Below are 57,381 nucleotides of genomic sequence, written 5' to 3'. Positions count from 1 at the left end.
CGAGGACCGGATCGTGGTCCAGGCGAACGAGGCTGAGACCACCACGGCGTCGGGCATCGTGATCCCCGACACCGCCAAGGAGAAGCCGCAGGAGGGCACCGTCCTCGCTGTCGGCCCGGGCCGGATCGACGACAAGGGCAACCGCGTGCCGATCGACGTCAAGGTCGGCGACACCGTCCTCTACTCGAAGTACGGCGGCACCGAGGTCAAGTACGCCGGCGAGGAGTACCTGGTGCTCTCCGCCCGCGACGTCCTCGCGGTCATCGAGAAGTAAGCAACCGATCAGTGTCGTTGCCCCGGTCCGGCTCGCCGGGCCGGGGCAACGTCGCTTCGAAGGGACATCCATGGCGAAGATCCTGAGCTTTTCGGACGACGCCCGGCACCTGCTCGAGCACGGTGTCAACGCCCTCGCGGACGCGGTGAAGGTCACCCTCGGCCCGCGCGGGCGCAACGTCGTCCTGGACAAGAAGTTCGGTGCGCCCACGATCACCAACGATGGTGTGACCATCGCCAAGGAGATCGAGCTCACCAACCCGTACGAGAACCTCGGCGCGCAGCTGGTCAAGGAGGTGGCGACCAAGACCAACGACGTCGCCGGCGACGGGACCACCACCGCGACCGTGCTGGCCCAGGCGATGGTCCGCGAGGGCCTGCGCAACGTGGCGGCCGGCGCCAACCCGACCGGCCTCAAGCGGGGCATCGACGCGGCGGCCAACAAGGTCTCCGAGGCGCTGCTGGCCCGCGCGGTCGAGGTGTCCGACAAGAAGGCGGTCGCGCACGTCGCGACGGTCTCGGCGCAGGACGCCGCCATCGGCGACCTGATCGCCGAGGCGATGGAGAAGGTCGGCCGCGACGGCGTCATCACCGTCGAGGAGGGCTCCACCCTGCACACCGAGCTGGACGTGACCGAGGGTCTCCAGTTCGACAAGGGCTTCATCTCGCCGAACTTCGTCACCGACGCGGAGGCGCAGGAGGCCGTCCTCGAGGACGCCTACATCCTGATCACCACGCAGAAGATCTCGGCGATCGAGGAGCTGCTGCCGCTGCTGGAGAAGGTCCTCCAGAACAACAAGCCGCTGCTGATCATCGCCGAGGACGTCGAGGGCCAGGCGCTGTCCACCCTGGTGGTCAACGCGATCCGCAAGACCGTCAAGGTCTGCGCGGTGAAGGCCCCGGGCTTCGGCGACCGCCGCAAGGCGATGCTGCAGGACATGGCGATCCTGACCGGCGCCGAGCTGGTCGCCCCGGAGCTGGGCTACAAGCTCGACCAGGTCGGCCTGGAGGTGCTCGGCACCGCCCGCCGCGTGGTGGTGGACAAGGAGAACACCACCATCGTCGACGGCGGCGGCCAGGCCAGCGAGGTCGCCGACCGGGTGGCCCAGATCCGCAAGGAGATCGAGGCCTCGGACTCCGAGTGGGACCGGGAGAAGCTCGCCGAGCGGCTGGCCAAGCTCTCCGGCGGCATCGCCGTCATCAAGGTGGGCGCGGCGACCGAGGTCGAGATGAAGGAGCGCAAGCACCGCATCGAGGACGCCATCGCGGCGACCAAGGCCGCGGTCGAGGAGGGCACCGTCCCCGGCGGTGGCGCCGCCCTGGCGCAGATCCTCTCGGCGCTCGACGACGACCTGGGCTTCACCGGCGACGAGAAGGTCGGCGTCTCGATCGTGCGCAAGGCGCTGGTCGAGCCGCTGCGCTGGATCGCCCAGAACGCCGGCCACGACGGCTACGTCGTGGTGCAGAAGGTGGTCGGCAAGGAGTGGGGCCACGGCCTCGACGCGGCCACCGGCGAGTACGTCGACCTGGCCGCCTCCGGCATCGTCGACCCGGTGAAGGTGACCCGCAACGCGGTCAGCAACGCCGCGTCGATCGCCGGCCTGCTGCTCACCACCGAGAGCCTCGTGGTGGAGAAGCCGGCCGAGCCGGAGCCGGCCGCCGCCGGTCACGGCCACTCGCACGGTCACGGCCACAGCCACCAGCACGGCCCGGGCTTCTGACCCGGTAGTACGACCGGTCCGGGGCACACCGTCACGCCGACGGTGTGCCCCGGCCGCGTTCCCGGCCCGGCGCGGGCCGGCGACGGTCGGGCGGGCGCGGCTCGCCGCCGCGCGGGACGGATTACGGAACGCTGACGTGGCTACCGGCCGGGCCGGGCGATCGGAAAGACTGGCCCGATGAGCACCACGACACGCCGGTACGCCGCGCTGGCCGGGTTCACCGCCGCCGCGGTGGCGATCGGCTCGGCCGAGCTGGTGGCGGTGCTGACCGGCCCCCGCTCGGCCCCGCTGGTGGCGGTCGGCGGGCTGGTCGTGGACACCGTTCCCGAGCCGCTCAAGCAGCTCGGCATCGCGCTCTTCGGCACGTACGACAAGATCGCGCTGCTGGTCGGGACGGCGCTGCTGCTCGGCGCGGTGGCCGCGCTGCTCGGGGTGCTGGCCGTCCGCCGGCTGGCGGTCGCCCTGGCCGGCATCGCGGCCTTCGCGGCGCTCGGGGTGGTCGCCGCGCTGACCCGGGCCGGCGCGGACCTCGCCGACGCCCTGCCCGCGCTGCTCGGCGCCGGGGCGGGGGCGCTGGTGCTCTGGCTCTTCGTGGCCGGCCCGCTGGAACTCGACCCGTGGCCCTGGTCGCCGCCCGAGCCACTGCCCGCCACCGCGCACCCGGCCAGCCCGGGGCCGACCGGGGCAGCGGACGCCGAGCCGGCCGAGCCGTTGGAACACACCGATCCGGAGTCGCGGCGGCGGTTCCTCACCGGGGCCGGGGTGCTGCTCGGCGCGGCCACCGTGGCCGGGCTGGGCGGGCGGTGGCTGGCCGGGCGGCGGGGCGTCTCGGCGGCCCGGGCGGCGGTGCGGCTGCCCGCCCCGGTCTCCGCCGCGCCGCCGGTGCCGGCCGGGGCCGACCTGTCGCTGACCCAGCTCGCGCCCTACGTCACGCCGAATCTCGGCTTCTACCGGATCGACACCGCGCTGGTGGTGCCGCAGGTGGACCCGGAGACCTGGCGGCTGCGCATCCACGGGCGGGTCCGCCGGCCGCTCACGCTCAGCTTCGCAGACCTGCTGGCCCGGCCGCTGGTCGAGCGGTACGTGACCCTGGCCTGCGTGTCCAACGAGGTCGGCGGCGACCTGATCGGCAACGCCCGCTGGCTGGGCGTGCCGCTGAAGGACCTGCTGGACGAGGTGGAGCCCGAGGAGGGCGCCGACCAGGTGGTCGGGCGGTCGGTGGACGGCTGGACCTGCGGCACCCCGACGGCGGTGCTGCGCGACGGGCGGGACGCCCTGCTGGCGGTGGGCATGAACGGCGAGCCGCTGCCGGTCGAGCACGGCTTCCCGGTGCGGATGGTGGTGCCCGGCCTGTACGGCTACGTCTCGGCCTGCAAGTGGGTGACCGAGCTGGAGCTGACCAGCTTCGCCGACTTCGACGCGTACTGGGTGCCGCGCGGCTGGTCGGCGCAGGGGCCGGTGAAGACCCAGTCGCGGATCGACAGGCCCCGGGAGGGCAACCGGCTCACCGCCGGCCCGATCACCGTGGCCGGGGTGGCCTGGGCCCAGCACCGGGGCATCCGCCGGGTGGAGGTCCGGGTCGACGAGGGCCCGTGGCAGGAGGCGGACCTGGCCGCCACGGTCTCGGTGGACACCTGGGTGCAGTGGTCGTGGCGGTGGGACGCCACACCAGGCGAGCACACCCTCCAGGTGCGGGCGACCGACGCCACCGGCGAAACCCAGACCGCCCGCCGCCAGGACGTCGCCCCCGACGGCGCCACCGGCTGGCACACCGTCCCCCTCACCATCCGCTGACCCCCCCGAGTCCCGGTTGATCATGAGGTTGACGGCGTAAGTCGAGATCGACACCGCCGTCAACCTCATGATCACCGGGGGGCGGGGGCGGGGGCGGGGGCGGGGGCAGGGCAGGGCGGGGCGGGGTGGGGGCGGGGCGGGGGCGCAGTGCGACGCCACGCCCGGGGGGCGTGGCGTCGCGGTGGGTGCTGGGGGTGGGTCAGGCGATCTTGCGTTGGGCGGGGACGGCGGTCTTGTGCGGGCGGCCCAGGCGGGCCTCCAGGCGGGCCACGTCGACCCGGGTCTGCCGGCGGTCGGCCAGGTCCTCCCAGCCCATGGCGAGCAGGCGCAGCCGCTCGGACTCGCTGAAGCCGCCCCACACGCCGTACGGCTCGCGGACCGAGAGCGCGTGCGCCGCGCACTCGGCGCGCACCGGGCAGGTGCGGCAGACCGCCTTGGCACCGGACTCGCGGCGCAGGCGGGAGGAGCCGCGCTCGCCGTCGGGGTGGAAGAACTGGGCGCTGTCGCGGCCCCGGCAGGCACCGAGCCGCTGCCAGTCCCACAGATCGACGATGGGTCCGGGCAGTCTACGTACGTTCGACATCAGCACCCCTCCTCCCGCGCGGCACCGCGAGATCCTTCTGGCCGGCTAACCGGGCGGCGGGCCGCGCTGGCGCACCGTTCCCGGCCTGGACCTCCCGGTACCCGAGCTTTTGCCGACTCACACTTCTGTGATCGAAAACTTCCGGCAACTTGCGGCATATGCCCTAACTGTCGGAAAAGTTCGGAGGATTGCCGGGAACCCCCTCGGGGGTGCGCCCGGTCATGGTCTGCTCATTGGCGGAGAGGAGACCCACTGTGCGTACGGTTCTCGTGTGCGTTCGGACACCGCTCGCCGCCCAGCACCTGACCTCGGCGGCGGCCCGGCTCGGGCTGTCCGCGGTGGTGCGGACCGCCGTCTCCGATCCCGAGGTGATGCTGCGCCTGGCCGAGCGGCCGGCCGACGTGGTGCTCGCCGACACGGCGCTCACCCGGCCGGACAGCGCCGGCTTCGTCCGCCGGGTGCTCGCCCGCGCGCCGCAGGCCGCCGTGGTGCTGCTCGGGGCGGAGGAGTCGGAGGCGGCCGCCGCCACCATCAGCGCCGGCGCCCGGGGCCTGATCCAGGGGGTCGACCACGACCTGACCAGCGCGGTGGCCAAGGCGCTGCTGCTGCTCTCCGCCCCCGGCCGCGCGGCCCGGCACCGGATCACCGACCCGGCCCGGGACACCGCCGCGGTCGGCGGCCCGGGTCGCCCGGCGCAGGGCGGCCGGCCGTCGGGCGAGCCCAACCCGACCTGGCCGGCCGGATCGGCCGAGGGGGCCGGCGGCGCCCCGGCGGTGGTGCCGGTGCAGCGCGGTGACGACCCGGCCGAGCCGGCCGCCGGCGAGCCGGAGGAGGCCGCGCCGGAGCCGCGCCGCGGCGCGCCGGCCAACCGGTCGAACCGGGCGCCGGTCGGGCTGACCGAGCGGGAACTCCAGGTGCTGCTCGGCATGGCCGAGGGCAAGAGCAACGCGGAGATCGGCCGGGAACTGTTCGTCTCGGAGGACACCGTCAAGACGCACGCCCGCCGGCTCTTCCGCAAGCTCGGCGCCCGGGACCGGGCGCACGCGGTGGCCGCCGGCTTCCGGGCCGGCCTGGTGGCCTGACCCGCCGCGACCGCCGTCGCCCGCGGGTCCGGGTCGAGTCCGGTGCCGCCGGGACCTACTCGCTGAGCTGCACCGCGTTGGACGTCCACGCGCGGGGCCGGGCGGGCTGCCGCGCCGGGCCACCGGAACCGCCCACTGGGCGTCAGTCGGCGGAGCCGGGCTCGTCCTCGGTGCCCTCGGTCAGGGTGTCGTGCACCCCGTCGGCGTAGCCCCGGGCGTAGTCCCAGGTGACGTAGTGGTCCGGATCCGGGTCGTAGGCCGGCTCGTGCACCCGGGGACGGCCGGAGCTGAGCAGGTGGCGCAGGTTGCCGCGGAGCAGGTCCCAGTCGAAGTAGTGCGGCTCCCGGCAGTCCTCACACTCGATCACCAGCCCGCGGATCCCGATCGGGGCCAGCAGCGCCTGGTAGATCTCCAGGTCGGCGAGATCCTCCAGCACGTCCTGGCGCTCGCCCTCGGTCAGCGGGTCGAGCGGGGCGTCGTCGCCGGGATCGTGCAGGCCCGCTGCCGGATCGGCCGGGTCGCCGTTGAACGGGTCGATGGGCTCGTCGTGCACACCATCACCGTAGACCTCCCGCAGCGGCGACGCCCGCCCCCCGGCCGGCGGTGTCCGCGCCCGCCGCCGGCGGGTCCGGCCCAGGTCACTGGGTACGATGGGGCGACGCGCCGTCACCCGGCGTACGCCGGTGCCCGTCCGCGCCACCTCGCTGAAGCCCGTCCGAGCAGCTCAGGGGAGCAATCGTGGAAATTTCGCCCAGCACCGACCTGTCGAGCGGCGCCGACCACGGCGAGCTGGGCGGTCACCTGCCGGAGCTGCCCGCCGGCTCCGCCCGGGTGGTGCCGCTCGGGCTGACCTTCGACGACGTGCTGCTCCAGCCGGGCGAGTCGGACGTCGTGCCGAGCCGGGTGAACACCGTCACCAAGCTCACCCGCAACATCAACCTCAGCGTGCCGCTGCTGTCCAGCGCGATGGACACGGTGACCGAGGCGCGGATGGCGATCGCGATGGCCCGCCAGGGCGGCATCGGCGTGCTGCACCGCAACCTCTCCCTGGAGGACCAGGCGCTCCAGGTCGACCTGGTCAAGCGCTCCGAGTCGGGCATGATCACCAACCCGGTGACCGCCAGCCCGGAGGACACCCTGCGCGACGTCGACGCGCTCTGCGGGCGCTACCGCATCTCCGGCGTGCCGGTGGTGGACGCCGAGGGCCAGCTGGTCGGCATCGTGACCAACCGCGACATGCGCTTCGTCTCCGACCCGGCCACCCCGGTCCGCGAGATCATGACCCGGACCCCGCTGGTCACCGCCCCGGTCGGGGTGAGCAAGGAGGACGCGCTCGGCCTGCTCCGCCAGCACAAGGTGGAGAAGCTGCCGATCGTCGACGACTCCGGCAAGCTGCGCGGGCTGATCACCGTCAAGGACTTCACCAAGAGCGAGCAGTACCCCAACGCCACCAAGGACGAGGCGGGCCGGCTGCGGGTTGCCGCGGCCGTCGGGGTGGGCGAGGACGCGTACAAGCGGGCCCGGGCGCTGGTCGACGCCGGCGTCGACGTGCTGATCGTGGACACCGCGCACGGCCACCAGCGGGCCGTGCTGGACATGGTCCGCCGGCTCAAGAAGGACGTGGGCATCGAGATCGTCGGCGGCAACGTGGCCACCTACGCCGGTGCGAAGGCGCTGGTCGACGCCGGTGCCGACGGGGTGAAGGTCGGCGTCGGCCCGGGCGCCATCTGCACCACCCGGATCGTCGCCGGGGTCGGCGTACCGCAGATCACCGCGATCATGGAGGCCGCCCGGGCCGCCCGCCCGGCCGGCGTGCCGGTGATCGGCGACGGCGGCATCCAGTACTCCGGCGACATCGCCAAGGCCCTGGTGGCCGGCGCCGACACGGTGATGCTCGGCAGCCTGCTGGCCGGCTGCGAGGAGAGCCCCGGCGAGCTGATCTTCATCAACGGCAAGCAGTACAAGGCGTACCGCGGGATGGGCTCGCTGGGCGCTATGCAGTCCCGTGGCCAGGGCAAGTCCTACTCCAAGGACCGCTACTTCCAGCAGGACGTGCTCGCCGAGGACAAGCTCGTCCCGGAGGGCGTGGAGGGCCAGGTGCCCTACCGCGGGCCGCTCGCCACGGTCGCCCACCAGCTCGTCGGTGGGCTGCGCGCCGCGATGGGGTACGTCGGCGCGGAGAGCATCCCCGAGCTGCACCGGCGCGGCCAGCTCATCCGGATCACGGCGGCCGGGCTCAAGGAGAGCCACCCGCACGACATCCAGATGACTGTCGAGGCGCCCAACTACCACTCCCGCTGACCCCCACCACACCACCCCCGAAGACACCTGGAGTCCCCCATGCGTGACGTGGTCGAGATCGGGCTGGGTAAGACCGCGCAACGCGGCTACCACCTGGACGACATCGCCATCGTGCCGAGCCGCCGCACCCGGGACGTCGACGACGTCTCGACCAACTGGCAGCTCGACGCCTACCAGTTCGGCATCCCCTGCGTCGGGCACCCCTCCGACGCCACCATGAGCCCGGCCTCCGCGGTCCGGCTCGGCCAGCTCGGCGGCCTCGGCGTGCTCAACGTCGAGGGGCTGTGGACCCGCTACGAGAACCCGACCAAGGTGCTCGAGGAACTGGCCGCGCTCGACGAGGACGCCCGCGCCACCAAGCGGCTCCAGGAGGTGTACGCCGAGCCGATCCGCCCGGACCTGATCGCCGAGCGGGTCCGCGAGCTGCGGGCCGGCGGTGGGACGGTGGCCGTCCGGGTCTCCCCGCAGCACACCCTCGCGCTGGCCCCGGTGATCCTGGACGCCGGCGTGGACATCCTGGTCATCCAGGGCACCATCGTCTCGGCCGAGCACGTGTCGACCACCGACGAGCCGCTCAACCTCAAGGAGTTCATCGCCGACCTCGACCTGCCGGTCATCGTCGGCGGCTGCACCGACTACAAGACCGCGCTGCACCTGATGCGGACCGGCGCGGCCGGCGTGATCGTCGGCATCGGCGGCGACGAGTGGTCCACCACCGAGTCGGTGCTCGGCATCCGGGTGCCGATGGCCACCGCGATCGCGGACGCCGCGGCGGCCCGGCGGGACTACCTGGACGAGACCGGCGGCCGGTACGTGCACCTGATCGCCGACGGCGACCTGCAGACCTCCGGCGACATCGCCAAGGCGCTGGGCTGCGGCGCGGACGCGGTGATGCTCGGCGAGCCGCTGTCGCTCTGCACCGAGGCGCCGGCCGGCGGCGCCTGGTGGCACTCCGCCGCCAGCCACCCGTCGCTGCCCCGCGGCGCGTTCGAGGTGGCCGGCGAGCCGCTCGGCTCGATGGAGCAGCTGCTCTTCGGCCCGGCCGACGAGCCGGACGGGCAGCTCAACCTCTTCGGCGGGCTGCGCCGCGCGATGGCCAAGTGCGGCTACCGCGACCTCAAGGAGTTCCAGAAGGTCGGCCTGGTCCTCGACCGCTGACGCGCCGCCAAGAGACGCCACCCGCACCGGCCGCGCCGATAGGCTCGGCCGGTGCGTCGTACTCGTGACCTGATCCCGCTGGCGCTGGCCACCGTGGCGGTGCTCGGGCTGCTGACCGGCTGCCCCGGCGACCGGCAGGGCGACCCCGACGGCCTCCGTCCGGGCAGCGCCGACCTCGCCGACCCGTACGTGCCCGGCGCCGGCAACGGCGGATACGACGTCTCGCACTACCGGCTGGCGGTCCGGTACGACCCGGCGACCGACCGGTTGAGCGGACGCGCGACGGTCACCGCCACGGCCAGTCACGGGCTGTCCCGGTTCACCCTCGACCTGGTCGGCCTCGACGTCAGCGCGGTCACCGTCGGCGGGCAGCGCGCCGAGCACCGGCGCGACGGCGACGAGCTGGTGGTCACCCCGGCCGACGGGATCCCGCAGGGCCGGCAGTTCGCGGTCGAGGTCGAGTACGCCGGGGTGCCCGCCCCGGTCCCCGACGGCGTGCTGGGCAACGGCGGCTTCCAGCACACCGCCGACGGCGCGATAGCGCTCGGCCAGCCGCACTCGGCGGCCACCTGGTTCCCGGTCAACGACCACCCGTCCGACAAGGCCACCTACGACATCGAGGTGACCGTGCCGGAGGGGCTGGAGGCGTTGAGCAACGGGGTGCCGGGGGAGCAGACCACCGCCGACGGCTGGACCACCTGGCGCTGGGCCGAGCGGGCACCGATGGCCAGCTACCTGACCACCCTGGTGATCGGCGACTACCAGGTGCGCACCGGCACCCACGCCGGCAAGCCGATGGTCACCGCCGTACCGGCGGGCCTGCCGGCGACCGGCCCGGAGGCCGCCTCGCTCGCCCGCACCGGGGAGATCGCCGACTTCCTGGCCAGCCGCTTCGGGCCGTACCCGTTCGACTCGTACGGCGGGATCGTGGTCACCGACGACCGGATCGGCTACGCGCTGGAGACCCAGTCGCGGCCGGTGTACGGGCCGGGCTTCTTCCGCGGCGGCCGGCCCAACACCGGGGTGGTCGCCCACGAGCTGGCCCACCAGTGGTTCGGCAACAGCGTCGCGCTGACGAAGTGGCAGGACATCTGGCTCAACGAGGGGTTCGCCAGCTACGCGGAGTGGCTGTGGGAGGAGCACGACGGCGGCCGCACCGCGCAGCGCAACTTCGAGCTCCAGTACGCCGCCACCGACTGGTCCCGCCCGTCCGTCGACCCGGGACCGACGCAGATGTTCGGCACCGCCGTCTACAAGCGCGGTGCGCTGGCCGTGCACGCGCTGCGCCGCACCGTCGGCGACGAGACCTTCTTCCGCATCCTGCGGAGCTGGACCGCCGAGCGGCGCAACGGCAACGCCACCACCGCCGACCTGATCGCGCTCGCCGAACGGGTCGCCGGGCGGTCGCTGCGCCCGCTCTTCGACGCCTGGCTGGTCGGGGGCAGCGCCCCCGCCCTGCCGTGACGGGTCCTTGATCGACGGTCGGTAGGCTGCCGCCGGGCGGGCCGGCCGCGACGCGGGTCCGCCGGTGGCCACCGCCCGGCCGGACCGGCCGGCGGGACGGCCCGTCGGCACAGGGAGGGGCGAGGCGATGGCGCTGCCGCGGCGGGTTCTGCTGGTTACCGGCCTGCTGGTCACCGGGGCGCTCGGCGTGGGCGGGTGCGGGTCCCCGGCGGAGCCCGGGATCGACTCGGCCGCCCCGTCGCCGAGCAGCACCCGGCAGTTCAAGCCCGGCGGCGCCGGCGCGGGCGACGAATACTTCCCGACCTACGGCAACGGTGGCTACGACGTCGGCCGGTACACGGTCAAGGTGCGCTACGACCCGGCGACGGACCGGCTCACCGGCACCACCACCGTGCAGGCCGCCGCGACCGCGAACCTGTCCGCGTTCAACCTCGACCTGGCCGGGTTGACCGTGCGCGAGGTGACGGTGGACGCCGCCCCCGCCCGGCACTCCCGCAAGGGCGACGAACTGGTGGTCACCCCGGCCCGCGGCCTGATCGCCGGCAACGGCTTCGTCGCCGAGATCAGCTACGACGGCGAGCCGGAGCCGCTGCGTACCGAGGCCCTCGGCCAGGGCGGGTTCCTGCACACCTCCGACGGCGCCATCGCGCTCGGCCAGCCGGAGTCGGCGAGCACCTGGTTCCCGGTCAACGACCATCCCTCCGACAAGGCCAGCTACGACTTCGAGATCACCGTGCCGGACGGGCTGACCGCGGTGAGCAACGGCGTGCCGGTGGGCCGGAGCAGCGCGGACGGCTGGACCACCTGGAGGTGGGCCGAGCGCAACCCGATGGCGAGCTACCTGAGCATGGTGGCGATCGGGAAGTTCCGGCTGACCCGGGGCGAGCACAAGGGACGGCCGGTGTTCCACGCGGTCACCACGAAGCTCGCCGAGGGAGCGGCGGACCGGTCGATCGCCGAGACGGTGAAGGTCGCCGACTACCTGGAGCGGCTCTTCGGGCCGTACCCGTTCGAGTCGTACGGCGGGGTGGTGGTCTCCGACGACCGGATCCGGTACGCGCTGGAGACGCAGAGCCGCCCGGTCTACGCCGCGTCCTTCTTCCGGCAGGGCGAGAACACCGGGGTGGTCGCGCACGAGCTGGCCCACCAGTGGTTCGGCAACAGCGTGGCGCTGACCAGGTGGCAGGACATCTGGCTCAACGAGGGGCTGGCCACGTACGCCGAGTGGCTCTGGACCGAGCACGACGGCGGGCGGAGCGCCGCGCGGACCTTCGACGCCCGGTACGCCGCCGCCAGCAGCCGGGTCTGGCGGACCCCGCCGGGCAGGCCGGGGGTGGAGAACCTGTTCGGCGAGTCGGTCTACCAGCGCGGCGCGATGACCGTGCACGCGCTGCGGGTGGCGGTCGGCGACAAGGCGTTCTTCGAGATCCTCAAGACCTGGGCGGCGGAGAAGCGGGACGGCAACGGCAGCACCGCCCAGTTCGTGGCACTGGCCGAGCGGATCTCCGGCGAGCGGCTGGACGACCTCTTCGACGACTGGCTCTACGGCACCGAGCGTCCCGCCCGCCCCGAGCGACTCTGACCCCGGCCCACCCCGGGCGGGCGTCGAACACCGTGCCCCCGCGCGGCGCTGCCGCCCGGGCGGCCGGGTCAGGTCTTGACCCGCAGCTGCGGGTGCTCGGCGAGGTGGGCGTCGGCGCGGCCGGCGCGCAGCGCGGTGAGGAAGTCCCGGCCGACCTTGGTGAGCTGCTCGCCCCGGTAGCCGCTGCCCCGGCCGACCGACGCGCCCGGGAGCCCGACCAGGACGAACCGCTCCGGCGGCAGCTCGCCGAGGGCGTACGCGAAGTCGACGATCCGCCGCCCGCCGAGCGCGGAGTAGACCAGCGTGTCGCCGAGCGCGGCGACCACCTGCTCGACCCGTTGCGGCTGCCGGGCCAGGTCCTGGTCGAGGATCTTCCGGACCAGGGCCCGGACCAGTTGCTGCTGGTGCCGTTGCCGGGCGTAGTCGCCTCCGGTGAGGTAGCGCTGCCGGGCGTAGTCGAGCGCCTGCCAGCCGGTCAGGTGCCGCTGGCCCTTCTCGTAGACCATCTGCGGCCCGGTGTAGCCGCCCGGCGCCGGGTCGCGGTGCCGGCCGTCCGGGCGGCGGTGCCGGGAGGCCACCCGCTGGTCGACGTAGATGTCCACCCCGCCGAGGGTGTCCACCAGCTTGTCGAAGCCGCCGAAGGTGACCACCGCGCCGGCGTCGATGCGCAGCCCGGTGTAGCCGCTGACGGCACTGCGCAGCAACTCGTACCCCTGCGCGGTGCTCGGCTGCTTCGGCTTGCCCGGCACCCGGCTGCCGTAGCTCATCGCGTGGGTCAGCTTGGTCCGCCCGCCCCGGTAGCCGGCCTTGGGGTAGGCCGGGATGTCCACCACCAGGTCGCGGGGGAGCGAGAAGAGGTATGCCCGGCCCAGCCCCTTCGGCACGTGCAGCACCAGGACGGCGTCGGCGTGCGGCTCCCAGCCCGGCACGCTGACCCGGGTGTCCACGCCGACCAGCAGCAGGTTGAGCGGGCCGGTGATGTCGGCGCCCGGCGGTGGGCCGGTCGGGCTGGCGCTGGCGCTCGGCGGGCCGGCCGGGGTGGCGCTCGGCGTGCCCGCTGCCCTCGTGCCGGACCCGCCGTCGGCCCCGACCAGCCGGGTCACCACGACGCCGGCCGTCGCCACCAGCACCACGGCGGTGAGCAGCACCAGCCCCAGCAGCCAGCGCCGCCGTGGCGTCCGCGATCGGAGGACCATGTCGACCCCTCTCCCCGTACCTGACTCGACGCTCCGACGGTGGCCTCGGGTTGCGTCCGGGGCGGCGGGGCGGTGGACGGGGTGCATGATCGCGCGAAAACTGGCCCTGGCGCGACAGCTACTGACCGGTAATGATGCGTCCATGCGGTACGACGTGCTCGTCATCGGGTCCGGCTTCGGCGGCAGCGTCACCGCGCTCCGGCTCGCCGAGAAGGGCTACACCGTCGGCGTGCTGGAGGCCGGGCGGCGATTCGCCGACCACGAGTTCCCGCAGACCTCCTGGCGGCTGCGCCGCTTCCTCTGGGCGCCGCGGCTCGGCTGCTACGGCCTGCAACGGATCACCCTGCTGCGCCCGGCCGACCGGCGGGCCGGCGGCGGGGTGATGGTGCTCTCCGGCACCGGGGTCGGCGGCGGTTCGCTGGTCTACGCGAACACCCTCTACGAGCCGCTGCCGGCCTTCTACGCCGACCCGCAGTGGCGGGACATCACCGACTGGCGCGACGAACTGGCCCGGCACTACGACCAGGCGAAGCGGATGCTCGGCGTCACCACGTACCCGATGGTCACCGGCGCGGACCGGGCGATGCGGGCGGTGGCCGAGCGGATGGGGGTGGGGCACACAGTGCACGCCACCCCGGTCGGGGTGCACATCGGGCGGCCGGGCGAGCGGGTGGCCGACCCCTACTTCGGCGGCGCCGGGCCGGAGCGCACCGGCTGCACGCACTGCGGCTCCTGCATGACCGGCTGCCGCCAGGGTGCGAAGAACACGCTGGTGAAGAACTACCTCTGGCTGGCCGAGCGGCTCGGCGTCCAGGTGCACCCGCTGACCACGGTGACCGCGGTCCGGCCGGCGGCGGACGGCGGCTACGCGGTGCAGACCGTCCGCACCGGGGCCTGGCTGCGCCGGCGCCGCCAGGTGATCCACGCCGACCAGGTGGTCTTCGCCGCCGGCGCGCTCGGCACCCAGCGGCTGCTGCACGAGATGAAGGCCACCGGCGCGCTGCCCGCGCTCTCGCCCCGGCTCGGCGAGCTGACCCGGACCAACTCGGAGGCGATCCTCGGCGCCTCGGTGTCCCGCCGGCAGGCCCGGGAGCGGGGGCTCGACTTCACCGAGGGGGTGGCGATCACCAGCTCGTTCCACCCCGACCCGCAGACCCACATCGAGCCGGTCCGCTACGGCCGGGGCTCCAACGCCATGGGGCTGCTCCAGTCGCTGCTGGTCGACGGCGGGCCGCACCGGCTGCGCCGGTGGCTGGGCATCCTGCTGCGCCAGCCCGGCACGGCGGCCCGGATGCTGAGCGTGCGCGGCTGGTCGGAGCGTACGGTGATCGCCCTGGTCATGCAGTCCGCGGACAACTCGCTGACCACCCGGTTCCGGCGCGGCCCGTTCGGCCGGCGGCTGGTCTCCGGGCCCGGGCACGGCACCCCCAACCCGACCTGGATCCCGGCCGGCAACACCGCCGCCCGGCTGCTCGCCGAGGAGATCGGCGGGGTGCCCGGCGGCTCGCTCACCGAGCCGTTCGACATCCCGATGACCGCGCACATCCTGGGCGGGGCGGTGATCGGCGCCACGGCGGCCGACGGGGTGATCGACCCCTGGCACCGGGTCTACGGGCACCCCGGGCTGCACGTGGTGGACGGCGCGGCGATCTCGGCGAACCTCGGGGTGAACCCCTCGCTGACCATCACCGCCCAGGCCGAACGCGCCATGTCGTTCTGGCCCAACAAGGGCGAACCGGACCCCCGGCCCCCACTCGGCTCCCCCTACCGCCGCCTGGACCCGATCCCCCCGCGCCACCCCGCGGTCCCGGCCACCGCCCCCGGCGCCCTCCGCCCCTGACCCACCCCGGCCCCGACCGCCGCGATCTTGCACTTGCCGCCCGGGCAAAAGCCGCACGTGCCGCAGAACGGGGGCGGAAAGCGCAAGATCGCGGCGGGGTGGGGCGCGGGGCGGGACCGGGTGGGGGTGGTGCGGCGGGGTGTGGGCGGGAAGGGCCGTGACGGTGGGTAGGCTTTCTGCGCATGAGCACGCCTCGCCCCGTCCTCGTGGTGGACTTCGGAGCCCAGTACGCCCAGCTCATCGCGCGCCGGGTGCGCGAGGCCAACGTCTACTCGGAGATCGTGCCGCACTCGATGCCGGTCACCGAGATGCTGGCGAAGAACCCGGCGGCGATCATCCTCTCCGGCGGCCCGGCCAGCGTCTACGCCCCGGACGCCCCGCAGATCGACGCCGGCATGTTCGACGCCGGGGTGCCGGTCTTCGGTATCTGCTACGGCTTCCAGGCGATGGCCCAGGCCCTCGGCGGCACGGTGGCCCGCACCGGCAACCGTGAGTACGGCGGCACCCCGCTGCGCGCCCGCCCCGAGGCCGGCGTGCTGCTCCGCGAGCTGCCGGACGACCTGCCGGTCTGGATGAGCCACGGCGACTGCGTGACCGAGGCCCCGGCCGGCTTCACGGTGACCGCCGAGTCGGCGGGGGCGCCGGTGGCCGCGTTCGAGGACCTGGCCGGCCGCCGGGCCGGTGTGCAGTTCCACCCGGAGGTCGGGCACACCGCGCACGGCCAGGAGATGCTCCGCCGCTTCCTCTACGACATCGCCGGCATCGAGCCCACCTGGACGGCGGAGAACATCATCGACGAGCAGGTGGCCCGGATCCGCGAGCAGGTCGGCGACAAGGAGGTCATCTGCGGCCTGAGCGGCGGGGTCGACTCGGCGGTCGCCGCCGCGCTCGTGCACAAGGCCGTCGGCGACCAGCTCACCTGCGTCTTCGTCGACCACGGTCTGCTGCGCGCCGGCGAGGCCGAGCAGGTGGAGAAGGACTACGTCGCCGCCACCGGCATCAAGCTCAAGGTGGTCGACGCCGCCGACCGGTTCCTCGGCGCGCTGGCCGGGGTGACCGACCCGGAGCAGAAGCGCAAGATCATCGGCCGGGAGTTCATCCGGGTCTTCGAGGCCGCCGCCCGCGAGGTCGCCGCGCACGGCGACGTCGAGTTCCTGGTGCAGGGCACCCTCTACCCGGACGTGGTGGAGTCCGGCGGCGGCACCGGCACCGCCAACATCAAGAGCCACCACAACGTCGGCGGCCTCCCGGAGGACCTGAAGTTCGCCCTGGTCGAGCCGCTGCGCACGCTCTTCAAGGACGAGGTCCGCACGCTCGGCCTCCAGCTCGGCCTGCCCGAGGCGATGGTCTGGCGGCACCCGTTCCCGGGGCCGGGCCTGGCCATCCGGATCATCGGCGCGGTGGACCGGGAGCGGCTGGACGTGCTGCGCCGGGCCGACCTGATCGCCCGCGAGGAGCTGAGCGCCGCCGGGCTGGACCGGGGCGTCTGGCAGTTCCCGGTGGTGCTCCTGGCCGACGTGCGCAGCGTCGGGGTGCAGGGCGACGGGCGCAGCTACGGGCATCCCGTGGTGCTGCGCCCGGTCTCCAGCGAGGACGCGATGACCGCCGACTGGTCCCGGCTGCCGTACGAGGTGGTCGCGAGGATCTCCACCCGGATCACCAACGAGGTCGCCGAGGTCAACCGGGTGGTGCTGGACGTGACCAGCAAGCCGCCGGGCACCATCGAGTGGGAGTGACCCCGGCTCACCCGGCCGGGGGCGCGGCCGGCGGGTAGGCCGGCGGCACCACGGTGGTCGGCGCGGCGGTGGGCTGCGGCACGGTGGGTGGCGCGGCCTCCGCCGGGTGCGGCCAGGCGGGCGCGTCGGCCGGCTCCTCGGGCATCAGGAACCACATGATCGGGTACGCGAGCAGCGCGAGCCCGCCGGTGAGCAGACCGGTGACGGCGAAGACGACCCGCACCAGGGTGGGGTCGACGGCGAAGTAGCGGCCGAGGCCGCTGGCCACCCCGGCCACCATCCGGTCGGTGGTCGGGCGGCGGAGCTGCTTGTACGGGGCCTGGGGAGGGCTGGTGTGTGTCATGCCTCAACCCTCCGCGCGGGCGGCCGGATCGACCTCGGTGACCGCCCGGAGCCTTACCCTGACCGGCCCCTGATTCGGGAGACTTGAGTCAGGAATCTGACTCTTTTCGATGCCGGTAACCGGCGCCGGGGAGAATTTCCTCCCGTGACCACCACGCTCACGCCGCTTCGCAGGATCGCGGCATACGCAGTCTGTGCCGACCCGCTCGACCGGGTGTTGCTGGTCCGCGCGTCGGAGCGGTCCGGCACACCGGGCACGTGGTCGCTGCCCGGTGGGGCGGTCGACCACGGCGAGGACCCGAACCACACGGTGGTCCGGGAGACGGCCGCCGAGACCGGCCTCTCGGTCACCGTCGACGGCCTCGACGACGTGCTGGCCGACATGCGGGCGCTGCCCGAGCGGGGCATCACGATCCACACCGACCGGCTGATCTACCGGGTCTCGGTCCGCGGCGGGACGCTCACCGACCGGGTCGGCCGGCCGACCGACCTGGCCCGCTGGTTCACCCGCGAGGAGGCCGCCGAGCTGCCGCTGCGCTCGTTCACCGCGCGCGCCCTCGGCCTGCCCGCCTCCTCGGCCGACGTGGTGCCGGACGAGCCGCCGGAGTTCCCCTCGTTCTACGCGGTGCCCGGCCCGGACGGGCTGCACCGGGCGCAGCGCTTCGCCGCGTACGCGGTCTGCACCGACCCGGAGGGGCGGGTGCTGCTCACCCGGGTGGCCGACGGCTACCCCGGCGCCGGCTGCTGGCACCTGCCCGGCGGCGGCACCGACTACGGCGAGCAGCCGGGCGCGGCGCTGATCCGGGAGCTGGTCGAGGAGACCGGGCAGACCGGCCGGCTGGTCGAGCTGCTCGGCGTGGCCAGTCACCGCGACGCCGCCTCGCTCGGCCCGGAGGGCTACCCGATCGACTGGCACGGCGTCCGCGCGTTCTACCGGGTGGTGGTCGACCAGCCCGCCCCGCCCACGGTCGCCGACGTCGGCGGCTCCACCTGCGAGGCCCGCTGGTTCGCCCCGGCCGAGCTGGGCGCCCTGCCCACCGACCGCCTCACCGAGGTCACCGCCGAAGCCGTCCAGGCCGCCCGCCTCGCCTGACCTGGGCCACCCCCGCCCGTTGATCATGAGGTTGACCGGCCGGCACGCCGCCCCCGGTGCCGCTAACCTCATGATCGACGGGGTGGAGCCGGTGTGGGGGAGCGGCGGGTGGTGCGGGAAGCGCGGCGGGTGGGGGCATACGGGGTGTGCGAGGACGCCGGGCGGGTGGTGCTGGCGCGGGGGTCGGCCGCGGGCCCGTACCCGGGGGTCTGGCAGCTGCCGGGCGGCGGGGTGGAGCACGCGGAGCACCCGGCGCACGCCGTGGTCCGCGAGTTCGCCGAGGAGACCGGCCTCACGGTCGAGGTGACCGGGCTGCGAGCCGTCCTGGCGGACGTGACCACCTTCCCTGACGCCGGTGTCGCGGTGCACACCGACCGGCTGGTGTTCGACGTGGTGGTGCGGGGCGGCGAGGCCCGGCCGGAGCCGGCCGGCGGCAGCGACGAGATCGGCTGGTTCACCCCGGCCGAGGCGGCCGAGGTGCCCCTGATGCCGTTCACCGCCGAACTGCTCGGCGTGCCCGTGTCGCCCCTGCCGCCCGACCTGCCCCGATCACTGCCGGCCGAGCAGGCCGGCCCGCCACCGGCGGACCGGCGGCTGCGCTTCGGGGCGTACGGGCTGGTGACCGACCCGACCGGGCGGGTGCTGCTCACGATGATCGCGGACGGCTACCCGGGGGCGGGCCGCTGGCACCTGCCCGGCGGTGGCACCGACCACGGCGAGCAGCCGGTCGCCGCGCTGCTGCGGGAACTGGTCGAGGAGGGCGGCCAGCTCGGCCGGGTGGTCGAGCTGATCGGGGTGGACAACCTGCACAACCCCGCCGCCCTCGGCCCGGAGGGCCGCCCGCTGGACTGGCACGGCGTCCGGGTGATCTACCGGGTGGCGGTGGACGCGCCCACCGAGGCGCGGGTGACCGAGCTGGCCGGCGGCTCCACCGCCCGGGCCGCCTGGTTCGCCCCCGACCAGTTGGCCGGGCTGCCGCTCACCGAGATCGCCGCCAAGGTGGTCCCGCGCCCGGGTCGCTGACCGGCGCGGACCGGGGCGCGGACCGGCCCGGTCCGGGGCGCTGACCGGGCGCGGACCGGCGCGGCCGGGGGCGCCCGGCGCGGCCGGGGGCGCCCGGCGGATCGTCGCCGGGCTGCGGGAACCGGACAACCGGGTGGACAGCACCCGCTCGCCGAGCTGAGGTGGGCACGCTCCGGTACAGTCGGGGTGGGGTTGGTGGAGGAAACGGGCGATGGAGCCCGGGATGGGAATAAGAGAGCGGTTCGAGCGGTTTAAGGGAGATATAAGTACCGCCGGCAGCTATCGCCAATCCCCGTTCCCCTATGCGATGGTGTACTCCGCAAAACGGCTGCCGGGCCGAAGCGGTCCGGCAAGAGACAGCCGGACGCCCCCGCCCTCGCGGCGGCCAGCCGATCCGGTGATGGAGGAAACGTGCCGAGAGCCCCATGGCGCCGGCGTCGTACGACTGACAGTCCGCGCCCCGCAGGGCGTCGCTGGGCGGGCCCGTTGCGCCGCAGCAGCACGTTCGCCCGCCAGGTGCTGCTGGTCCGGGTGGGTCGCCGGGACGGCGGCCCCCAGTCCGCCACCGACGTCGCGCTACCGGAGCACCGTTACGCCGATCGACCCGGTCGCCGTTACGGCCTGAGCCGGATCCGTCGAGCCCAGGTCGAGGCGGTGATGCCGGTCAGCCCGGCCCTCGCGCCCGCCGCGCCGGTCGACGAGTCGCCCTCGATGTCGATCCCGCTGCTGCCCGGCGAGCGGACGGCCGCCCGCCGGATGAAGTTCGCGGTGGTCAACGCGTGCACCCTGGCCAGCCTCATGCTCGGCATGCTGGCGATCTTCCTCGCCATGCAGGGCGAGGTGCGGGTGGCCGCGCTCTGCCTGATCGCCTGCGTCGCCTTCGACGGGCTGGACGGCGCGCTGGCCCGCAAGCTCGGCGTGGCCAGCCCGTTCGGCGCGCAGATGGACTCGCTGGCCGACATGTGCTCGTTCGGCCTCGCCGCCCCGGTGGTGGTCTACGCCTCACTCGCCGGGTCGGTCTCCACGCCGGCCGCCGCGGTGGCCTGCGCGCTGGTCGCCGCGTGTGCGGCGATCCGGCTGGCCCGGTTCAACGTCTCGCCCAAGGACGGCCGGTTCTTCTGCGGGGTGCCCACCACCATGGCCGCCGCGGTGCTCGCGCTGACCGTCGCCATCGGGCTGCCCGTGCCGGGCCCGGTGCTGGTGGCCGGGGTGGCCGTGCTGGCCTTCACGATGGTCTCCAGCTTCCCGTACGCCAAGCTCGCCCGGCTGGTCAAGCTGCCGCCGTGGGTGTGGCTGGCCCCGGTGATCGGCGCGCTGGTCGACGTGCGGCTGACCTTCGCCCTGGTCGTGGTCGGCTACCTGGTCAGCGGCCCGGTGCTCTGGCTGCGCCAGCGCCGTACCGCCTGACCCCGGACAAGCGAGAAGGGGGCGCCGCCACCAGCGGCGCCCCCTTCGTCGTCTGCTCAGCGCCAGCGGGCGATGACCGTCGACCCGCCGACCACCTTGTCGCCCGGGCCGACCAGTGGCTCGGCGGCCTCGGCGGGCAGGTAGACGTCGGTCCGCGAGCCGAACCGGATCAGCCCGAAGCGCTCGCCCCGGGCCAGCAGCGTGCCGACCGGTGCCCGCTGCACGATCCGGCGGGCGATCAGCCCGGTCCGCTGCGCCACCACGACCGTGCCGCGGGTGGTGTCCAGCACCGTGTACGCCGCCACGTTGTGCTCGGCGTCCGGCTTCATCGCGTTGACGAAGCCGCCGTCGGCGACGAAGTAGTCGACCACCTTGCCGGCCACCGGCGACCGGTTGACGTGCACGTCCAGCACCGACAGGAAGACCGCGACGCGCAGCCACTCGCCGTCGCCGAAGCGCTCGTCGTGCAGCCGCTGCACCGACAGCACCTGGCCGTCCGCGCTGGCGACCACGGCCGACGGGTCCTCGGGCACGTCCCGCTCCGGATCGCGGAAGAACGCCGCCACCGGAGCGGCGGCCAGCGCCGGCAGCAGCCAGAGCTTCGACTTCGGCCGCGCGACGCGGGCCAGCGCGGCCAGCCCGAGGGTGATGCCGGCCGCGGCCACCCCGTTCGAGTCGATGTGCATGGTCCGGGTCAGCGGCACGCTGGACGGGCGGTACGCCGGGGCCAGCCGCTCCGCCGCCGCGACGTCGGCCGGGGTGAAGCGCAGCCGGTGCACCCGCACCGGCGGGTTGTTCCGCAGCACCAGGTCGGTGCCGACGCCGTACAGCGCGCTCTGCCGGTCGAGTTCGGCGGTCGCGCCCGCGGTGCGGCCCGGGGCGGTGGCCACGCTGAGCACCCCGCCGTCGGCGAGGTACTTCGTCAGGGACTCGATGCTGGTACGGGCCTCGTCGGCGGTGCCGACGAACGCCTCGCCCGCGACCACCACGGCGGCGGGCTCGGCCTCGGCGAGCGTGTCCACCACCCGGACCCGCTCGGCGACCCACCGGCCCTGGGCGGTGACGTGCTCCCGCAGCCCCGCGGAGTCGGCCGTGCCGGCCGGCACGAGGGTGAGCGTGTCACCGGGCAGCAGCGCCTCGATCGCGGCGGCCAGCACCGCGGACTCCGGGGCGGCGCCGACCAGCAGGGCGGCCTTGGGGTCGTTGATCCGGGCGAGCTCGGCGACGAGGGTACGGGCGGCTCGCTCGCCGATGCGGACCGGACCGGACCGGCCGGGGGTGCGCACGGCGGGGGACTGGGTCATGTCGGACGGGCTCCTGACGGGGTAGCGACGGGCATCGCGGCGGGACCGCCACGGCGGCGCGGGCCGGCCGGCGGAGGCGAAATCTCCACCGGCCAGCATAGGCGGCCCCGGACCGGGGCGGCACCGGGCGCGGTCAGCCGCGCGACCGCTCGTCGCCGGCCGGCGGCCCGGTGACCGGCGCCCCGGCGGGCCGCTCCTCGGTGACCGGGTTCTCCTCACCCGGCCGGTCCCGGTCGGCGCGGCGGTCCTCGGTGCCCTCGACCGGCCGGTCGGCGACCGAACCGGTCGGCCACTCGTCGGCGGGGCGGTCCTCGGTGCCCTCCACCGGCCGGTCGGCCACCGCCTCGGTCGGCCACTCGTCGGCCTCGTCCCGGCCGGCCCGGCCGGGGCCGGACACCGGGGCACCGGACATCGGGGCGGACACCTCCCACTCGGAGCGGCCGGTCGGCCAGGCCGATCCGCCCGCCTCCGGCCAGCTCGGCTCGCCCGCGTCCGAGGTCGGCCGGTCGGCGACCGCCGGCAGGTCCAGGACCGTCGCGTCGGTGCCGGTCGCCGGCTCGCCCGTGGCGGGCGTGCCCGGCGGCTCCTCCCGGTTGGCGGAGCGGCCCGAGCGCAGCGCGCCGACCAGGCCGAGCAGGCCGACGAGGATCAGCGCGCCGGCCAGGAACCACCCCACCGGCGGCAGCGCCAACCCGAGCAGCTGGGCGAGCAGCCACCAGGCGGCGAGCCCGACGAAGATCAGCCCGAAGGCGAACGAGACGACGTCCGTGCGGTGGGCCTTCACCGGGTCACCTCCAGGTTGCCGGCGTTGACGTGGATGTAGAGGCGCAGCTTCCCACCACCGGGTCCGTCAGCGCCCAGGTCCGTGGTCTCCCGCAGCGGGCCGTCCAGCCCGCCCGAGCGCCGGCCGAAGACGTTCGCGTCACCGGCGTTGACGTCGGCCACCGTGGTGACGTCCACGTTCGGCGGCACCACCACCGTCGCCTCGCCGAAGTTGATCGACACGGTGATCTCGGTGTCCTTCTTGTCGAAGTCGACCGCCCGCAGGTCGAGCACGGCGTCGCCGAAGCTGTTCTCGTACCGCACGGCGAGGTCGCGGTAGTCGGTGGGCGACCAGGTCACCGCGCCGTCCACGCCGCGCACCCGGTCGTACGACTCGGCGACGGTGGCCACGGCCAGCGCGGCGGCGGTGACCAGGCCGAGCGCGATCAGCCAGCGGGCCCGGCCGAACCAGGTGCCGACCAGCAGGCCGAGACCGATGGTGGCCAGCGCCGCCGCGAAGTACGCGGACGCGCCGACGGCGAAGACGTCCAGCAGGTCGAGCACCGCGACCACGCCCAGGGCGAGGAAGATCAGCGAGAACGTCACCGCGCCCAGCGGGGACCGCTCGCGCGGCCGCTTCGGTGGCTTCGGTGGCTTGGGCGGCTTCGGTGCCGGCACCGGCTTCCCGGCGTACGGGCCGTGCGGGGCGAACGGGGGCCGGTAGCCGGCCGGGGGCAGCGGCGCGGTGACCGGCTGCCCGCTGGTCGGCGCGGGCCAGCCGGAGGTGGGCGCGGCCGGCGGCCAGCCGGTGGCCGGGCCGGCCAGCGGTGTCCCGACCGTCGGGGCGGCCGGCGGGGCCGGCGGCCAGGCGGGCAGCTCGGCGGTGGCCTCGGCCGGCTGGCCGGAGACCGGCGGTGCCGGCGGAACGCCCGGCGCACCGCTCACCGGGGCGGGTGTCGCGGCCGGGGCGGGGTAGCTGACCGGCGGGACCGGACCGGGCGGCGGCGCCGGAGTGGGCGGAACCGGTGCCGCGGCCGGCCGGCCCTGGTTCTCCCGGTTCAGCAGCAGCGCGCCGCCGATCAGGATGGCCGCGCCGAGCAGCACCGCGCGGAACGCGTCGGTGACGATGTAGCCGAAGCTGACCGCGACCAGGATGCTGAGCACGATCACGGTGACCGGGGACATGCTGGAGCGCCCCCGGCCCAGCATCGACTCGACCGGGGAGGCGCTGTCGCCCTCGCCGGGGATGATCAGCCACGCGGTGACGTAGACCAGGATGCCGATGCCGCCGAAGAAGCCGAGCACCGCGAGCAGCACCCGCCACAGCACCGGGTCGGTGTTGGTGGCCCGGCCGATCGCCGCGCAGACGCCGGCCAGGTAGCGGCCGTCGCGCGGGCGCACCAGCCCGTACCGCGTGGTGAAGCCGGCGGCGCCCGGCGGTGGCGGCGCGCCCGGCCCGGGTGGCGGCGTCCCCGCGCCCGGCGGTGGCGTCCCCGTGGTGCCACCGGCGTCGCCCGGCGCGGCCACCGGCGGCGGCGTCCCGAACGTGCCGGACGCGGTCCCGCCGGCGGGGGCAGCGGGTGGCGGTCCACCCGGCTGCGCCGCCCCGGGACGGGGGGACTGGGCAGCTTCCTCGGTCATGCCCTCGATCCTGCTGCGTCGACCGCCCGGACGGCCTCAGGACCCGACCCTGACCCCACCCTGAGATCCCGGCGCCCCGAATGTCGGGGGCGTCCCCGTGGCCGGGCGGCGGCGCAGCGTGTGACGATCGAACCGGCGCCGGCAGCGGCCCGCCGCCCGGCCTCGTGCCCAGCCGACCAGGGAGCCTGCGATCAGCATCGTGACCCAGCCACCGCGCCTCTACCGCGCCCCGGAGCACCGGATGGCCGCCGGGGTGGCCGCGGGCATCGCCGACCATCTCGGCATCTCGGTGGTCCGGGTGCGGATCGCCTTCATGGTGCTGCTCGGGCTGAGCGGGCTCGGCCTGCTGCTCTACGCGGCGTTCTGGGCGGTGGTGCCGCTGCGGCCGGGCGACACCGCGGTGCCGCCCCGGCGCGACGTCGCCCAGCTGCTGCCGTTCGTGGCGATCGGCCTCGGCGTGCTGCTGGTCCAGGTGATGGTCTTCGACTCGGTCGGCGCGGCCGGCACCGCCGGCTGGCTGGTCGCGATCATCGCGGTCGGCGCCGGGGTGATCTGGCACCAGTCCGCTCCGGAGCGGCGGCAGCGGTGGGGCGAGTCGATGCCGGTGCCGTGGCTGGGCGCGGTGGTGGAGGAGAGCGACCGGCGGGCGTTCGTGCTCCGCTTCATCGGCGGCGGGGTGCTGGTCGCGGTCGGCATCATCGGCGTCGCCGCTGTCTACTCCCCGGCGCAGAACTTCGACGCCGTGCTCAACGGCGTGATCTTCGCGCTGGTCGGCCTGGCCGGGGTCGGTGTGGTGGCGGCGCCGGTGCTCTGGCGGACGTACAACCAGCTCCGCTCCGAGCGCGAGGGGCGGATACGGGAGCAGGAGCGCGCCGAGCTGGCCGCCATGGTGCACGACCAGGTGCTGCACACCCTCGCCCTGATCCAGCGCAACGCCGGCGACGTGAAGACGGTGCAGCGGCTCGCCCGGGGCCAGGAACGCTCGCTGCGTAACTGGCTCTACAAGCCGACCGGTTCGCCGACCGAGCGCTTCGCCGCGGCGCTGGAGCAGGCCGCCGCCGAGGTGGAGGACACCTTCGCGATCACCGTCGAGGCGGTGGTGGTCGGTGACCGGGAGACCGACGAGCGGGTCGGCGCGCTGGTCGCGGCCGCCCGCGAGGCGCTGGTGAACGCGGCCCGGCACGCGGGCGTGCAGACCGTCTCCCTCTATGCGGAGGTCGAGCCGGATCAGGTCAGCGTCTTCGTCCGGGACCGGGGTAAGGGCTTCGACCCGGATACGGTGGAGGATCACCGGCACGGCGTCCGAGGCTCGATCATCGGGCGGATGAAGCGGCACGGCGGCCGGGCGGAGATCCGGTCCGAGCCGGGGGAGGGGACCGAGGTCCGGTTGATCCTGCCGATCTCCCGGGACTCGTCCACGGCGGAAAGGGACAAGTGATGACCGAGCAGTCGATGGAACCGGTCGAGGGAGCGGGTGCCGGCGCGGAGCGGCTGCGGGTCTTCCTCGTCGACGACCACGCCATGTTCCGCGCGGGGGTCCGCGCCGAGTTGGGCGCGCACGTCGAGGTGGTGGGCGAGGCGAGCACCGTGGCCGAGGCGGTCAGCCGGATCGCCGCCGCCCTGCCCGACGTGGTCCTGCTCGACGTGCACATGCCCGACGGCGGTGGCCGCGCGGTGCTGGACGCGATGCGGCGTACCCACCCGCAGGTGAAGTTCCTGGCGCTGAGCGTCTCCGACGCCGCCGAGGACGTGATCGGGCTGATCCGGGCCGGCGCCCGGGGCTACGTCACCAAGACCATCTCGCCGGACGAGCTGGCGGCGGCGATCCGCCGGGTGGCCGACGGCGACGCGGTGTTCAGCCCTCGGCTGGCCGGGTTCGTGCTGGACGCCTTCGCCGCCCGGCCGGACGCGCCGGTGGCCGACCCGGAGCTGGACCAGCTGACCAACCGGGAGCGCGAGGTGCTCCGGCTGCTCGCCCGGGGGTACGCGTACAAGGAGATCGCCAAGGAGCTCTACATCTCGATCAAGACGGTCGAGACGCACGTGTCGAACGTGCTCCGCAAGCTGCAGATGTCCAATAGGTACGAATTGTCCCGCTGGGCGGCCGATCGTCGTCTGGTGTGACCTATTCCTCTTCCTCGTCAATCCGGACAGATGCCACGGATCTGACCCGCAGGGGCTGACAAACGATCAATTCGCGTTTGATAATGCCCCGTCGCGTTCTCGCGCGCGGGTGGTGCGCATCCCGCGGGAACGGCGGCCCACGCAACCCGCCCGGAGCGGGTCACCCCTGGGGAGAGGTACACATCTCATGATCGGACAACGAGGACGGCGCTGGGCCCGGATCGCCCTGGGCGTCGTCGCCGGTGGTGCGCTGGCGCTCGGCTTCGCCGCGCCGGCAGCCGCCGAGCCGGCCACCGGCGTGGCCAAGTCGGTTCCGGGCAGCAAGGTCACCCTGCTGCTCAACGGCAAGGCCAAGCCGGTCAGCGCCCTGGCGCTGAAGATCGACGGGAAGACCCTGCCCGCGTTCTGCATCGACTACCACACCAACGTGGCGATCAACGGCAAGTACGCCGAGGGCACCTGGGACGAGTCCCAGGTGAAGAACCTCGGCAAGGTGCAGTGGGTGCTCACCCACGGCTACCCGAACGCCGACCCGGCCAAGCTGCTGGCGGCCGCCGGCGCCACCATGCCGGCGAACCTGGACGAGGTCAAGCGGAACAACCTGCTCTACTTCGGCACCCAGACCGCCGTCTGGCACTTCAGCGACGGCATCGAGCTGGGCGCCTGGGTCAAGGACAAGGGCCTGCTCGGCAAGCAGCAGTACGACGTGGTCAAGAAGGTGCACGACTACCTGGTGGCCAACGCCACCGACCAGCCCGAGCCGAAGGCCGAGCTGACCGTGGACCCGACCAGCGCCAAGGCGACCGTCGGTGAGAAGGCCGGCCCGTTCACGGTGAAGGGCCCGGCCGGCGAGATCACCCTCAAGGTCACCGGCGGCGTGGCCGTCGACGCCGAGGGCAAGCCGGTCACCGCCACCGCCAACGGCGGCAAGTTCTGGCTGACCGCCGAGGACGCCGGTGAGGTCGAGGTCACGCTGTCCGCCAAGGGTTCGGTCTCCTTCGGCCGGGTCTTCCTGTACACCGGCGGCAAGGCGCAGAAGCTGATCCTGGGCGGCAGCACCGACGAGACGGTGACCGCCAAGGCGGCCGCCACCTTCACCGCCGCCCCGTCGTCGCCGAGCCCGACGCCGACGCCGAGCACGCCGGCCGAGTCGCCGTCGCCGTCGGCTCCGGCCGAGAGCCCGGCGCCGTCCACCTCGCCGGCCTCCAACGGCGGCGACCTGCCGCTGACCGGTTCCCCGATCGCCACCGCGATCACCGCCGGCCTGGTGCTGCTGGCCGCCGGCGCGGTCACCGTCCTGGTGGTCCGCCGCCGCAAGGTCCGCTTCACCGCCTGACCGGACCGCGGCTCGATCCCGGCCCCGGCACCCGCCCACCCAGGCGGGCGCCGGGGCCGTCGACGTGCTGGTCGTCCGAGCGGGGGTCTCGCCTGCCCCATGTCAGGCGATCGGGGGTAACTCGGGCACCGGACGGTGGCGGCCGTGGCCGGCCGGCGGCCCGTGCCGCCCCGGGTGGCCGTGAGGTACGCCACCTCGATGCCCTCGTCCACCCAGCTTGCTATTGTGCCCGCACAGCCGAAATCTGTATCGTCCGGATGGGCAAATACGGCCAGCGCGGAGCTGACTCCGGAGCGCGCCGGAGCCGGGGCGGGGAAGGTCACAACCGCTCAGCGCGCGCTCGTCGCAGCGCCCGGCGTGGGTGTATCTTCGCTGCTCAGGGCGGTGCCACCGAGCTGTTTCATGATCTTTTCTCAAGTATCGGCAACGTGGCGACCAACTAACGGCTTGATAACGGCACCTTCACGTAACGGGCAAGTGAGTGTCACAGTGGCAGCACCTCACCCCTCGCGTGAGGCACTCCGTACGACCTGCGACCACCCTCCGGCACCGCGAGCGGTGCGGTTGGTGGTCGTGACGTGTGCGCGTGCCGAGCTCGATGGATGAGGTGGCCCGGCGGATCGGTACCTCAGGGTGTCCCGATTTCTCTGCGGTAGGACCGGCGGCCCGCGTGCGGAGCCGACGGCGGCGTCACCCCCCAACGTGCGTGAAACCCACGACGAACCAGGTTAGAAAGAGGAGGCCCCTCGGAATGAGAGTCTCGAAGCGGGCAACGGGCGCGGTCGCGCTGGGCGCGGCTTTCGCGCTCGTCGCGTCCGGCTGCTCGGGCAGCGACAGCGACGGCGGCGACGCCGGCGCCAGCACCGACGGCGCGATCACCATCGAAGGCACCCAGCCGGAGAACCCCCTGGTGCCGTCGAACACCACCGAGACCGGTGGTGGCAAGATCATCGACTGGATGTGGACCGGCCTGGTCGAGTACCCCAACGACGGTGGTGCTCCGCGGAACGCTCTCGCCGAGTCGATCGAGACGACCGACTCCAAGGTCTACAAGATCAAGATCAAGGAGAACACGAAGTTCCACGACGGCACCCCCGTCAAGGCCAAGAACTTCGTGGACGCCTGGAACTGGGGCGCGTACTCCCCGAACGGTGCCCAGAACGGCAGCTTCTTCGCCGACATCGACGGCTTCACCGACGTCCACACCGAGGACCCGGACGGCGCCGAGGGCCCGCAGAAGGCCCCCGAGCCGACGGCCAAGGAGATGAAGGGCCTCAAGGTCCTGGACGACTGGAGCTTCGAGGTCACCCTCGCGGCCCCGACCGCCGTGTTCCCGACCAAGCTCGGCTACAGCACCTTCATGCCGCTGCCGGACGCCTTCTTCACCCAGAAGCCGGAAGAGTTCGGCCGCAAGCCGATCGGTAACGGCCCGGTGAAGTTCGTGTCGTGGGAAGACGACGTCATGATCAAGCTGACGCGCTTCGACGACTACCAGCTGCGCGACAAGATGAAGATCAAGGACGTCAACGTCAAGATCTACCAGGACGACACGGCCGCCTACAACGACCTGCTGTCCGGCAACATCGACTTCATGCAGCAGGTTCCGGTCTCCTCGCTCGCGGGCGACAAGTGGAAGACCGACCTGGGCGAGCGGGCGATCTCCTCGACCACCCCGTCGACCGGCATCATCGCCTTCCCGATCTACGACAGGCGCTTCCAGAACGCCAAGCTGCGCAAGGCGATCTCGCTGTCGATCAACCGCCAGGAGATCAGCGACAAGATCTTCTTCGGTAACCGGAAGCCGGCCGACAGCTGGGCCAACCCGCTGACCCCGGGTGCCGCTCCGGGCAACTGCACCTCCTGCCAGTTCAACCCCGAGGAGGCCAAGCGGCTCCTGGCCGAGGCTGGTGGCTTCTCGGGCAAGCTGACCCTGGCCTACAACGCGGACGCCAGCCACAAGGAGTGGATGGAGGCCGTCGCCCAGCAGATCAAGACCAACCTGCAGATCGACGCCGTCGCCGAGGGTGTGCCGACCTTCGCGGTGTTCCGCCAGAACATCAACGCCCACAAGATGACCGGCATGTACCGCGCCGGCTGGCAGCAGGACTACCCGGACGTGGAGAACTGGGTCAACCCGCTCTACGTGACCGGTGGTTCCTCGAACGACGGCCTGTACAGCAACAAGGAGGTCGACCGCCTGGCCAAGGAGGCCAGCAGCGCGCCGAGCCTCGAGGCCTCGCACGCCAAGTTCGCCGAGGCGGTCAAGCTCATCGACCAGGACGTTCCGTCGGTGCCGATCTACTTCGGTGGCCAGCAGTCCGGCCACTCGGAGAAGATCAAGAAGCTCGAGCTGACCAACGTCGGCGAGCTCGACATCACCTCGGTCGAGCTCTGATCCGAACGGTCTGACCCCGGGTCGGGCTCACCTACCGGTGGGCCCGACCCGGGCCGTTCCGTGAGGAGGTGTTACAACATCTCCCCGCAAGGTCTGTCATCCCCGTGTCGGCCGTCCGACGCGCCCCCTGTCTGGAGGACCACCCCATGGGCCGTTATCTGTTGAGACGGCTGCTCCAACTCATTCCGGTCTTCATCGGCACCACGTTCCTCATCTACTGGCTCGTGTGGTCGGTGCCGGGCGACCCGTTCGCCGGCAAGTGCGGTGAGCGCGCTTGCCCGGACGCGTACGTCAACATGATGACCGAGAAGTTCAAGCTGAACGAGAACATTTTCGTCCAGTACGGCAACTACATGCAGAACCTGTTCCAGGGCGACTTCGGCACCACCTTCGGTGGCCGGCCGATCGGCGACATCATCGCCACGTCGTACCCGAACACGCTGAAGCTGGCCGTGGTCGCCCTCGCCATCGAGGCCCTCATCGGTCTCACCGCGGGCGTGCTGACCGGCCTGCGTCGCAACGGGTTCCTGGACAACCTGGTTCTCGTCTCCACCCTGTTCCTGATCGCGCTGCCGGTCTTCGTCATCGGCTTCGTGCTCCAGTGGGTGCTGGGTGTGCAGTGGGGCATCGTCAAGCCGACCGTCTCCAACGAGATGCGGATCTCCGAGCTGATCGTGCCCGGCTTCGTACTGGGCAGCGCCTCCATGGCCTACATCGCGCGGGTGTCGCGGACGAGCATCGCCGAGAACCGGCGGGCCGACTACGTGCGCACGGCGATCGCCAAGGGCCTGCCGATGCGCCGGGTGGTCGGGGTGCACCTGCTGCGCAACTCCCTCATCCCGGTCGTCACGCTGCTCGGCACCGACCTCGGCGCCCTGATGGGCGGCGCCATCGTCACCGAGGGCATCTTCGGCATCAACGGGATCGGTCGCCAGGTCTTCCGAGCGATCGTCACCAAGGAGAGCGCTACCGTTGTCTCCATCGTGGTGGTCCTGGTGCTGGTCTACCTGCTGATGAACCTGCTGGTCGACCTGCTCTACGCCGCCCTGGACCCGAGGATCCGCTATGAGTGACCCGAGCACCGCATCGATCGTCAGCACCCCCCGTGCCGAGCAGCCGAGCCAGATCGGCGCGCCGGCCGACGCGGGGCTGCCGGAGAACGCCCGCAAGGAGAAGCCGCGGGGTCTGCTCGGTGACGCCTGGCAGGATCTGCGTCGCAAGCCGCTGTTCTGGATCTCGGCCACGTTCATCGTGATCTTCCTGGTGATGGCGGCGTTCCCGTCGCTGTTCACCAACGGCGACCCGGTCAACGGCGCGCTGTCGCGCAGCCGGGTGGAGCCGGGGGCCGACGGCTGGTTCGGCTACGACGTGCAGGGCCGCGACGTGTACGCCCGGGTCATCTACGGCGCCCGCGCCTCGATCGTGGTGGCGGTGCTGTCGGTGGCCGGCACGCTGCTGATCGGCGGCACCATGGGGATCATCGCCGGCTACCGCGGCGGCTGGGTGGACGGCCTGCTGTCCCGGATCGCCGATGTCTTCTTCGGCCTGCCGTTCGTGCTCGGCGCGATCGTCATCCTGACCACCTTCAACGGTTCGGGCACCGACAACAGCACCCCGGAGATCATGGGTCTGGTGATCCTCTCCCTGACGGTGCTGAGCTGGCCGGTGGTGATGCGGCTGATGCGCTCCTCGGTGCTGGCCACCAAGGAGGCGGACTACATCGTGGCCGCGCGGGCGCTGGGTGCCGGCACCGGCCGGATCATCCTGAAGCACCTGCTGCCGAACTGCCTGGCGCCGCTGCTGGTGTACGGCACGATCATGGTGGGTTCGTTCATCGGCGCCGAGGCGACGCTGTCCTTCCTGGGCGTCGGCCTGAAGACCCCGGTGGTGTCCTGGGGCATCATGATCAGTGAGGCGCAGCAGTACATCCGCGTCTCGCCGTTCCTGCTCTTCTTCCCCGCCGCGTTCCTCGTCACCGCCGTGCTGAGCTTCGTGATGCTCGGCGAGGCGGTCCGCGAGGCCCTCGATCCGAAACTCCGCTAGGGGCGATTCAGTTGTCCGACATTCTCGTGTCCGAGCAGTCCGCGGCAGGCGCCTCCGGGCGGCCCGCCGGCCGGCTGCTGGAGGTCGACGACCTGCGCGTGGAGTTCCGTACCCGGGACGGCGTCGCCAAGGTCATCAACGGGGTCACGTACCACGTCGACGCGGGGGAGACCCTCGCCGTGCTCGGCGAGTCCGGCTCCGGTAAGAGCGTCACCGCCCAGACGATCATGGGCATCCTGGACACGCCCCCCGGCTTCGTCACCGGTGGTCAGGTCCGTTTCCACGGCAAGGACATGCTGACCATGTCCGCCGAGGAGCGTCGCCGCATCCGCGGCGAGGGGATCGCCATGATCTTCCAGGACGCGCTCTCCGCGCTCAACCCGGTTTTCACCGTCGGCTTCCAGATCGCCGAGCAGTTCCGGGTCCGGCGCGGCCTGGGCCGCGCCGAGGCCAAGAAGCGCGCGATCGAGATGCTCGACCAGGTCAAGATCCCGAACGCCAAGGGCCGGTTCAACAACTACCCGCACCAGTTCTCCGGCGGTATGCGGCAGCGCGCCATGATCGCGATGTCGCTGGCGCTCGACCCGGAGGTGCTGATCGCGGACGAGCCGACCACGGCGCTGGACGTGACGGTGCAGGCCCAGATCATGGACCTGCTGGCCGAGCTCCAGCGGGAGCGGCAGATGGGCCTGATCCTGATCACCCACGACCTCGGCGTGGTCGCCGACGTCGCGGACCGGATCGCTGTCATGTACGCCGGCCGGATCGTCGAGGAAGCCAACGTGTACGACCTGTACGCCAAGCCGGCGCACCCGTACACCCTCGGCCTGCTCAACTCGATCCCCCGGCTGGACGAGAAGGGGCAGCAGCTCCGGACGATCAAGGGCCTCCCGCCGAACCTGATGAACATCCCGCCGGGCTGCCCGTTCAACCCGCGTTGCCCCATGGCGCAGCCGGTCTGCCGGGAGAAGATCCCGCCGCTGCTGCAGGTGGGTGCCGGCCGGGCCAGCGCCTGCCACTTCGCCGAGGAGCTGGTGAACCGTGACTGAGAACATCCTCGAGGTCCGTGACCTGGTCAAGCACTACCCCGTCACCCGCGGCGTGGTGTTCAAGAAGACCATCGGTCACGTCAAGGCCGTCGACGGGGTCTCCTTCGACCTGCGGGCCGGCGAGACCCTCGGCGTGGTGGGCGAGTCCGGTTGCGGCAAGTCGACGCTGGCCCGGGTGCTGATGAACCTGGAGCGGCCGACCGCCGGCAGCGTGCACTACAAGGGACAGGACATCTCCAAGCTCTCCGGCGGCGCGCTGCGGCGGCTGCGCCGGCAGATCCAGCTGGTGATGCAGGACCCGTACACCTCGCTGAACCCGCGGATGACGGTCGGTGACCTGATCGGCGAGCCGTTCGAGATCCACCCGGAGGTGGCGCCAAAGGGCAGCCGCCGGAACAAGGTCAAGGAACTGCTCGACCTGGTGGGCCTCAACCCGGAGCACATCAACCGGTACCCGCACCAGTTCTCCGGCGGTCAGCGGCAGCGCATCGGCATCGCCCGGGCGCTGGCCCTGCGGCCCGAGATCATCGTCTGCGACGAGCCGGTGTCGGCGCTGGACGTGTCGATCCAAGCCCAGGTGATGAACCTGCTCGAGCAGCTGCAGAGCGAGTTCAACCTGTCCTACGTGTTCATCGCGCACGACCTGTCGGTGGTGCGGCACCTCTCCGACCGGGTCGCGGTGATGTACCTCGGCAAGATCGTCGAGGTCGGCACCGAGGACGAGATCTACGAGCGGCCGACGCACCCGTACACCCAGGCGCTGCTGTCGGCGGTGCCGGTGCCGGACCCGACCGTGCGGGACAACAAGGCGATCATCCGCCTCACCGGTGACGTGCCGTCGCCGGTGAGCCCGCCCTCGGGCTGCCGGTTCCGCACCCGGTGCTGGAAGGCACAGGACGTCTGCGCCGAGCAGGTGCCGCTGCTGGAGATCCGGCGGGGCTCGGACCACCCGAGCGCCTGCCACTTCGCCGAGAAGCGGGAGATCGTCGCCACCCACGAGGCGTGACACCGCCGGAACCGCCTGCCCGCGTCGCCACGACGCCGGCAGGCGGTTCCGCGTCTGCGGGGCCCGCTGGCGGACGACTCAGAGCGGCCCGCGGCCGGCGCGGAGCAGCAGCAGCGCCAGCTGCGTGCCGTCCGCGCCGAGGGCGACCCGGAAACGCTCCAGGATCTCCCGCTCGCGGGCGAGCACCAGGCGGGTGCCGCCGGAGGCCATCCGGGTCGCCCCGACCTCCTGGGAGAGCCGGGCGCGCTCCTGCCACAGCTCGATGAGCGCCCGGTCGATCTCGTCGATCCGCTCGCGGATCTCCACGATCCGGGCGGCGGCGGACGGTTCCAGGGTGCCGGTGCCCGGCACGGCCGCACCGGCCGGGCCGGGTTGGGCCGCCGTGCCGTTGGCGGCCGCGCCGTCGGCCGGGCTGTCGGCGTCCGTGCCGGCGCCGCCCGCGCCGGGCCGGGCCGGTCCGCCGCTCTGCTCCACCACGTCTGTCATCATCGGGTACCCCTTGCGCTGTGGTGCCCTGGTGCCGGGATCCCGGGACGGAAAAAGCCCCGGGCTCCAGGAGCCCGGGGCTTTTCGTAGGTCTGGTTGATCAGGCGCGACCTACGGCTGCCGGACTCCCGGAGCCGTAGTAAAAGTAGAAGCGCTGACCGAACACGCCGTCGAGTATGCCGCCCGGCGCGCGTCCGGCGCAAGGAAACCGGCGACCCCGGTCGCCGGTGGCGGCCCGCCGGGCGTCCACGGCGGGAAGTGTCCGGCCGGCGGCATAGACTCGCCGTGCGATGCATCCTCTCTTCGACATCCCCGCGTCCCCGCCCGCGCCGACGCCCACGCCGACGCCCGCGCGGCGCCCCGGGGCCACCGCTGCCCGCCTGGACCCGCAGGCCCTGCTCACCGGCCTGAACGGGCCGCAGCGCGACGCGGTCACCCACGCCGGCTCGCCGCTGCTGATCGTGGCCGGCGCCGGCTCGGGGAAGACCCGGGTGCTCACCCACCGGATCGCCTACCTGCTCGCCGCGCGCGACGTGCACCCGGGCGAGATCATCGCGATCACCTTCACCAACAAGGCCGCCGGCGAGATGAAGGAACGGGTGGCCGCCCTGGTCGGGCCGCGCGCCCGGCTGATGTGGGTGTCGACCTTCCACTCCGCGTGCGTCCGCATCCTGCGCGCCGAGCACGAGCACGCCGGGCTGAAGTCGACCTTCTCCATCTACGACGCCGACGACTCGCGCCGGTTGATGCAACTGGTCGCCCGCGAGCTGGATCTCGACCCGAAGCGCTACCCGGCGCGCGGGCTGGCGGCCCAGGTCTCCAACCTGAAGAACGAGCTGGTCGACCCGGAGGAGTTCGCCGGCCGCGCCAAGGGCCCCAACGAGCGGGCGCTGGCCGAGGCATACACGCTCTACCAGCGGCGGCTGCGCGAGGCGCACGCGCTGGACTTCGACGACCTGATCATGACGACGGTGCACCTGCTCCAGTCGCACCCGCACGTGGCGGAGACCTACCGCCGGCGGTTCCGGCACGTGCTGGTCGACGAGTACCAGGACACCAACCACGCCCAGTACGTGCTGATCAAGGAGCTGGTCTCCGGCACCGAGGGGCTGGAGCCGGCCGAGCTCTGCGTGGTCGGCGACGCCGACCAGTCGATCTACGCGTTCCGCGGCGCGACGATCCGCAACATCCTGGAGTTCGAGCGGGACTTCACCGACGCCCGGACGATCCTGCTGGAGCAGAACTACCGCTCCACCCAGACCATCCTCAACGCGGCCAACGCGGTGATCGACCGGAACACCTCGCGCAAGCCGAAGCGGCTGTGGAGCGACGCCGGGGCCGGCGAGCAGATCGTCGGCTACGTCGCCGACACCGAGCACGCCGAGGCGGACTGGGTGGCCCGGGAGATCGACCGGCTGGTCGACGCGGGCGACACCCGCCCCGGCGACGTCGCGGTCTTCTACCGCACCAACGCCCAGTCCCGGGTCTTCGAAGAGGTGTTCATCCGGGTCGGCCTGCCCTACAAGGTGGTCGGCGGGGTGCGCTTCTACGAGCGCAAGGAGGTCCGCGACGCGCTGGCCTACCTGCGGGCCGTGGTCAACGACGACGACACGGTGAGCCTGCGCCGGATCCTGAACACCCCGCGCCGGGGCATCGGCGACCGCGCCGAGGCGTGCGTGGAGGCGCTCTCCAGCCGTGACCGGATCTCCTTCGGCGCCGCGCTGCGCCGGGCCAAGGACGCGCCCGGCATCTCCACCCGGGCGGCCAACGGCATCGCCGAGTTCGTCGCCCTGCTCGACGGCGCGCGCGAGCTGGCCGAGACCGGCACCCCCGAGGAGGTGCTGGAGGCGCTGCTGACCCGCTCGGGCTACCTCACCGAGCTGGAGGAGAGCCTCGATCCGCAGGATGCCGGCCGGGTCGACAACCTCCAGGAACTGGTCAGCGTCGCCCGGGAGTACACCGAGCGGGTCGAGGCGCTCGGCGCCGAGGGGGAACGGGCCACCGTGGCCGGGTTCCTGGAGCAGGTGGCGCTGGTCGCCGACGCCGACCAGGTGCCCACCGACGACCCCGACCACCAGGGCGTGGTCACCCTGATGACCCTGCACACCGCCAAGGGGCTGGAGTTCCCGGTGGTGTTCCTGACCGGGCTGGAGGACGGCGTCTTCCCGCACCTGCGCTCGCTGGGCGACACCCGCGAGCTGGAGGAGGAGCGCCGGCTGGCGTACGTCGGCATCACCCGGGCCCGGCAGCGGCTCTACCTCTCCCGGGCGGTGACCCGCTCGGCCTGGGGTGCGCCGGCCTACAACCCGCCCTCCCGGTTCGTCGAGGAGCTGCCGCCGGAGCTGGTGCGCTGGGAGCGCACCGAGGGGTCGTACACCTCGTGGGGCGGCGGGGGCGGCGGCGTCGGCGGCCGCGCGGACCGCACGCCCGGCGGACGCGGCGGCTTCACCGGCGGTACGCCCAAGGCGGCGCAACTGGCCAAGCGGCTCGGGGTCGACGGCAGCCGGCTCGCCACCGCGAGCGAGCTGCCACAGGGGCCGAAGGTGGCCGCGGGTGACCGGGTCAACCACCAGCGCTACGGGCTGGGCCGGGTGCTCGCGGTGGAGGGGCACGGCCCGAGCGCCCGGGCGCAGATCGACTTCGGCGACCAGACGATGTGGCTGGTGCTGCGGCACGCGCCGCTCGACAAGCTCTGAGCCGGCGTCGCCCGGCCCGGGCGGGTGCCGGGCCGGGCAACGCCTCGGGGGAGCGCAGCGACGGGACTGGATGCCGTGGGTCAGCAGGCCACGTCGATGCCCCGGGCGCGCAGGAACGGCGCGGGGTCGATCTGGTTCCACATCTGCCCCTTGTGCACCTCGAAGTGCAGGTGCGGGCCGGTGGAGTCGCCGGTGGAGCCCTCGTAGCCGATGACCTCGCCGGCGCCGACCCTGTCACCCACGCCGACCGCCGTGCGGCTCTGGTGCGCGTAGTGGGTCAGGTAGCCGTTGCCGTGGTCGATGAAGACCGAGATGCCGTACCCGTCGCCGGCGTCGCCGGCCTTGACCACGGTGCCGCCGAAGGCGGCGCGGATGGGGGTGCCGGCGGGCATGGCGAAGTCGATGCCGGCGTGCAGGGTGCCCCACCGCTGGCCGTAGCAGGAGGTGATCTCGGCGCCCTTCATCGGGATGACCCAGGTCGGCTTCGGCTTGGCCTTCGGCTTCGGCTTGCCGGTGGTCGCCTTCGGGCTGGGCTTCGCGGACGGGCTGGCCGTCGACGGGCTGGGCGTGGGGGAGGCGGTCGGGGTGGCCGGTGCGGTGGACTCGCGGGCGGACCGGTCGGCGCGGGCGGCGGCCTCGGCGCGGGCCTGCGCGTCCAGGGAGACGGCGGCCGGGGTGCTGTCGTCGGCGCCGGTGGTCGCCACGGCGACGCCGCCGAGGCCGAGGGCGACCAGGACACCCGCCCCGATGGCCACCTGCCGGGTGCGCCCGCCCATCCGCCGCCGGTGCCGGGCTGGGGCGTTCGGGGTCTTCTCGTTCTGGATGGAGCTGTCTTCCTGCACGGTTGACCTTCACAGTCGAGGGGCACTTGACCTCGAAATACTGGTGTCGGCCGGATCCGCGCGGGGTACCGGGACGGTGGCGGCGGCCTCCGGCGCGGACGGGCACTGACGGCTATGTCCGCTTACAGCCGAGCTTGTCCCAATAAGTGATCATGCAACTCCGTGCCCTGCGTCACATTCGCAACTGTGACCCGGGAGACTTTCCGGCTCGACCGGCAACGAAAAACCGCCCGGATCGGCAGATCCGGGCGGTCATCGGTCGATACGCAGCGTCAGGAAGCGGCTACCTCGTTGTAGATCGCCTCGACCTGTAGCTGGATGTCCACTCCGCGGTCCTGGAGGTAGGGCACCGGATCCTGCGGCTCGCCCTTGACATGGATCTCCAGGTGCAGGTGCGAGCCGTAGGAGTGGCCGGTGTTGCCGACCAGGCCGAGCTGGTCGCCGGCCTTGACCTGCTGACCCTCCTGGACGCTCAGCGCGGAGGAGTGGCCGTAGATGGCCTCGCTGCCGTCGGCGTGCTGGACGATCACGGTGTAGCCGTAGCCGCCCCACCAGCCGGCCTTCGTGACGGTGCCGTCGTGGATGGCGACGTACGGGGTGCCCTCGGGGGCGACCAGGTCGACGCCGGTGTGCAGCTTGCCCCAGCGCATGCCGTAGGGGGACTTGAAGTCGTAGCCCTGCAGGGGCAGCAGCCAGACCTGGGGTTCCGCGGCCTCCTCGCGCCCGCTGTCGCGGGAGGCGCGCTCGGCGGAGTCGGCGCGGGCGGCCGCGTCCTGGCTCAGCGTGGAGGCCGCCTTGAGCTCGTCGAGGACCGACGGGTTGACGCTCTTCGCGTCCGGCATGGCTCCCGCGCCGAGAGCCACCACACCGGCTCCGACGAACGCGGTGGTGACGACGGCCGCGTAGCGGCTCCGCGGGGGGGTGGGTACGCGGCGGCGGCCGCGATATCGATCGGGCTCAGACGACAGGCGCTGGCGCACGCACACCCTCCGTTGTCGGGGTCTCGAAGCGGTCGTGCCGGCGTTCGTGAAGCGGTGGTGAACGTCTGCTGACCGCGTCGCCACCCGTCCGTGGACCTGATGACAACCGTGGACACGGTAGCCAACCACCAGACGAGTCACAAGCCGGAGCGCCGAATTGGTGCTGCGTTCTGTCCAAATGCGTCCGCGATTGTCATGCCTCGTACCCGTCGATCGGCGCCCCCGTTACTGCCCGTTCGTCGCGGAGCGTGACCGAACGGCGGAGTCGTCCGGCTTGACGGCCGGTCGCGTTCCGGGCATGGGGCGCGGGATCCCGCTTCCGTGGGCCGGCACGGCCGCCCGGCCCACCCGGCGCCGGCGGGCGCCGGCGGCTTCGCGGCCCGGATTTCCCGGCGCCGGCCCGGCGGGTTACCGTTCGTTCAGGTGAAGCCGCGAAGCCGGTGAAAGGGATGCGCAGATGAGCTCTCGTGTTCGGGTCGTCGTCGCCAAGCCGGGCCTGGACGGCCACGACCGCGGCGCCAAGGTCGTCGCGCGTGCCCTCCGGGACGCCGGTATGGAGGTCATCTACACCGGTCTGCACCAGACCCCGGAGCAGATCGTGGAGACCGCGATCCAGGAGGACGCCGACGCGGTCGGCCTCTCCGTGCTCTCCGGGGCGCACATGACGCTCTTCCGCCGGGTGCTGGAGCTGCTCGCCGAGCGGGACGCCCGGGACATCGTGGTGTTCGGCGGCGGCATCATCCCGGACGCCGACATCCCCGAGCTGGAGCAGCTCGGCGTCGCCAAGATCTTCACGCCGGGCGCGACCACGCAGTCCATCGTCGAGTGGGTGCGGGCGAACGTGGCGCAGCCGGTCGGCTGACCCGCCGCCGCATCGACCGTGGTCGTCGGGCGGGCGGCTGACGGAGCCGGGTGCCGGGCGAACGGCCCGGCGGGCGCCGGAGACGGGGGAGGGGCCGGACGCACCCCTCACACGTCCGGCCCCTCTATGCACGATGCCCCGCCGCCACCCCTCGACCGACAGGGCATCGGCCGTCTCCCGTCTTCGCGCTTGAGCAGCGCTCCGACACCTGACTCAACGACGCCCCCGGCGGGGGGTTACGCACCCGGGTGAACATCCCCCGGACGATTGACGGCCGGGCCAACCGGGCCCGCCCGGCGGGCGGCTGTGCATTACCGCACACCGCGCACCCGCTCGGTTGCCGGCGGTGCCCACCTCGCTAGGCTGCGCCCAATGGCCTGCTTCAACTGATGACAGGCGTCAAACTGTTTTCCATAACGCTGGTGGCGGCGCGACGGCGCGCCGCGGAGACGGGACGGGACGCGCAAACGTGGACCTGTACGAGTACCAGGGGCGGGACCTGTTCGAGCGGCACGGCTTGCCCGTGCTCGCCGGCGGCGTCGCCACGACCCCGGAGGAGGCCCGCGCGATCGCCGAACGCCTCGGCGGTCGGGTGGTCGTCAAGGCGCAGGTGAAGGTCGGCGGCCGGGGCAAGGCCGGCGGCGTCAAGCTGGCCGAGGGCGCGGATGAGACGGTGGCCCGGGCCACCGACATCCTCGGCATGGACATCAAGGGCCACACCGTCCACAAGGTCATGATCACCGTGACCGCGGACGTGGCCGAGGAGTACTACTTCTCCTACCTGCTGGACCGGGCGAACCGCACCTTCCTCTGCATCGCCAGCGTCGCCGGCGGCATGGACATCGAGCAGGTCGCCGCGGAGACCCCGGAGAAGGTCGTCAAGGCCCCGATCGACGCGGTCGAGGGCGTGGACGAGGCCAAGGCGCGCGAGATCGTCACCGCCGCCGGCTTCCCGGCCGAGGTCGCCGACCAGGTCGTCGAGGTCGCCGTGGGGCTGTGGAAGGCCTTCGTCGCCGAGGACGCCACCCTGGTCGAGGTGAACCCGCTGGCCAAGACCGGCGACGGCAAGCTGCTGCTGCTCGACGCCAAGATCAGCCTGGACGAGAACGCCGCCTTCCGGCACCCGGACCACGAGGCGCTGGTCGACCAGGCCGCGGTGGACCCGCTGGAGCAGGCCGCCAAGGAGAAGGACCTCAACTACGTCAAGCTCGACGGCGAGGTCGGCATCATCGGCAACGGCGCGGGTCTGGTCATGTCGACCCTCGACGTGGTCGCGTACGCCGGTGAGCGGCACGGCGGCGTCAAGCCGGCCAACTTCCTCGACATCGGCGGCGGCGCGAGCGCCGCGGTGATGGCGAACGGGCTGGAGATCGTCCTCTCCGACCCGTCGGTCAAGAGCGTCTTCGTCAACGTCTTCGGCGGCATCACCGCCTGCGACGCGGTCGCCAACGGCATCGTGCAGGCGCTGGAGCTGCTGGAGCAGCGCGGCGAGCAGGTCACCAAGCCGCTCGTCGTCCGGCTCGACGGCAACAACGCCGAGGCCGGCCGGGCGATCCTCGACGGCGCGAACAACCCGCTGATCGAGCGGGTCGACACCATGGATGGCGCGGCCGAGCGGGCCGCCGAGCTGGCCGCTGCGGGGGTCTGACAATGGCTATCTGGCTGACCAAGGACTCGAAGGTCATCGTGCAGGGGATGACCGGCTCCGAGGGTTCCAAGCACACCCGGCGGATGCTGGCCGCCGGCACCACCATCGTCGGCGGCGTCAACCCACGCAAGGCGGGTCAGACGGTCGACTTCGACGGCACCGAGCTGCCGGTCTTCGCCGGCGTGGCGGACGCGATGAAGGAGACCGGGGCGGACGTCACGGTCATCTTCGTGCCGCCGCAGTTCACCAAGGCCGCGGTGATCGAGGCGATCGACGCCGGCATCGACCTGGCCGTGGTGATCACCGAGGGCGTGCCGGTGCACGACACCGCCGCGTTCTGGGCGTACAACGTGGCCAAGGGCGGCAAGACCCGGATCATCGGCCCGAACTGCCCCGGCATCGCCTCGCCGGGAGCCTCCAACGCCGGCATCATCCCGGCCGACATCACCGGCTCCGGCCGGATCGGCCTGGTCAGCAAGAGCGGCACGCTGACCTACCAGATGATGTACGAGCTGCGCGACATCGGCTTCTCCACCTGCGTCGGCATCGGTGGCGACCCGATCATCGGCACCACGCACATCGACGCCCTCGCCGCGTTCGAGGCCGACCCGGACACCGACGCGATCGTCATGATCGGTGAGATCGGCGGCGACGCCGAGGAGCGGGCCGCCGAGTTCATCAAGGCGAACGTGACCAAGCCGGTGGTCGGCTACATCGCCGGCTTCACCGCCCCGCCCGGCAAGACCATGGGGCACGCCGGCGCCATCATCTCCGGCTCGGCGGGCACCGCCGAGGCGAAGAAGGAGGCCCTGGAGGCGGTCGGCGTCAAGGTCGGCAAGACGCCGACCGAGACCGCGAACCTGATGCGGGAGATCATGTCCGCCGGCTGACCGGACGGCAGACGGAGCGAGGGGGTCGACCGGGTCCGGTCGGCCCCCTCAGTCGTTCCAGCCCGGGTAGTTGCCGGTGGCCCGCAGGATCGCGCTGCCGATGATATTGATCACGCCGAAGGTGATGGCCAGGTAGCCGAGCACCGGCGACTGGCCGGACCGCTTCGCGTCCCGGATGGACAGCCAGCCGAAGACGATGCCCAGGATGCCGCAGCAGAGCAGGCCGGTGAGGATGCCCAGGATGCCCCAGAGGGTGGTGCGGTCCCGGCCCCGGGCGGGCGGGGGCGGTGGATACGGAGCGTTCACGGCTTTCCTCCGGACGGTCGGTGCCGCGACTGCGGTCGCGCCCTGGGCCGAGGCTAAACCGGATCCGGGGCCGGAGGCGGTGGATCACCGAACTCGCCGCCGGCACGGGGCGGTATCGGACTGCCGTCACCCGCGCGGCATGCCAGAGTAGACGTGATGTCCTCCGTCACCCCTGACCAGCCCAGCCGTCCCGTCGACGTCGACCCCGACGCCCGGCCGTCCGGCCGGGCCGCTGCGGGTCCGCGGGTGCCCGCCCCCCGGGGCGGGGAGCCGCCCCGCAGCCGGGCGCCGCTCGCCGTCGCCGCCGGGGTGGCCGCCGGGTGGGCGGCGATCACCTCGTGCCTGCCCGTCGTCGTGGTGCTCTGGCTGTTCCAGCTCAGCGAGGACGCCGCGTCCCTGCTCGGCGCCCTGCGTGCCGGGCTGGCCGGCTGGCTGCTCGGGCACGGGGTCCCGCTGGAGACCAGCGCCGGCCCGGTCGGGCTGGCCCCGCTGGCGCTGACCGCGCTGGCGGTCTGGCGGCTCACCCGGGCCGGGGTGCACACCAGCCGGGCGATCGGCGCCCGCGGCAGCCGCTCGGCACCCCGGGCGGTCGCCGCGGCCGGCGCGGTCGGTGTCGCGTACGCCCTGCTCGGCGTGCTCGCCGCGGTGGCGGTCGGTACCGGCGGTCCCGACGTGTCGCCGGTACGGGCGGGGATCACGCTGGGGGTGTTCGGCGCGCTCGCCGCCCTGGTCGGCGCCGCCCGCACCACCGGGGTGGCCGGCCTGCTCGCCGCGCGCGCCCCGGCGCCGCTGCGCGACGGGCTGCGCACCGGTCTGGTCGCCGGGCTGCTGCTGCTCGCCGCGGGCGGCGGCGCGGCCGGGCTCGCCGTGGCGACCGGCGGCGGGGACGCCGCCGACATGATCGGCGCCTACCGCACCGGGGTGGCCGGGCAGGCCGGGATCACCCTGGTCAGCCTCGCCTACGCGCCGAACGCCACGGTCTGGTCGACCAGCTACCTGCTCGGCCCGGGCTTCGCGGTGGGCACCGACACGGCGGTACGCACCAGCGAGGTCTCGGTCGCCGCGCTGCCGGCCGTACCGCTGCTGGCCGGCCTGCCGCGCGGCCCGGTCGACGGGCTGGGCGCCGGGCTGCTCGCGGTGCCGGTGCTCGCCGGGATGGCGGCGGGCTGCCTGCTCGCCCGCCGGCTGGTCCGGCTGGCCGCCGAGGAGCGGGCGACGCTCGGCTGGGGCGGGGTGCTCGGGCCGGCGGCGCTCGCCGGTCCGGTGGCCGGCCTGCTGCTCGGCGCGGCGGCCGCCGCCTCCGCCGGTCCGCTCGGCGGCGGCCGGCTGGCCGAGATCGGCCCGGTCGGCTGGCAGGTGGCCGCCGTGGCGACCGCGGTGGTCGGGGTCGGCGCGCTGCTCGGCGCCGCCACCACCAAGGTGCTCGCCCGCCCCGCCACGCGCTGAGGCCACGCCGGCGGCGTGCGGTGCCGCCCGACGGGTGCCGGGCGACCCGGGAAACGGCGAGGGGCGCCCCGGACGGATCCGGGACGCCCCTGCGTCGTGCGGTGGGGTCAGGACTGGGTCGGCAGGGCGACGTTGGCCACGACCCCCAGGATGATGAGCAGGATGCCCAGTCCGGCGCCGACGGCGCCGCAGATCAGGCCGGCCTTGGCCTGGCCGGCGTTGGACGCCAGCCCCTGGGTCGCCTTCTGCTTGCCCAGGTAACCGGTCACCACGGCGGCGATGCCGACCGGGATGCCCAGGTAGAAGCAGCAGACCAGCGGGATCGACGCGATGCCGAGGATCAGCGACACCAGGCCGAGGGTGTTCTGCTGCCCCTGCGACTGCGGGTAGCCGGCGCTCGGGTAGGTCGGCGCGGCGCCGTACGGCTGCTGCTGCTGCTGGGCGTACGGGTCCTGGTACGGCTGCTGCTGGCCGTAGGGCTGGCCGGAGGTGGGCTGCTGGCCGTACGGGGCGGCGGGCGGCTGGCCGTAGGGGTCGTTCGGCTGGCCGTAGGGCTGGCCGGAGGTCGGCTGCTGGCCGTACGGGGCGGCCGGCGGCTGGGCGTAGGGGTCGTTCGGCTGGCCGTAGGGCTGGCCCGAGGTGGGCTGCTGGCCGTACGGGTCCTGACCGGGCTGTCCGGGTTGCATGTCGAAGAAGCTCCTCGGCTAGGTGTGTCAGTTGGTGCTGCTGGTGTCGGCGCTGATCAGCCCGGCGAGGCCGCCGAGCAGGCAGCACACCAGGACGATCACGTACCAGCCGATGCCGACGATCAGGGCCCACTTGGACCACTTCTTCGACTCGGCGGCGGCGGCCTGCGCGCCGGCGTAGTCACCCTGCTGGAGCAGCGGGTTGACCTTGGAGGCGTTGATGATGGCCGGGATGGCCAGCGGCCAGAACAGGAAGATCGCGACGATCGACATCGCCATGTTGTTGTTGATCTGCGGCGGCTGCTGGGGCTGGTATCCGGGCTGCATCGTGCGGGACTCCTCTTCCACCGACACGACTCGCGTGCCGGGTTCACTGACGGGGTGCGGACCGGACGTGCGCCCAGCCCGAGCGACGGGCAGCGTACCTGGTTCCGGCGGGCTTGGCTGTCAGCGAATGTCGCGCCGCCCAACGGATGGGCGCGCTGACCTGCCGGATAGGGTGACCGGGTGACCGAGCCCGCGTCCGCAGCCCGCATCGTCGTCCTGGTCTCCGGCTCCGGCAGCAACCTCCAGGCGCTGCTGGACGCCTGCGCCGATCCGGCGTACGGCGCGCGGGTGGTGGCCGTCGGCGCCGACCGGCCCGGCACGGGTGGCGTGCGGCGTGCGGCGGCGGCCGGCGTACCGACCTTCGTGGACGAGCTGAAGGCGTACCCCTCCCGCGAGGACTGGGACGCCGCGCTCACCGCGCACGTCGCCGAGCACCGGCCCGACCTGGTCATCTCCGCCGGTTTCCTCAAGCTGGTCGGCCCGCACTTCCTGGCCGCGTTCGGCGACCGCTACCTCAACACGCACAACACCCTGCTGCCGGCGTTCCCCGGCATCCACGGCCCGCGCGACGCCCTCGCCTACGGGGTGAAGATCACCGGGGCCACCCTCTTCTTCGTCGACGCCGGGATGGACACCGGCCCGATCGTCGCGCAGGTCGCCGTGCCGGTGCTCGACGACGACGACGTGGAGACGCTCACCGAGCGCATCAAGGAAGCCGAGCGGCGCCAGCTCGTCGAGCAGGTGGGCCGCCTGGTCCGCGAAGGTTGGACGATCACCGGAAGAAAGGTCACGGTCCCGTGAGTTCCACTCAGGACGAGCGCCGCCCGATCAGGCGGGCGCTGGTCAGCGTCTACGACAAGACCGGCCTGGTCGAGCTGGCCCGAGCCCTGCACGCGGCCGGGGTGGAGCTCGTCTCGACCGGCAGCACGGCGGCCACCATCGCCGGCGCCGGGGTGCCGGTGACCCCGGTGGAGACGGTGACCGGCTTCCCGGAGATCCTCGACGGCCGGGTCAAGACCCTGCACCCGAAGATCCACGGTGGACTCCTGGCCGACCTGCGCAAGGAGTCGCACACCGCCCAGCTCGACGAGCACGGCATCGCGGGCATCGACCTGCTGGTGTCCAACCTCTACCCGTTCCAGGCCACTGTCGCCTCCGGCGCCTCCGCCGACGAGTGCGTGGAGCAGATCGACATCGGCGGCCCGGCGATGGTCCGGGCGGCGGCCAAGAACCACGCCTCGGTCGCCGTGGTCACCGATCCGGCGGCGTACCCGGCGCTGCTGGCCGCCCTCGACGAGGGCGGGTTCACGCTGGCCCAGCGCCGCGCCCTGGCCGCCCGTGCCTTCGCCGACATCGCCGAGTACGACGTGGCCGTCGCCGAGTGGTTCGCCACCACGCTGGCCCCGCCCGCCGACGGGTGGCCGCGCTTCGCCGGGCTGGCCCTGCGCCGCGAGGCGGTGCTGCGCTACGGCGAGAACCCGCACCAGGAGGCCGCCGTGTACGCCGACCCGGCGAGCCCGCCCGGGCTGGCCCAGGCCGAGCAGCTGCACGGCAAGGAGATGTCCTACAACAACTACGTCGACGCGGACGCCGCCTGGCGGGCCGCCAACGACTTCCCGGACCAGCCGGCGGTGGCGATCATCAAGCACGCCAACCCGTGCGGGATCGCGGTGGGCGCGGACGTGGCCGAGGCGCACCGCCGGGCGCACGCCTGCGACCCGGTCTCCGCGTACGGCGGGGTGATCGCGGTGAACCGTCCGGTGAGCGTGGCGATGGCCCGGCAGGTCGCCGAGATCTTCACCGAGGTCGTGGTGGCCCCCGGCTACGACGAGGGCGCGCTGGAGCTGCTCCGGGCCAAGAAGAACGTGCGGCTGCTGCGCGCGCCGGAGTACGACCCGCTGCCGGCGGAGTGGCGGCAGGTCACCGGCGGCGTGCTGGTGCAGCTGCGGGACCGGATCGACGCCGCCGGCGACGACCCGGCGAACTGGCGGCTCGCCACCGGCGAGGCGGCCGACGAGGCGACCCTGCGGGACCTGGTCTTCGCCTGGCGGGCGGTGCGCGCGGTGAAGAGCAACGCGATCCTGCTGGCCAGGGAGGGCGCCTCGGTCGGCGTCGGGATGGGCCAGGTCAACCGGGTCGACTCCGCGCAGCTCGCGGTCAGCCGGGCCGGCGCGGACCGGGCGCGGGGCTCGGTCGCCGCCTCCGACGCGTTCTTCCCGTTCGCCGACGGCCCGAAGATCCTCATCGAGGCCGGCGTACGGGCGATCGTGCAGCCGGGCGGCTCGATCCGCGACGAGGAGGTCATCGCCGCCTGCAAGCAGGCCGGCGTCACCATGTACCTGACCGGCACCCGCCACTTCTTCCACTGACGCCCGCCCTCCGGGGTCGCCTTGATCATGGAGTTGTCGACCGTCCCGCCGGCGTGTCGTGCCACCAACTTCATGATCAGCGGCCCCGGGCGGAAGTCGTGGTCCGTTGATCGAGGTCACCGTTCGGGAGCCGTCCGCCGTGAGACGATCTGGGCGTGACGGCGACGCTTCTGGACGGTAAGGCGACCGCGGCCGAGATCAAGGACGAGCTGCGCGTGCGGGTGAAGGCCCTGGCCGAACGCGGCATCACCCCGGGGCTGGGCACGGTGCTGGTCGGCGCCGATCCGGGCTCGCAGGCGTACGTCGACGGCAAGCACCGCGACTGCGCCGAGGTGGGGATCGCCTCCATCCGCCGGGAACTGCCCGCCGACGCGACCCAGCAGCAGGTCGACGAGGTGCTCGCCGAGCTGAACGCCGATCCGGCCTGCCACGGCTACATCGTCCAGCTGCCGCTGCCGGCCCAGCTCGACACCCAGCGGGTGCTGGAGCTGGTCGACCCGGAGAAGGACGCCGACGGTCTGCACCCGGTGAACCTGGGCCGGCTGGTGCTCGGCTACGACGCCCCGCTGCCGTGCACCCCGCGCGGCATCGTCGAGCTGCTCCGCCGGCACGACGTGGCGCTGCGCGGGGCGAAGGTGGCCGTGGTCGGCCGGGGCAACACGGTCGGCCGCCCGCTCGGCCTGCTGCTGACCCGGCGCAGCGAGAACGCCACCGTCACGCTCTGCCACACCGGCACCCTCGACCTGGCCGCGCACACCCGGGCCGCCGACATCGTGATCGTGGCGGCCGGGGTGCCCGGGCTGCTCACCGCGGACATGGTCACCCCGGGCGCGGTGGTGGTCGACGTCGGCATCACCCGGGTGATCGGTCCGGACGGCAAGGGCCGCTACACCGGGGACGTGGCCGCCGAGGTCGCCGAGGTGGCCGGGGCGCTGGTGCCGATGCCCGGCGGCGTCGGCCCGATGACCCGGGCGATGCTGCTCACCAACGTGGTCGAGCGCGCCGAGCGGGGCTGACCGGCCGCGCCCGCCGGCCCGGCGAAACCGCCTTCCGCCCATCGAGGTCATAACCGTCCGCCCCTGGCCGGATCGGTGCCAGGATGACTGATACGGTCCGGAAAACCGACTGGTATCAGGGAGTGGGACGACCATGGGTAAGAAGGTCACTGTCGTCGGCGCCGGTTTCTACGGCTCGACCACCGCGCAGCGCCTGGCCGAGTACGACGTCTTCGACACCGTCGTGATCACCGACATCGTGGAGGGCAAGCCCGCCGGTCTCGCCCTGGACCTCAACCAGTCGCGCGCGATCGAGGGCTTCGAGACCAAGGTCGTCGGCGTGACCACCGGCCCGAACGGCGAGGGCTACGAGGCGATCGAGGGCTCGGACGTCGTGGTGATCACCGCCGGTCTGCCGCGCAAGCCGGGCATGAGCCGGATGGACCTGCTCGAGACGAATGCCAAGATCGTCCGTCAGGTCTCCGAGAACGTCGCCAAGTACGCCCCGAACGCCGTGGTCATCGTGGTGTCCAACCCGCTGGACGAGATGACCGCGCTGGCCCAGCTCGCCACGCAGTTCCCGAAGAACCGGGTGCTCGGCCAGGCCGGCATGCTGGACACCGCGCGGTTCACCAACTTCGTGGCGGAGGCGCTGAACGTACCGGTGAAGTCGGTGAAGACGCTGACCCTCGGCTCGCACGGCGACACCATGGTGCCGGTGCCGTCGAAGAGCACGGTGAACGGCAAGCCGCTGCGCGACGCGATGCCGGCCGAGCAGATCGAGGAGCTGGTCGTGAAGACCCGCAACGGTGGCGCCGAGGTGGTCGCGCTGCTCAAGACCGGCTCGGCGTACTACGCCCCGTCGGCCGCGGCCGCCCGGATGGCCAAGGCCGTCGCGGAGGACTCCGGCGAGGTCATGCCGGTCTGCGCCTGGGTCGACGGCCAGTACGGCATCTCCGGCGTCTACCTGGGCGTCGAGGCCGAGATCGGCGCCGAGGGCGTGAAGCGGGTCGTCGAGACCGACCTGGACGCCGACGAGCTGGCCAGCCTGAAGGAGGCCGCCGAGGCCGTCCGCGCCAAGCAGGCCGACGTCGCCAACATGTGACCTGAGCACCACCTCCGGAAGGGGCACGCCGCACCCGGCGTGCCCCTTCCGCCGTCTCCGCCCCCACCCATGCGGTTGATCATGAAGTTGTTGTCGCCCGCGTCGGCGTGTCGCGGCAACACCTTCATGATCAACGCGGCGACCCGGCCAGCGGGGGAGGGGGCGGTGGGGGTTAGAGGGGGAGGAACGGGGGGTTGAGGTGGGGAGTGGCGAGGATGGTGGGGGTCTGGGCGCCGAGGGTGCGTAGCAGGGTGGTGCGGGAGGCGCGGGCGGTCTCCGGGTCCATCTCGTGGGCGTACGCCAGGTTCGGGTCGACCAGTTGCACGGTGTGGACCAGCAGGTCTCCGGTGAGCAGCAGGCGCTCGTCGCCGCCGTCGAGCAGCACGCACTGGTGGCCGGGGGTGTGCCCGGGCGTCGGCAGCAGCCGTACGCCCGATCCGACGGTGGCCTCGCCGTCGACCACCCGGAGCTGGCCGGCGGCGCGCAACGGCGCGACCAGCCCGGCCCGCAACCCCGGGTTGATCGACCCCAACGCGTCCAGCTCGGCCCGCTGGACGAGGTAGTCGGCGTTCGGGAAGTACGGCGTGCCCGGCGAGCCGGTGACCGCCCAGCCGATGTGGTCGGTGTGCAGGTGGGTGAGCACCACGGTGCGGACGTCCGCCGGGTCGATGCCGGCGGCGGCCAGCTCGGCCGGGAGCCGGCCGGGCACCGGAGCCCAGCTCGCGGCGGGGGAGTCGGCCGGGCCGATGCCCGCGTCGACCAGGGTGACCGGCCCGTCCCCGGTGCGGATGGCGAAGCTGCGGAAGCGCAGCCACCAGCGCCCGTCGGCGGTGACCGCGGCCGGGTCCCGCTGGTCGGCCGCGCGCCAGTGCTCCGCCGTGGCGTGCGGGAACGCCTCCTCGCGGGGCTGGAAGAACGGCCCCTCGCCGTCGGTGAGCGCGGTGACCGTGATAGACCCGAGGGTGCGGTTCGGCGGCATCGGGCGATGGTGCCACCGATCCCGCTGGTCGGGCATCCCCGTTTTCCCGCGCCCGCATCCGGGCTGGTCAGCGCGCTGACGGAGGCCGGGTGGGGAACGCCAGCCGGTTCCAGTACGCTCGTACTGCTTGAGCACGTGTCCCCCGAGAGGAGCGCCGGCCGATGGCGAAGATCAAGGTAAACAACCCGGTCGTGGAGCTCGACGGCGACGAGATGACCCGGATCATCTGGAAGCAGATCCGGGAGCAGCTGATCCTGCCCTACCTCGACGTCGACCTGCACTACTACGACCTGTCGATCCAGCACCGCGACGAGACCGACGACCAGGTCACCGTCGACGCCGCCAACGCCATCAAGGAGCACGGCGTGGGCGTCAAGTGCGCGACGATCACCCCGGACGAGGCCCGGGTGGAGGAGTTCGGCCTCAAGAAGATGTGGCGGTCGCCGAACGGCACCATCCGCAACATCCTCGGCGGCGTGGTGTTCCGCGAGCCGATCATCATGTCCAACGTGCCGCGGCTGGTCCCCGGCTGGACCAAGCCGATCATCATCGGCCGGCACGCCCACGGCGACCAGTACAAGGCCACCGACTTCGTCGTCCCCGGCCCGGGCACGGTGACCATCACCTACACCCCGGCCGACGGCTCCGCGCCGATGGAGATGGAGGTCGCCAACTTCCCCGGCGGCGGCGTCGCCATGGGCATGTACAACTTCGACGAGTCGATCCGCGACTTCGCCCGCGCCTCCATGCGCTACGGCCTGGACCGCGGCTACCCGGTCTACCTGTCCACCAAGAACACCATCCTCAAGGCGTACGACGGCCGGTTCAAGGACATCTTCGCCGAGGTGTTCGAGAACGAGTTCAAGGCCGAGTTCGAGGCCGCCGGCATCAGCTACGAGCACCGGCTGATCGACGACATGGTCGCCGCCGCGCTGAAGTGGGAGGGCGGCTTCGTCTGGGCCTGCAAGAACTACGACGGTGACGTGCAGTCCGACACCGTCGCGCAGGGCTTCGGCTCGCTGGGCCTGATGACCTCGGTGCTGATGACCCCGGACGGCCGTACGGTCGAGGCCGAGGCCGCGCACGGCACGGTCACCCGGCACTACCGGCAGTACCAGAAGGGCGAGAAGACCTCGACCAACCCGATCGCGTCGATCTACGCCTGGACCCGTGGCCTGGCCCACCGGGGCAAGCTCGACGGCACCCCGGCGGTCACCGAGTTCGCCAACACCCTGGAGCAGGTCATCGTGGACACCGTCGAGGGCGGCCAGATGACCAAGGACCTCGCGCTGCTCATCTCGCGGGACGCCCCGTGGCTGACCACCGACGAGTTCATGAACGCGCTCGACGAGAACCTGGCGCGCCGCCTCGCCGCCTGATCGGTCGAACCGCACCACCCCGGAAGCCCGCCGGCACCCGCCGGCGGGCTTCCGCCGTTCCCGGTCGGCTGATCGACTCCGGGTCGGCGATCCGGGGGGCGTCCGGGGCGGGTGGACACCGCCACATCGGCGATCCGGCGTGCCGCCCGCCGTCGGCCCGGCCGCGCGTACGGCGTGTCGCGGGACGACACGCACGCAGCGTCACCTTCCCCGGCGCGCCTCGTTGACCTGGGTGGACGAGATGCCAGTCGCGTCCAGGAGGGTTGACGCGGGTCGCCTCGCGGCAGAGTGCCGATCAGCCAGCCTTCCCGGCTGTCGTGCACAGCCAGCCGTCCCTTCCCTGCGGGGGGCCCTGTCCCGGGCCCCCCGCGCCCTGTCACGGGCGTTCCAGACTCGGGAGCCGTGTCCGGGCATCCCGCCTCCGACGCCCTGTCCGGGCTTCCGGCTCCGCGCCCGTGCTGCCCCGGCGTCGTGCCCCGGTCCGGCCCCGCGCCACCGTCACGCAAGGGTCCGGACCTCGCGCCCGCGGCGAGGGTCCGTCGGGCGGTGAGAGCCCGTCGGGCGGCGAGGGCCCGTCTGGTGGCGAGGCGCGTCAGGCGGCGCGGAGCAGTTCGGCGGCCCGCTCCGGGGCGATGTCGTTGATGAACACACCCATCCCCGACTCCGATCCGGCCAGGTACTTCAGCTTGTCCTTCGCCCGCCGGATGCTGAACAGCTGCAGGTGCAGGTGGCCCAGCTCGCGGTCGACCCGGACCGGGGCCTGGTGCCAGGCCGCGATGTAGGGCATCGGCAGGTCGAACAGCGCGTCGAAGCGGCGCAGCAGGTCCAGGTAGAGCGGACCGAACGCGTCCCGCTCCGCGTCGTCCAGCGCCGGGATGTCCGGCACCGGCCGGTGCGGGGCGACGTGCACCTCGAACGGCCAGCGGGCGGCCGCCGGCACGTACGCCGTCCAGTGCTCGTTGGTGGCCACCACCCGCTCGCCGGCGGCCCGCTCGGCGGCGAGGACGTCGGCGTAGAGGTTGCCGCCGCCGGTGCGCTCGGCGTGCCGGCGGGCGGCGGCCAGCAGCGACCGGGTGCGCGGCGTCACGAAGGGGTACGCGTAGATCTGGCCGTGCGGGTGGTGCAGGGTGACGCCGATCTCCACGCCCCGGTTCTCGAAGCAGAACACCTGCTCCACCCCGGGCAGCTCGCCGAGCGCGGTGGTCCGGTCGGCGAGCGCGTCCAGCACGGTGCGCACCCGGCTCGGCGGCAGGCTGGCGAAGGAGGCGTCGTGGTCGGCCGTGAAGCAGACCACCTCGCAGCGCCCCAGCCCCGGCCGGACCGGGGTGAACGGGGTGATCTCACCCGGCTCGTCGGCCACCCGGCCGCTCAGCGACGGAAAGCGGTTCTCGAAGACCACCACGTCGTAGTCCGGCGCCGGGATCTCGGTGAGCCGGTCGCCGACGGACGGGTCCAGCGGGCACTCGTTCGCCGGCGGCAGGAACGTGCGGGTCTGCCGGTGCACGGCGACCGCCACCCACTCGTCGGTGAGCGGGTCGTAGCGCAGCTGCGAGGCGGCCGGCAGCGGGGGCAGCTCCCGACGGTCCGGCTGGTCGCGGACCGCGTCGTCGCGCTCGTCGAAGTAGATCAGCTCGCGGCCGTCGGCCAGCCGGATCGCCGTGCGCTTCACTGCGCCACCTCTCCACTCGTCGGGGCGGTCGTCCGTCCCCCGCCCGTCCCGGTCACCACCACCAGCTCACCCACCCGCTCGCCGAGTACCCGGCGGGCGTCGGCCGGCAACCGGTCGTCGGTGACCAGCACGTGGGCGGCGGCGAGCTCGACGATGGAGGAGATGCCGACCGTGCCCCACTTGGTGTGGTCGGCCAGCACCACCAGCCGGTCCGCCGCCGCCACCAGCGCCCGGTCGGTCTCGGCCTCCATCAGGTTGGGGGTGGTGAAGCCGGCCCGCTCGCTGATCCCGTGCACCCCGAGGAAGAGCAGGTCCAGGTGCAGCGACCGGATCGCGGCCACGGCCAGCGGCCCGACCAGCGCGTCCGACGGCGTACGCACCCCGCCGGTGAGCACCACCGTCTGATCGGACCGGCCGCCGGCGTGCAGGATCTCGGCCACCGGCAGCGAGTTGGTCACCACTGTCAGGCCGGGCACGTCGACCAGCCGGCGGGCCAGCTCGGCGGTGGTGGTGCCGGCGGAGAGGGCGATCGCCGCACCGGGCCGGACCAGCTCGGCGGCCCGGCTGGCGATGGCGGCCTTCTCCGGCAGCTGCCGCACCGACTTGGCCCGGAAGCCGGGCTCGTCGGTGGAGCCGGGGCCGGCGGCGGTCGCCCCGCCGTGCACCTTGGCCAGCAGGCCACGATCGTGCAGCGCCTCCAGGTCGCGCCGGATGGTCATGTCCGAGACGCCGAACTCGGCGGCCAGCTCGGTGACCCGGACCCCGCCGGTGCTGCGCACCCGGTCGAGGATGGCCGCCTGCCGCTGCTGCGCGAGCATCCCGCCGCACCTCCCGCGCCAGCCGCGCACTCTCACGCGGTCGAACGTGTTCCAACAAGAATGAACACTAGCGCGTACGGCTCGACAGCGGGAAGGAACCCCGGGGCGACGCCGGTGATCAGGTGGACTGGAGGCGGGGCTCGACCCAGCCCGTCTCGGTCAGGTGGTGCAGCACCGCCTGCACCGCCTCCTCGACGGTCAGGTCGGTGGTGTCGATGACCAGGTCGGCGTCGGTCGGCTCCTCGTACGGGTCGTCGACGCCGGTCATCCCGGTGAGCAGGCCGGCCCGGGCCCGCGCGTACAGGCCCTTGCGGTCGCGCTGCTCGCACACCTCCAGCGGGGTGGCGACGTGCACCAGCAGGAAGCCGGCCCCGGCCGCCAGCGCCATCTCCCGGGCGGTCGCCCGCGCCTGCGCGTACGGGGCGATCGGGCAGCAGATGCCGACGCCGCGATGCCGGGCGATCTCGGCGGCGACCCAGCCGATCCGGCGGACGTTGAGGTCCCGGTCGGTCTTGCTGAAGCCCAGCCCGGCGGAGAGTTCCCGGCGCACCACGTCGCCGTCGAGCAGGCTGACCGTCCGGTCGCCCTGCTCGCGCAGCGCGTGGGCCAGCCCGCGGGCGATGGTCGACTTGCCGGAACCGGACAGGCCGGTCAGGAAGACCACCAGGCCCCGGTGCCGGCGGGGCGGCCGGGCCCGGGCCAGCTCCTTGGCGACCGCCGGCGGGGTGTGCCACTCCGGCAGCGGGAAGCCCCGGTCCAGCAGATCGTCGATCTCGGCCTGGGTGAGCGCGAGGCGGCGGTTGCGCGGCGGGATGTCCTCCCGCCAGCGCCACTGCCCGTCCCGGTTGTCGTAGGCCAGCTCGCGCGGCACCAGCACCCGCAGCCCGGCCCCGGAGAGCATCTCGCCGGTGGAGAGCAGGTGGGTCACCCCGTACGCGGCGGAGACCCGGGCCCGCAGCAGCGCGTCGCTGATCTCGTCGCGGCGGCGGGACAGCGGCACCGCCACCAGCGTGGCCGGCGGCATCCGGTCGCGGGCGGCGAAGATGCTGCGCACCAGCGACTCCGGCGGCAGCCCGCCGGTGCCGTCCTCACCGACCGGGATCATCACCAGCAGGTGCGCGGCCAGGGTACGGGCGGCGTGCGCGATCTGGGCCAGCTGCGGCCGGTGCAGTGGCCGGTCGGCCACCACCCCGAGCACCCGGCCGGGAGGCAGCAGCGCCCGGATCTCCTCCGGGGTGCGGCGCAGCCGCTGGAACGGCCCGTGGCCGCCGTCGCCGAGCCGGCGCACCGTACCGCCGACCCCGGCCACCCCGTCGCGCACCTGCCAGGCGTCGGCCACGTCCAGCGCGGCCACCGGGGCGCCCTCGCCGTCGGTGAGCACCAGCACCCGGCGCGCCGGGTCCCGGGGGTCGAGCCCCTGGGCCAGTGCCGCGGGCACCTGGAGGGTCACCGCGACCTGCCACGGGGTGTCGTCGGCGAGCCGGCCGCGGCGGCTGACCGAGACCAGGTCGGCGCGGGTCATGAAACCGGTGAGCGGGGCGTACGCCCCGATCAGCAGCAGTTCCAGATCGGCCAGCTCACCGGGCCTCGGTGTGTACGCCGGCGCGTCCCGCAGCACCTCGTCGGACAGCACCCATCCGTTGCTCATCAGACCCCCAACCCGCTGACCGGCACACAGTTTCTCAGTCGACCGTGAATCGGTCGAGAGCGCCACTCCACTCCCGTCCGGTCGGCGGCGCGACCGGCGGTGGGAGGCGGCGACCCGGGTCGGCGGGGGTGCGGCGACCCGGGGCCGGGTGCGGTGCGCGGGGTCAGGCGGCGGGTGCCAGCGGCGCGGCGCCGAACGAGACGGCGAACCGCTTGCACCAGATGGAGACGCTGGTCAGCCCGGTCAGGTCGACTCCGGCCGGTATCTCGTAGCCCTGGTCGCCCCGGTTGCCCTTGAGCCGGCCCAACTCGACCCAGCGGCCGTCGTCGAAGACCCGCCAGCCCGCGGTGCCGGTGCGCACCGGCTGGTCGGTGAGCCAGACCCGCAGGTCCGGCCCGTTCGACGTGGCCAGTCCGACGAGTTCCAGCCGGTGCCGGCCGTCCACGCCCCGGACGATCCGGGCGGTGCCGGAGGTGTCGTGCTCGTGGGTGACGAAGGCGCCGCTGCGGATCACCGTCGGGCCGGCGGGCGGGGAGGGCGGGGCGGCGGTGCCGGTCGCCGGGCCGCTCGGCGCGGCGGTGGCCACCACCGACAGGTCCTCGTCGACCTCGGCGTCGGTGACCAGCTTCCACGGCTGGAACCACCAGAGGCCGAGCGCGGCTCCGGTGCCGACGGCGGCGACCACCAGCCAGGTCAGGGGTGTACGGAACAGGCGGCTGCGCATGGCATCCAGTCTCGCCGCCGGCCGGCGGGCGGTCACCGGGCCGGCCGGTTACGGGACCCTTACCGATCCCGCCGGGGCCAATGCGCGGGTCGCCCGCTGTCCATAGCTCGTCCACAGGTCGTTCACACGGTCTTCGCATGCTGGTCGGTTTCCCTTCCACCGGTCCGCACCGAGTGACCACCGGAGGAAGGCCCATGGGTCCACGGTTCACCCGCTCCGCCCGTCCGCCCGACCGGGCCGCCGAGCCCGACACCGCCCCGGCGGTCGAGCC

Annotated in this window: 49 protein-coding genes and 2 pseudogenes (2 of these 51 only partly in view); 32 read left to right on the top strand and 19 right to left on the bottom strand. The window is 73.2% G+C overall.

The features are described 5' to 3' along the window. The 3 genes from groES to SM577_RS14035 all read left to right on the top strand — a co-directional run. Positions 1-274, top strand: the 3' portion of a protein-coding gene (gene groES, locus SM577_RS14045; RefSeq protein ID WP_018222648.1) for a co-chaperone GroES. Its footprint begins 41 nt before the window's first position; only the last 274 of its 315 coding nucleotides appear in the window; its start codon lies off the left edge, out of view; its stop codon occupies positions 272-274. Positions 275-344: 70 nt separating this feature from the next. Then, positions 345-1,994: a chaperonin GroEL gene (gene groL / locus SM577_RS14040; RefSeq protein ID WP_474587046.1), complete on the top strand. Its 1,650-nt coding sequence runs from the start codon at positions 345-347 to the stop codon at positions 1,992-1,994. 177 nt (positions 1,995-2,171) lie between these two features. Continuing rightward, complete coding sequence (locus tag SM577_RS14035) at positions 2,172-3,788, top strand: molybdopterin-dependent oxidoreductase (protein ID WP_474579493.1); 1,617 nt, start codon at positions 2,172-2,174, stop codon at positions 3,786-3,788. A gap of 199 nt (positions 3,789-3,987) precedes the next feature. Here SM577_RS14035 and SM577_RS14030 read toward each other — a convergent pair whose 3' ends face one another. Beyond that, positions 3,988-4,371 carry a WhiB family transcriptional regulator gene (locus tag SM577_RS14030; protein ID WP_474579494.1) on the bottom strand — a complete coding sequence of 128 codons (384 nt, stop codon included), beginning with the start codon at positions 4,369-4,371 and terminating at the stop codon, positions 3,988-3,990. 254 nt (positions 4,372-4,625) lie between these two features. Here SM577_RS14030 and SM577_RS14025 point away from each other — a divergent pair, with 254 nt between their 5' ends. Beyond that, the gene (locus tag SM577_RS14025; protein ID WP_302919454.1) at positions 4,626-5,453 is read left to right on the top strand and encodes a helix-turn-helix transcriptional regulator; all 828 of its coding nucleotides are present in this window, start codon (positions 4,626-4,628) and stop codon (positions 5,451-5,453) included. Between the two features lie 142 nt (positions 5,454-5,595). Here the strand turns inward: SM577_RS14025 and SM577_RS14020 are convergent, their stop codons facing one another. Next, complete coding sequence (locus SM577_RS14020) at positions 5,596-6,006, bottom strand: DUF5319 domain-containing protein (RefSeq protein ID WP_302919453.1); 411 nt, start codon at positions 6,004-6,006, stop codon at positions 5,596-5,598. A gap of 185 nt (positions 6,007-6,191) precedes the next feature. Here SM577_RS14020 and guaB point away from each other — a divergent pair, with 185 nt between their 5' ends. The 4 genes from guaB (at position 6,192) to SM577_RS14000 (ending at position 11,958) form a co-directional block, all read left to right on the top strand. Beyond that, complete coding sequence (gene guaB, locus SM577_RS14015; RefSeq protein WP_302919452.1) at positions 6,192-7,754, top strand: IMP dehydrogenase; 1,563 nt, start codon at positions 6,192-6,194, stop codon at positions 7,752-7,754. 39 nt (positions 7,755-7,793) lie between these two features. Continuing rightward, entirely contained in the window at positions 7,794-8,912 is a 1,119-nt protein-coding gene (locus SM577_RS14010; RefSeq protein ID WP_088991960.1) for a GuaB3 family IMP dehydrogenase-related protein, read from the top strand. Positions 8,913-8,963: 51 nt separating this feature from the next. Further along, on the top strand, positions 8,964-10,376 hold the full coding sequence (locus tag SM577_RS14005; protein WP_474587045.1) for a M1 family metallopeptidase: 1,413 nt from the start codon (positions 8,964-8,966) through the stop codon (positions 10,374-10,376). Positions 10,377-10,503: 127 nt separating this feature from the next. Further along, a complete protein-coding gene (locus SM577_RS14000) occupies positions 10,504-11,958 on the top strand; it encodes a M1 family metallopeptidase (RefSeq protein ID WP_474587044.1) in 1,455 nt (484 codons plus the stop codon). A 68-nt stretch (positions 11,959-12,026) separates the two neighbouring features. Here SM577_RS14000 and SM577_RS13995 read toward each other — a convergent pair whose 3' ends face one another. After that, positions 12,027-13,154, bottom strand: a complete 1,128-nt coding sequence (locus SM577_RS13995) for an LCP family protein (protein ID WP_302919450.1) — start codon at positions 13,152-13,154, stop codon at positions 12,027-12,029. Between the two features lie 142 nt (positions 13,155-13,296). Between SM577_RS13995 and SM577_RS13990 the strand changes: the two genes are divergently transcribed. Together SM577_RS13990 and guaA are read left to right on the top strand one after the other, a co-directional pair. Further along, the gene (locus SM577_RS13990) at positions 13,297-14,994 is read left to right on the top strand and encodes an FAD-dependent oxidoreductase (protein ID WP_302919449.1); all 1,698 of its coding nucleotides are present in this window, start codon (positions 13,297-13,299) and stop codon (positions 14,992-14,994) included. A gap of 182 nt (positions 14,995-15,176) precedes the next feature. Then, positions 15,177-16,730, top strand: a complete 1,554-nt coding sequence (gene guaA, locus SM577_RS13985; RefSeq protein ID WP_474587043.1) for a glutamine-hydrolyzing GMP synthase — start codon at positions 15,177-15,179, stop codon at positions 16,728-16,730. Positions 16,731-16,737: 7 nt separating this feature from the next. Here guaA and SM577_RS13980 read toward each other — a convergent pair whose 3' ends face one another. Beyond that, on the bottom strand, positions 16,738-17,073 hold the full coding sequence (locus SM577_RS13980; protein WP_302919447.1) for a PspC domain-containing protein: 336 nt from the start codon (positions 17,071-17,073) through the stop codon (positions 16,738-16,740). Positions 17,074-17,217: 144 nt separating this feature from the next. On the opposite strand from SM577_RS13980, the gene SM577_RS13975 reads away from it, so the two are divergent. The 3 genes from SM577_RS13975 to SM577_RS13965 all read left to right on the top strand — a co-directional run bounded on the left by SM577_RS13975 (position 17,218) and on the right by SM577_RS13965 (position 20,595). Continuing rightward, complete coding sequence (locus tag SM577_RS13975; RefSeq protein WP_302919446.1) at positions 17,218-18,165, top strand: NUDIX domain-containing protein; 948 nt, start codon at positions 17,218-17,220, stop codon at positions 18,163-18,165. Positions 18,166-18,276: 111 nt separating this feature from the next. Further along, entirely contained in the window at positions 18,277-19,188 is a 912-nt protein-coding gene (locus SM577_RS13970) for an NUDIX hydrolase (RefSeq protein WP_474587075.1), read from the top strand. Between the two features lie 486 nt (positions 19,189-19,674). Then, the gene (locus tag SM577_RS13965; protein ID WP_302919445.1) at positions 19,675-20,595 is read left to right on the top strand and encodes a CDP-alcohol phosphatidyltransferase family protein; all 921 of its coding nucleotides are present in this window, start codon (positions 19,675-19,677) and stop codon (positions 20,593-20,595) included. Between the two features lie 56 nt (positions 20,596-20,651). Here the strand turns inward: SM577_RS13965 and SM577_RS13960 are convergent, their stop codons facing one another. From SM577_RS13960 to SM577_RS13950, 3 genes and pseudogenes are all read right to left on the bottom strand, one after another. Continuing rightward, positions 20,652-21,899 carry a phosphatidylserine decarboxylase gene (locus SM577_RS13960; RefSeq protein WP_302919444.1) on the bottom strand — a complete coding sequence of 416 codons (1,248 nt, stop codon included), beginning with the start codon at positions 21,897-21,899 and terminating at the stop codon, positions 20,652-20,654. Between the two features lie 506 nt (positions 21,900-22,405). Beyond that, positions 22,406-22,683: pseudogene (locus SM577_RS13955) on the bottom strand (hypothetical protein); the annotation flags it as partial. After that, a complete protein-coding gene (locus SM577_RS13950; protein WP_474587042.1) occupies positions 22,680-24,302 on the bottom strand; it encodes a PspC domain-containing protein in 1,623 nt (540 codons plus the stop codon). The gene SM577_RS13950 and the pseudogene SM577_RS13955, both read right to left, overlap by 4 nt. 241 nt (positions 24,303-24,543) lie before the next feature. Here SM577_RS13950 and SM577_RS13945 point away from each other — a divergent pair, with 241 nt between their 5' ends. From SM577_RS13945 to SM577_RS13935, 3 genes are all read left to right on the top strand, one after another. Then, on the top strand, positions 24,544-25,740 hold the full coding sequence (locus SM577_RS13945) for a PspC domain-containing protein (protein WP_474579721.1): 1,197 nt from the start codon (positions 24,544-24,546) through the stop codon (positions 25,738-25,740). Beyond that, positions 25,740-26,426, top strand: a complete 687-nt coding sequence (locus SM577_RS13940; protein ID WP_302919442.1) for a response regulator — start codon at positions 25,740-25,742, stop codon at positions 26,424-26,426. Before SM577_RS13945 ends, SM577_RS13940 begins: the two co-directional genes overlap by 1 nt. A gap of 187 nt (positions 26,427-26,613) precedes the next feature. Further along, complete coding sequence (locus SM577_RS13935; RefSeq protein ID WP_302919441.1) at positions 26,614-27,762, top strand: thioester domain-containing protein; 1,149 nt, start codon at positions 26,614-26,616, stop codon at positions 27,760-27,762. A 158-nt stretch (positions 27,763-27,920) separates the two neighbouring features. Here SM577_RS13935 and SM577_RS13930 read toward each other — a convergent pair. After that, positions 27,921-28,085: pseudogene (locus SM577_RS13930) on the bottom strand (PIG-L deacetylase family protein); the annotation flags it as partial. Between the two features lie 428 nt (positions 28,086-28,513). Between SM577_RS13930 and SM577_RS13925 the strand changes: the two are divergent. The 5 genes from SM577_RS13925 to SM577_RS13905 all read left to right on the top strand — a co-directional run bounded on the left by SM577_RS13925 (position 28,514) and on the right by SM577_RS13905 (position 34,255). Beyond that, positions 28,514-30,157 (top strand): peptide ABC transporter substrate-binding protein, encoded by a 1,644-nt coding sequence (locus SM577_RS13925; RefSeq protein WP_474587041.1) that lies wholly within the window; start codon positions 28,514-28,516, stop codon positions 30,155-30,157. 146 nt (positions 30,158-30,303) lie between these two features. Continuing rightward, positions 30,304-31,230, top strand: a complete 927-nt coding sequence (locus tag SM577_RS13920; RefSeq protein WP_088991976.1) for an ABC transporter permease — start codon at positions 30,304-30,306, stop codon at positions 31,228-31,230. Next, positions 31,223-32,200 (top strand): ABC transporter permease, encoded by a 978-nt coding sequence (locus SM577_RS13915; protein ID WP_302919438.1) that lies wholly within the window; start codon positions 31,223-31,225, stop codon positions 32,198-32,200. The genes SM577_RS13920 and SM577_RS13915 overlap by 8 nt, the downstream gene beginning before the upstream one ends. A 26-nt stretch (positions 32,201-32,226) precedes the next feature. After that, positions 32,227-33,249, top strand: a complete 1,023-nt coding sequence (locus SM577_RS13910) for an ABC transporter ATP-binding protein (protein WP_302919687.1) — start codon at positions 32,227-32,229, stop codon at positions 33,247-33,249. Then, entirely contained in the window at positions 33,242-34,255 is a 1,014-nt protein-coding gene (locus tag SM577_RS13905; RefSeq protein ID WP_302919437.1) for an ABC transporter ATP-binding protein, read from the top strand. Before SM577_RS13910 ends, SM577_RS13905 begins: the two co-directional genes overlap by 8 nt. Positions 34,256-34,333: 78 nt before the next feature. On the opposite strand, the gene SM577_RS13900 is transcribed toward SM577_RS13905, so the two are convergent. Next, positions 34,334-34,744 (bottom strand): chorismate mutase, encoded by a 411-nt coding sequence (locus SM577_RS13900; protein ID WP_302919436.1) that lies wholly within the window; start codon positions 34,742-34,744, stop codon positions 34,334-34,336. 287 nt (positions 34,745-35,031) lie between these two features. Here SM577_RS13900 and pcrA point away from each other — a divergent pair, with 287 nt between their 5' ends. Further along, positions 35,032-37,437, top strand: a complete 2,406-nt coding sequence (gene pcrA, locus SM577_RS13895; RefSeq protein ID WP_302919435.1) for a DNA helicase PcrA — start codon at positions 35,032-35,034, stop codon at positions 37,435-37,437. Between the two features lie 80 nt (positions 37,438-37,517). Here pcrA and SM577_RS13890 read toward each other — a convergent pair whose 3' ends face one another. Together SM577_RS13890 and SM577_RS13885 are read right to left on the bottom strand one after the other, a co-directional pair. Further along, positions 37,518-38,279, bottom strand: coding sequence for a M23 family metallopeptidase (locus tag SM577_RS13890; protein WP_474587040.1), 762 nt, complete (start codon positions 38,277-38,279; stop codon positions 37,518-37,520). A 272-nt stretch (positions 38,280-38,551) separates the two neighbouring features. Then, the gene (locus SM577_RS13885) at positions 38,552-39,259 is read right to left on the bottom strand and encodes a M23 family metallopeptidase (protein ID WP_474587039.1); all 708 of its coding nucleotides are present in this window, start codon (positions 39,257-39,259) and stop codon (positions 38,552-38,554) included. Positions 39,260-39,716: 457 nt separating this feature from the next. Between SM577_RS13885 and SM577_RS13880 the strand changes: the two genes are divergently transcribed. The 3 genes from SM577_RS13880 to sucD all read left to right on the top strand — a co-directional run bounded on the left by SM577_RS13880 (position 39,717) and on the right by sucD (position 42,659). Continuing rightward, positions 39,717-40,121 carry a cobalamin B12-binding domain-containing protein gene (locus tag SM577_RS13880; protein WP_302919433.1) on the top strand — a complete coding sequence of 135 codons (405 nt, stop codon included), beginning with the start codon at positions 39,717-39,719 and terminating at the stop codon, positions 40,119-40,121. 469 nt (positions 40,122-40,590) lie between these two features. Then, positions 40,591-41,769, top strand: a complete 1,179-nt coding sequence (gene sucC, locus SM577_RS13875; protein WP_302919432.1) for an ADP-forming succinate--CoA ligase subunit beta — start codon at positions 40,591-40,593, stop codon at positions 41,767-41,769. A gap of 2 nt (positions 41,770-41,771) precedes the next feature. Beyond that, positions 41,772-42,659 carry a succinate--CoA ligase subunit alpha gene (gene sucD, locus SM577_RS13870; protein ID WP_302919431.1) on the top strand — a complete coding sequence of 296 codons (888 nt, stop codon included), beginning with the start codon at positions 41,772-41,774 and terminating at the stop codon, positions 42,657-42,659. Between the two features lie 48 nt (positions 42,660-42,707). Here sucD and SM577_RS13865 read toward each other — a convergent pair whose 3' ends face one another. Next, positions 42,708-42,965, bottom strand: coding sequence for a DUF4190 domain-containing protein (locus SM577_RS13865; RefSeq protein ID WP_302919430.1), 258 nt, complete (start codon positions 42,963-42,965; stop codon positions 42,708-42,710). A 156-nt stretch (positions 42,966-43,121) separates the two neighbouring features. On the opposite strand from SM577_RS13865, the gene SM577_RS13860 reads away from it, so the two are divergent. Next, the gene (locus tag SM577_RS13860; protein WP_474587038.1) at positions 43,122-44,411 is read left to right on the top strand and encodes a cell division protein PerM; all 1,290 of its coding nucleotides are present in this window, start codon (positions 43,122-43,124) and stop codon (positions 44,409-44,411) included. A 107-nt stretch (positions 44,412-44,518) separates the two neighbouring features. On the opposite strand, the gene SM577_RS13855 is transcribed toward SM577_RS13860, so the two are convergent. Both SM577_RS13855 and SM577_RS13850 read right to left on the bottom strand, forming a co-directional pair. Next, complete coding sequence (locus SM577_RS13855; RefSeq protein WP_474587037.1) at positions 44,519-45,097, bottom strand: DUF4190 domain-containing protein; 579 nt, start codon at positions 45,095-45,097, stop codon at positions 44,519-44,521. Positions 45,098-45,124: 27 nt separating this feature from the next. Then, the gene (locus SM577_RS13850; protein WP_474587036.1) at positions 45,125-45,424 is read right to left on the bottom strand and encodes a CD225/dispanin family protein; all 300 of its coding nucleotides are present in this window, start codon (positions 45,422-45,424) and stop codon (positions 45,125-45,127) included. Positions 45,425-45,604: 180 nt separating this feature from the next. Here SM577_RS13850 and purN point away from each other — a divergent pair, with 180 nt between their 5' ends. From purN to mdh, 4 genes are all read left to right on the top strand, one after another. Continuing rightward, positions 45,605-46,225, top strand: a complete 621-nt coding sequence (gene purN / locus SM577_RS13845) for a phosphoribosylglycinamide formyltransferase (RefSeq protein WP_302919426.1) — start codon at positions 45,605-45,607, stop codon at positions 46,223-46,225. Then, positions 46,222-47,793, top strand: coding sequence for a bifunctional phosphoribosylaminoimidazolecarboxamide formyltransferase/IMP cyclohydrolase (purH, locus tag SM577_RS13840; RefSeq protein WP_302919425.1), 1,572 nt, complete (start codon positions 46,222-46,224; stop codon positions 47,791-47,793). Before purN ends, purH begins: the two co-directional genes overlap by 4 nt. A 155-nt stretch (positions 47,794-47,948) precedes the next feature. Beyond that, positions 47,949-48,809, top strand: coding sequence for a bifunctional methylenetetrahydrofolate dehydrogenase/methenyltetrahydrofolate cyclohydrolase (locus SM577_RS13835; protein ID WP_302919424.1), 861 nt, complete (start codon positions 47,949-47,951; stop codon positions 48,807-48,809). A gap of 133 nt (positions 48,810-48,942) precedes the next feature. Beyond that, entirely contained in the window at positions 48,943-49,893 is a 951-nt protein-coding gene (gene mdh / locus SM577_RS13830; RefSeq protein ID WP_302919423.1) for a malate dehydrogenase, read from the top strand. A gap of 172 nt (positions 49,894-50,065) precedes the next feature. Here the strand turns inward: mdh and SM577_RS13825 are convergent, their stop codons facing one another. Then, positions 50,066-50,872, bottom strand: coding sequence for an MBL fold metallo-hydrolase (locus SM577_RS13825; RefSeq protein ID WP_474587035.1), 807 nt, complete (start codon positions 50,870-50,872; stop codon positions 50,066-50,068). 161 nt (positions 50,873-51,033) lie between these two features. Between SM577_RS13825 and SM577_RS13820 the strand changes: the two genes are divergently transcribed. Further along, positions 51,034-52,251 carry an NADP-dependent isocitrate dehydrogenase gene (locus SM577_RS13820; RefSeq protein WP_167179712.1) on the top strand — a complete coding sequence of 406 codons (1,218 nt, stop codon included), beginning with the start codon at positions 51,034-51,036 and terminating at the stop codon, positions 52,249-52,251. Positions 52,252-52,843: 592 nt separating this feature from the next. Here the strand turns inward: SM577_RS13820 and galT are convergent. The 4 genes from galT to SM577_RS13800 all read right to left on the bottom strand — a co-directional run bounded on the left by galT (position 52,844) and on the right by SM577_RS13800 (position 57,110). After that, a complete protein-coding gene (gene galT / locus SM577_RS13815; protein ID WP_302919421.1) occupies positions 52,844-53,920 on the bottom strand; it encodes a galactose-1-phosphate uridylyltransferase in 1,077 nt (358 codons plus the stop codon). After that, entirely contained in the window at positions 53,917-54,738 is an 822-nt protein-coding gene (locus SM577_RS13810; RefSeq protein ID WP_302919420.1) for a DeoR/GlpR family DNA-binding transcription regulator, read from the bottom strand. Before SM577_RS13810 ends, galT begins: the two co-directional genes overlap by 4 nt. Before the next feature lie 118 nt (positions 54,739-54,856). After that, positions 54,857-56,386 carry an adenylyl-sulfate kinase gene (cysC, locus tag SM577_RS13805; protein WP_474579505.1) on the bottom strand — a complete coding sequence of 510 codons (1,530 nt, stop codon included), beginning with the start codon at positions 56,384-56,386 and terminating at the stop codon, positions 54,857-54,859. A 163-nt stretch (positions 56,387-56,549) separates the two neighbouring features. Beyond that, positions 56,550-57,110: a DM13 domain-containing protein gene (locus tag SM577_RS13800; RefSeq protein ID WP_302919418.1), complete on the bottom strand. Its 561-nt coding sequence runs from the start codon at positions 57,108-57,110 to the stop codon at positions 56,550-56,552. A 194-nt stretch (positions 57,111-57,304) separates the two neighbouring features. On the opposite strand from SM577_RS13800, the gene SM577_RS13795 reads away from it, so the two are divergent. Beyond that, positions 57,305-57,381, top strand: partial view of a VTC domain-containing protein gene (locus SM577_RS13795; protein ID WP_474587034.1) — the 5' portion only. The gene runs 871 nt beyond the window's last position; the window shows 77 of its 948 coding nt (coding positions 1-77); its start codon is at positions 57,305-57,307; its stop codon lies beyond the right edge, outside the window.

Source organism: Micromonospora desertarenae (genome assembly GCF_056150265.1).
The sequence above is the reverse complement of the archived record's forward strand: the minus strand, read 5'-3'. Positions and strand labels throughout refer to the sequence as shown.

Coding starts and splice junctions, on each gene's coding strand:
- groL (WP_474587046.1), top strand. CDS start 345: ATGGCGAAGATCCTGAGCTTTTCGGACGACGCCCGGCACCTGCTCGAG.
- SM577_RS14035 (WP_474579493.1), top strand. CDS start 2,172: ATGAGCACCACGACACGCCGGTACGCCGCGCTGGCCGGGTTCACCGCC.
- SM577_RS14030 (WP_474579494.1), bottom strand. CDS start 4,371: ATGTCGAACGTACGTAGACTGCCCGGACCCATCGTCGATCTGTGGGAC.
- SM577_RS14010 (WP_088991960.1), top strand. CDS start 7,794: ATGCGTGACGTGGTCGAGATCGGGCTGGGTAAGACCGCGCAACGCGGC.
- SM577_RS14000 (WP_474587044.1), top strand. CDS start 10,504: ATGGCGCTGCCGCGGCGGGTTCTGCTGGTTACCGGCCTGCTGGTCACC.
- SM577_RS13995 (WP_302919450.1), bottom strand. CDS start 13,154: ATGGTCCTCCGATCGCGGACGCCACGGCGGCGCTGGCTGCTGGGGCTG.
- SM577_RS13990 (WP_302919449.1), top strand. CDS start 13,297: ATGCGGTACGACGTGCTCGTCATCGGGTCCGGCTTCGGCGGCAGCGTC.
- guaA (WP_474587043.1), top strand. CDS start 15,177: ATGAGCACGCCTCGCCCCGTCCTCGTGGTGGACTTCGGAGCCCAGTAC.
- SM577_RS13980 (WP_302919447.1), bottom strand. CDS start 17,073: ATGACACACACCAGCCCTCCCCAGGCCCCGTACAAGCAGCTCCGCCGC.
- SM577_RS13960 (WP_302919444.1), bottom strand. CDS start 21,899: ATGACCCAGTCCCCCGCCGTGCGCACCCCCGGCCGGTCCGGTCCGGTC.
- SM577_RS13950 (WP_474587042.1), bottom strand. CDS start 24,302: ATGACCGAGGAAGCTGCCCAGTCCCCCCGTCCCGGGGCGGCGCAGCCG.
- SM577_RS13945 (WP_474579721.1), top strand. CDS start 24,544: ATGGCCGCCGGGGTGGCCGCGGGCATCGCCGACCATCTCGGCATCTCG.
- SM577_RS13940 (WP_302919442.1), top strand. CDS start 25,740: ATGACCGAGCAGTCGATGGAACCGGTCGAGGGAGCGGGTGCCGGCGCG.
- SM577_RS13935 (WP_302919441.1), top strand. CDS start 26,614: ATGATCGGACAACGAGGACGGCGCTGGGCCCGGATCGCCCTGGGCGTC.
- SM577_RS13925 (WP_474587041.1), top strand. CDS start 28,514: ATGAGAGTCTCGAAGCGGGCAACGGGCGCGGTCGCGCTGGGCGCGGCT.
- SM577_RS13920 (WP_088991976.1), top strand. CDS start 30,304: ATGGGCCGTTATCTGTTGAGACGGCTGCTCCAACTCATTCCGGTCTTC.
- SM577_RS13915 (WP_302919438.1), top strand. CDS start 31,223: ATGAGTGACCCGAGCACCGCATCGATCGTCAGCACCCCCCGTGCCGAG.
- SM577_RS13900 (WP_302919436.1), bottom strand. CDS start 34,744: ATGATGACAGACGTGGTGGAGCAGAGCGGCGGACCGGCCCGGCCCGGC.
- pcrA (WP_302919435.1), top strand. CDS start 35,032: ATGCATCCTCTCTTCGACATCCCCGCGTCCCCGCCCGCGCCGACGCCC.
- SM577_RS13880 (WP_302919433.1), top strand. CDS start 39,717: ATGAGCTCTCGTGTTCGGGTCGTCGTCGCCAAGCCGGGCCTGGACGGC.
- sucD (WP_302919431.1), top strand. CDS start 41,772: ATGGCTATCTGGCTGACCAAGGACTCGAAGGTCATCGTGCAGGGGATG.
- SM577_RS13860 (WP_474587038.1), top strand. CDS start 43,122: ATGTCCTCCGTCACCCCTGACCAGCCCAGCCGTCCCGTCGACGTCGAC.
- SM577_RS13855 (WP_474587037.1), bottom strand. CDS start 45,097: ATGCAACCCGGACAGCCCGGTCAGGACCCGTACGGCCAGCAGCCCACC.
- SM577_RS13850 (WP_474587036.1), bottom strand. CDS start 45,424: ATGCAGCCCGGATACCAGCCCCAGCAGCCGCCGCAGATCAACAACAAC.
- mdh (WP_302919423.1), top strand. CDS start 48,943: ATGGGTAAGAAGGTCACTGTCGTCGGCGCCGGTTTCTACGGCTCGACC.
- SM577_RS13825 (WP_474587035.1), bottom strand. CDS start 50,872: ATGCCGCCGAACCGCACCCTCGGGTCTATCACGGTCACCGCGCTCACC.
- SM577_RS13820 (WP_167179712.1), top strand. CDS start 51,034: ATGGCGAAGATCAAGGTAAACAACCCGGTCGTGGAGCTCGACGGCGAC.
- SM577_RS13810 (WP_302919420.1), bottom strand. CDS start 54,738: ATGCTCGCGCAGCAGCGGCAGGCGGCCATCCTCGACCGGGTGCGCAGC.
- cysC (WP_474579505.1), bottom strand. CDS start 56,386: ATGAGCAACGGATGGGTGCTGTCCGACGAGGTGCTGCGGGACGCGCCG.
- SM577_RS13800 (WP_302919418.1), bottom strand. CDS start 57,110: ATGCGCAGCCGCCTGTTCCGTACACCCCTGACCTGGCTGGTGGTCGCC.